The 54,827-nt window shown below is 72.6% G+C and carries 57 protein-coding genes and 2 tRNA genes (1 of these 59 running past the window's edge); 22 read left to right on the top strand and 37 right to left on the bottom strand.

The annotated features are described in order from the left end of the window. Both ML5_RS00290 and ML5_RS00285 read right to left on the bottom strand, forming a co-directional pair. Window positions 1-920, bottom strand: partial view of a hypothetical protein gene (locus ML5_RS00290; protein WP_013473348.1) — the 5' end (the start) only. Its footprint begins 1,924 nt before the window's first position; 920 of the gene's 2,844 nt are visible here — the first part of the coding sequence; the start codon lies at window positions 918-920; its stop codon lies off the left edge, out of view. Continuing rightward, a complete protein-coding gene (locus ML5_RS00285; protein ID WP_013473347.1) occupies window positions 913-2,706 on the bottom strand; it encodes an HSP90 family protein in 1,794 nt (597 codons plus the stop codon). The genes ML5_RS00290 and ML5_RS00285 overlap by 8 nt, the downstream gene beginning before the upstream one ends. A gap of 118 nt (window positions 2,707-2,824) precedes the next feature. Here ML5_RS00285 and ML5_RS00280 point away from each other — a divergent pair, with 118 nt between their 5' ends. Further along, window positions 2,825-4,096 (top strand): MFS transporter, encoded by a 1,272-nt coding sequence (locus ML5_RS00280; protein ID WP_013473346.1) that lies wholly within the window; start codon window positions 2,825-2,827, stop codon window positions 4,094-4,096. 17 nt (window positions 4,097-4,113) lie between these two features. Here the strand turns inward: ML5_RS00280 and ML5_RS00275 are convergent, their stop codons facing one another. Continuing rightward, on the bottom strand, window positions 4,114-5,259 hold the full coding sequence (locus ML5_RS00275) for an FAD-dependent monooxygenase (RefSeq protein ID WP_013473345.1): 1,146 nt from the start codon (window positions 5,257-5,259) through the stop codon (window positions 4,114-4,116). Between the two features lie 91 nt (window positions 5,260-5,350). Between ML5_RS00275 and ML5_RS00270 the strand changes: the two genes are divergently transcribed. From ML5_RS00270 to ML5_RS00260, 3 genes are read left to right on the top strand one after another with little or no spacing between them, the layout of a single operon-like run. Next, entirely contained in the window at window positions 5,351-5,950 is a 600-nt protein-coding gene (locus ML5_RS00270; protein WP_013473344.1) for a TetR family transcriptional regulator, read from the top strand. A 16-nt stretch (window positions 5,951-5,966) separates the two neighbouring features. Then, complete coding sequence (locus ML5_RS00265; protein ID WP_013473343.1) at window positions 5,967-6,497, top strand: SigE family RNA polymerase sigma factor; 531 nt, start codon at window positions 5,967-5,969, stop codon at window positions 6,495-6,497. After that, window positions 6,494-7,687, top strand: a complete 1,194-nt coding sequence (locus tag ML5_RS00260; protein ID WP_013473342.1) for a hypothetical protein — start codon at window positions 6,494-6,496, stop codon at window positions 7,685-7,687. The genes ML5_RS00265 and ML5_RS00260 overlap by 4 nt, the downstream gene beginning before the upstream one ends. 81 nt (window positions 7,688-7,768) lie before the next feature. Here ML5_RS00260 and ML5_RS00255 read toward each other — a convergent pair whose 3' ends face one another. Genes ML5_RS00255 through ML5_RS00245 form a run of 3 tightly spaced genes read right to left on the bottom strand, consistent with a single transcriptional unit; the run spans window position 7,769 to window position 9,931 of the window. Continuing rightward, entirely contained in the window at window positions 7,769-8,671 is a 903-nt protein-coding gene (locus ML5_RS00255) for a sulfurtransferase (protein WP_013473341.1), read from the bottom strand. Window positions 8,672-8,711: 40 nt separating this feature from the next. Beyond that, on the bottom strand, window positions 8,712-9,158 hold the full coding sequence (locus ML5_RS00250; protein WP_013473340.1) for a hypothetical protein: 447 nt from the start codon (window positions 9,156-9,158) through the stop codon (window positions 8,712-8,714). A 2-nt stretch (window positions 9,159-9,160) separates the two neighbouring features. Further along, the gene (locus ML5_RS00245) at window positions 9,161-9,931 is read right to left on the bottom strand and encodes an SGNH/GDSL hydrolase family protein (RefSeq protein WP_013473339.1); all 771 of its coding nucleotides are present in this window, start codon (window positions 9,929-9,931) and stop codon (window positions 9,161-9,163) included. A 254-nt stretch (window positions 9,932-10,185) separates the two neighbouring features. On the opposite strand from ML5_RS00245, the gene ML5_RS00240 reads away from it, so the two are divergent. Continuing rightward, the gene (locus ML5_RS00240; RefSeq protein ID WP_013473338.1) at window positions 10,186-11,667 is read left to right on the top strand and encodes a hypothetical protein; all 1,482 of its coding nucleotides are present in this window, start codon (window positions 10,186-10,188) and stop codon (window positions 11,665-11,667) included. 19 nt (window positions 11,668-11,686) lie between these two features. Beyond that, complete coding sequence (locus ML5_RS00235; RefSeq protein ID WP_013473337.1) at window positions 11,687-13,042, top strand: PQQ-like beta-propeller repeat protein; 1,356 nt, start codon at window positions 11,687-11,689, stop codon at window positions 13,040-13,042. 52 nt (window positions 13,043-13,094) lie between these two features. Here the strand turns inward: ML5_RS00235 and ML5_RS00230 are convergent, their stop codons facing one another. The 6 genes from ML5_RS00230 to ML5_RS00205 all read right to left on the bottom strand — a co-directional run bounded on the left by ML5_RS00230 (window position 13,095) and on the right by ML5_RS00205 (window position 17,453). Next, window positions 13,095-14,108, bottom strand: coding sequence for a hypothetical protein (locus tag ML5_RS00230; protein ID WP_236619340.1), 1,014 nt, complete (start codon window positions 14,106-14,108; stop codon window positions 13,095-13,097). Between the two features lie 171 nt (window positions 14,109-14,279). Then, complete coding sequence (locus tag ML5_RS00225) at window positions 14,280-15,410, bottom strand: hypothetical protein (RefSeq protein WP_013473335.1); 1,131 nt, start codon at window positions 15,408-15,410, stop codon at window positions 14,280-14,282. Beyond that, window positions 15,407-15,937, bottom strand: coding sequence for a SigE family RNA polymerase sigma factor (locus ML5_RS00220; RefSeq protein ID WP_013473334.1), 531 nt, complete (start codon window positions 15,935-15,937; stop codon window positions 15,407-15,409). The genes ML5_RS00225 and ML5_RS00220 overlap by 4 nt, the downstream gene beginning before the upstream one ends. A gap of 114 nt (window positions 15,938-16,051) precedes the next feature. Beyond that, window positions 16,052-16,567 (bottom strand): putative immunity protein, encoded by a 516-nt coding sequence (locus ML5_RS00215; protein WP_013473333.1) that lies wholly within the window; start codon window positions 16,565-16,567, stop codon window positions 16,052-16,054. Beyond that, complete coding sequence (locus ML5_RS00210; protein WP_013473332.1) at window positions 16,564-17,121, bottom strand: putative immunity protein; 558 nt, start codon at window positions 17,119-17,121, stop codon at window positions 16,564-16,566. Before ML5_RS00210 ends, ML5_RS00215 begins: the two co-directional genes overlap by 4 nt. Then, window positions 17,118-17,453 carry a hypothetical protein gene (locus tag ML5_RS00205; protein WP_013473331.1) on the bottom strand — a complete coding sequence of 112 codons (336 nt, stop codon included), beginning with the start codon at window positions 17,451-17,453 and terminating at the stop codon, window positions 17,118-17,120. The genes ML5_RS00210 and ML5_RS00205 overlap by 4 nt, the downstream gene beginning before the upstream one ends. Window positions 17,454-17,548: 95 nt before the next feature. On the opposite strand from ML5_RS00205, the gene ML5_RS00200 reads away from it, so the two are divergent. Further along, window positions 17,549-18,352: a DUF5753 domain-containing protein gene (locus ML5_RS00200; protein WP_013473330.1), complete on the top strand. Its 804-nt coding sequence runs from the start codon at window positions 17,549-17,551 to the stop codon at window positions 18,350-18,352. After that, window positions 18,343-18,534, top strand: a complete 192-nt coding sequence (locus ML5_RS00195; RefSeq protein ID WP_013473329.1) for a DUF397 domain-containing protein — start codon at window positions 18,343-18,345, stop codon at window positions 18,532-18,534. The genes ML5_RS00200 and ML5_RS00195 overlap by 10 nt, the downstream gene beginning before the upstream one ends. Here the strand turns inward: ML5_RS00195 and ML5_RS00190 are convergent. Beyond that, the gene (locus ML5_RS00190) at window positions 18,509-19,276 is read right to left on the bottom strand and encodes a class I SAM-dependent methyltransferase (RefSeq protein WP_013473328.1); all 768 of its coding nucleotides are present in this window, start codon (window positions 19,274-19,276) and stop codon (window positions 18,509-18,511) included. The two genes, ML5_RS00195 and ML5_RS00190, sit on opposite strands and share 26 nt — an antisense overlap. Window positions 19,277-19,396: 120 nt before the next feature. Here ML5_RS00190 and ML5_RS00185 point away from each other — a divergent pair, with 120 nt between their 5' ends. Genes ML5_RS00185 through ML5_RS00170 form a run of 4 tightly spaced genes read left to right on the top strand, consistent with a single transcriptional unit; the run spans window position 19,397 to window position 21,694 of the window. Further along, complete coding sequence (locus ML5_RS00185) at window positions 19,397-19,744, top strand: PadR family transcriptional regulator (protein WP_013473327.1); 348 nt, start codon at window positions 19,397-19,399, stop codon at window positions 19,742-19,744. 2 nt (window positions 19,745-19,746) lie between these two features. After that, window positions 19,747-20,124 carry a DUF1048 domain-containing protein gene (locus ML5_RS00180; RefSeq protein ID WP_013283261.1) on the top strand — a complete coding sequence of 126 codons (378 nt, stop codon included), beginning with the start codon at window positions 19,747-19,749 and terminating at the stop codon, window positions 20,122-20,124. Beyond that, complete coding sequence (locus ML5_RS00175) at window positions 20,121-20,933, top strand: ABC transporter ATP-binding protein (RefSeq protein ID WP_013473326.1); 813 nt, start codon at window positions 20,121-20,123, stop codon at window positions 20,931-20,933. The genes ML5_RS00180 and ML5_RS00175 overlap by 4 nt, the downstream gene beginning before the upstream one ends. Next, window positions 20,930-21,694: an ABC transporter permease gene (locus ML5_RS00170; RefSeq protein WP_013283259.1), complete on the top strand. Its 765-nt coding sequence runs from the start codon at window positions 20,930-20,932 to the stop codon at window positions 21,692-21,694. Before ML5_RS00175 ends, ML5_RS00170 begins: the two co-directional genes overlap by 4 nt. 24 nt (window positions 21,695-21,718) lie before the next feature. On the opposite strand, the gene ML5_RS00165 is transcribed toward ML5_RS00170, so the two are convergent. Then, window positions 21,719-22,093: a VOC family protein gene (locus ML5_RS00165; protein WP_013283258.1), complete on the bottom strand. Its 375-nt coding sequence runs from the start codon at window positions 22,091-22,093 to the stop codon at window positions 21,719-21,721. Window positions 22,094-22,267: 174 nt separating this feature from the next. On the opposite strand from ML5_RS00165, the gene ML5_RS00160 reads away from it, so the two are divergent. The 4 genes from ML5_RS00160 (at window position 22,268) to ML5_RS00145 (ending at window position 25,668) form a co-directional block, all read left to right on the top strand. Beyond that, window positions 22,268-24,037, top strand: a complete 1,770-nt coding sequence (locus ML5_RS00160) for a proline--tRNA ligase (protein WP_013473325.1) — start codon at window positions 22,268-22,270, stop codon at window positions 24,035-24,037. A 54-nt stretch (window positions 24,038-24,091) separates the two neighbouring features. Continuing rightward, window positions 24,092-24,511 (top strand): CBS domain-containing protein, encoded by a 420-nt coding sequence (locus ML5_RS00155; RefSeq protein ID WP_013283256.1) that lies wholly within the window; start codon window positions 24,092-24,094, stop codon window positions 24,509-24,511. A 78-nt stretch (window positions 24,512-24,589) separates the two neighbouring features. Beyond that, window positions 24,590-25,015, top strand: coding sequence for a SufE family protein (locus tag ML5_RS00150; RefSeq protein ID WP_013283255.1), 426 nt, complete (start codon window positions 24,590-24,592; stop codon window positions 25,013-25,015). A gap of 20 nt (window positions 25,016-25,035) precedes the next feature. After that, window positions 25,036-25,668, top strand: a complete 633-nt coding sequence (locus ML5_RS00145; protein ID WP_013473324.1) for a DsbA family protein — start codon at window positions 25,036-25,038, stop codon at window positions 25,666-25,668. 36 nt (window positions 25,669-25,704) lie between these two features. Here ML5_RS00145 and ML5_RS00140 read toward each other — a convergent pair whose 3' ends face one another. The 4 genes from ML5_RS00140 to ML5_RS00125 form a co-directional block, all read right to left on the bottom strand. Continuing rightward, window positions 25,705-26,253, bottom strand: a complete 549-nt coding sequence (locus ML5_RS00140) for a YbaK/EbsC family protein (protein ID WP_013473323.1) — start codon at window positions 26,251-26,253, stop codon at window positions 25,705-25,707. A 59-nt stretch (window positions 26,254-26,312) separates the two neighbouring features. Then, window positions 26,313-26,510 (bottom strand): hypothetical protein, encoded by a 198-nt coding sequence (locus tag ML5_RS00135; RefSeq protein WP_013283252.1) that lies wholly within the window; start codon window positions 26,508-26,510, stop codon window positions 26,313-26,315. A gap of 36 nt (window positions 26,511-26,546) precedes the next feature. Then, the gene (locus ML5_RS00130) at window positions 26,547-27,359 is read right to left on the bottom strand and encodes an SDR family oxidoreductase (protein WP_236619339.1); all 813 of its coding nucleotides are present in this window, start codon (window positions 27,357-27,359) and stop codon (window positions 26,547-26,549) included. Between the two features lie 213 nt (window positions 27,360-27,572). Continuing rightward, window positions 27,573-28,949, bottom strand: a complete 1,377-nt coding sequence (locus ML5_RS00125) for an MFS transporter (RefSeq protein ID WP_013283250.1) — start codon at window positions 28,947-28,949, stop codon at window positions 27,573-27,575. 211 nt (window positions 28,950-29,160) lie between these two features. Between ML5_RS00125 and ML5_RS00120 the strand changes: the two genes are divergently transcribed. Beyond that, window positions 29,161-33,660 (top strand): HAD-IC family P-type ATPase, encoded by a 4,500-nt coding sequence (locus ML5_RS00120; protein ID WP_013473322.1) that lies wholly within the window; start codon window positions 29,161-29,163, stop codon window positions 33,658-33,660. On the opposite strand, the gene ML5_RS00115 is transcribed toward ML5_RS00120, so the two are convergent. Both ML5_RS00115 and ML5_RS00110 read right to left on the bottom strand, forming a co-directional pair. Continuing rightward, a complete protein-coding gene (locus ML5_RS00115; RefSeq protein WP_041784381.1) occupies window positions 33,657-34,604 on the bottom strand; it encodes an L-threonylcarbamoyladenylate synthase in 948 nt (315 codons plus the stop codon). The two genes, ML5_RS00120 and ML5_RS00115, sit on opposite strands and share 4 nt — an antisense overlap. Before the next feature lie 89 nt (window positions 34,605-34,693). After that, window positions 34,694-35,284 (bottom strand): helix-turn-helix domain-containing protein, encoded by a 591-nt coding sequence (locus tag ML5_RS00110; RefSeq protein WP_013473320.1) that lies wholly within the window; start codon window positions 35,282-35,284, stop codon window positions 34,694-34,696. Window positions 35,285-35,349: 65 nt separating this feature from the next. Here ML5_RS00110 and ML5_RS00105 point away from each other — a divergent pair, with 65 nt between their 5' ends. Then, the gene (locus ML5_RS00105; protein WP_013473319.1) at window positions 35,350-35,940 is read left to right on the top strand and encodes a dienelactone hydrolase family protein; all 591 of its coding nucleotides are present in this window, start codon (window positions 35,350-35,352) and stop codon (window positions 35,938-35,940) included. 3 nt (window positions 35,941-35,943) lie between these two features. Here the strand turns inward: ML5_RS00105 and ML5_RS00100 are convergent, their stop codons facing one another. From ML5_RS00100 to ML5_RS00085, 4 genes are read right to left on the bottom strand one after another with little or no spacing between them, the layout of a single operon-like run. Beyond that, window positions 35,944-36,633, bottom strand: a complete 690-nt coding sequence (locus ML5_RS00100) for a PH domain-containing protein (RefSeq protein ID WP_013473318.1) — start codon at window positions 36,631-36,633, stop codon at window positions 35,944-35,946. A gap of 42 nt (window positions 36,634-36,675) precedes the next feature. Next, window positions 36,676-37,224 carry a hypothetical protein gene (locus ML5_RS00095; RefSeq protein ID WP_013473317.1) on the bottom strand — a complete coding sequence of 183 codons (549 nt, stop codon included), beginning with the start codon at window positions 37,222-37,224 and terminating at the stop codon, window positions 36,676-36,678. A 10-nt stretch (window positions 37,225-37,234) separates the two neighbouring features. Then, on the bottom strand, window positions 37,235-37,621 hold the full coding sequence (locus ML5_RS00090; RefSeq protein ID WP_013283243.1) for a VOC family protein: 387 nt from the start codon (window positions 37,619-37,621) through the stop codon (window positions 37,235-37,237). Beyond that, window positions 37,618-37,923: a helix-turn-helix transcriptional regulator gene (locus ML5_RS00085; RefSeq protein ID WP_013283242.1), complete on the bottom strand. Its 306-nt coding sequence runs from the start codon at window positions 37,921-37,923 to the stop codon at window positions 37,618-37,620. Before ML5_RS00085 ends, ML5_RS00090 begins: the two co-directional genes overlap by 4 nt. Window positions 37,924-37,974: 51 nt before the next feature. Here ML5_RS00085 and ML5_RS00080 point away from each other — a divergent pair, with 51 nt between their 5' ends. Then, window positions 37,975-38,541, top strand: coding sequence for an AAA family ATPase (locus ML5_RS00080; RefSeq protein ID WP_013473316.1), 567 nt, complete (start codon window positions 37,975-37,977; stop codon window positions 38,539-38,541). 122 nt (window positions 38,542-38,663) lie between these two features. Continuing rightward, entirely contained in the window at window positions 38,664-39,695 is a 1,032-nt protein-coding gene (locus ML5_RS00075) for a DMT family transporter (protein WP_013473315.1), read from the top strand. A 252-nt stretch (window positions 39,696-39,947) separates the two neighbouring features. Here the strand turns inward: ML5_RS00075 and ML5_RS00070 are convergent. From ML5_RS00070 to gyrB, 6 genes are all read right to left on the bottom strand, one after another. Further along, a tRNA-Ala gene (locus ML5_RS00070) sits at window positions 39,948-40,023 on the bottom strand. 10 nt (window positions 40,024-40,033) lie between these two features. Continuing rightward, complete coding sequence (locus ML5_RS32645) at window positions 40,034-40,162, bottom strand: DLW-39 family protein (protein ID WP_013283222.1); 129 nt, start codon at window positions 40,160-40,162, stop codon at window positions 40,034-40,036. A 43-nt stretch (window positions 40,163-40,205) separates the two neighbouring features. After that, window positions 40,206-40,279: transfer RNA gene (locus ML5_RS00065), tRNA-Ile, on the bottom strand. Between the two features lie 144 nt (window positions 40,280-40,423). Continuing rightward, entirely contained in the window at window positions 40,424-41,350 is a 927-nt protein-coding gene (locus ML5_RS00060; RefSeq protein WP_013283221.1) for a DUF3566 domain-containing protein, read from the bottom strand. A gap of 3 nt (window positions 41,351-41,353) precedes the next feature. After that, entirely contained in the window at window positions 41,354-43,873 is a 2,520-nt protein-coding gene (gyrA, locus tag ML5_RS00055) for a DNA gyrase subunit A (RefSeq protein WP_013473314.1), read from the bottom strand. A gap of 130 nt (window positions 43,874-44,003) precedes the next feature. Further along, on the bottom strand, window positions 44,004-45,950 hold the full coding sequence (gene gyrB / locus ML5_RS00050; protein WP_013283219.1) for a DNA topoisomerase (ATP-hydrolyzing) subunit B: 1,947 nt from the start codon (window positions 45,948-45,950) through the stop codon (window positions 44,004-44,006). A gap of 547 nt (window positions 45,951-46,497) precedes the next feature. On the opposite strand from gyrB, the gene ML5_RS00045 reads away from it, so the two are divergent. Continuing rightward, window positions 46,498-47,052, top strand: coding sequence for a hypothetical protein (locus ML5_RS00045; protein WP_013283218.1), 555 nt, complete (start codon window positions 46,498-46,500; stop codon window positions 47,050-47,052). Here ML5_RS00045 and ML5_RS00040 read toward each other — a convergent pair. Further along, window positions 47,037-47,525: a MarR family winged helix-turn-helix transcriptional regulator gene (locus tag ML5_RS00040; RefSeq protein WP_013283217.1), complete on the bottom strand. Its 489-nt coding sequence runs from the start codon at window positions 47,523-47,525 to the stop codon at window positions 47,037-47,039. The two genes, ML5_RS00045 and ML5_RS00040, sit on opposite strands and share 16 nt — an antisense overlap. An 81-nt stretch (window positions 47,526-47,606) precedes the next feature. Here ML5_RS00040 and ML5_RS00035 point away from each other — a divergent pair, with 81 nt between their 5' ends. Further along, a complete protein-coding gene (locus tag ML5_RS00035) occupies window positions 47,607-47,846 on the top strand; it encodes a hypothetical protein (protein ID WP_013283216.1) in 240 nt (79 codons plus the stop codon). Here ML5_RS00035 and ML5_RS00030 read toward each other — a convergent pair. The 6 genes from ML5_RS00030 to dnaA all read right to left on the bottom strand — a co-directional run bounded on the left by ML5_RS00030 (window position 47,837) and on the right by dnaA (window position 54,514). Beyond that, the gene (locus ML5_RS00030; RefSeq protein ID WP_013283215.1) at window positions 47,837-48,442 is read right to left on the bottom strand and encodes a DUF721 domain-containing protein; all 606 of its coding nucleotides are present in this window, start codon (window positions 48,440-48,442) and stop codon (window positions 47,837-47,839) included. The two genes, ML5_RS00035 and ML5_RS00030, sit on opposite strands and share 10 nt — an antisense overlap. Then, window positions 48,435-49,565: a DNA replication/repair protein RecF gene (gene recF / locus ML5_RS00025; protein ID WP_013473313.1), complete on the bottom strand. Its 1,131-nt coding sequence runs from the start codon at window positions 49,563-49,565 to the stop codon at window positions 48,435-48,437. Before recF ends, ML5_RS00030 begins: the two co-directional genes overlap by 8 nt. Window positions 49,566-49,581: 16 nt before the next feature. Next, the gene (gnd, locus tag ML5_RS00020; RefSeq protein WP_013473312.1) at window positions 49,582-50,454 is read right to left on the bottom strand and encodes a phosphogluconate dehydrogenase (NAD(+)-dependent, decarboxylating); all 873 of its coding nucleotides are present in this window, start codon (window positions 50,452-50,454) and stop codon (window positions 49,582-49,584) included. A 40-nt stretch (window positions 50,455-50,494) separates the two neighbouring features. Next, entirely contained in the window at window positions 50,495-51,628 is a 1,134-nt protein-coding gene (gene dnaN / locus ML5_RS00015) for a DNA polymerase III subunit beta (protein ID WP_013283212.1), read from the bottom strand. A 212-nt stretch (window positions 51,629-51,840) separates the two neighbouring features. Further along, a complete protein-coding gene (locus tag ML5_RS31875; RefSeq protein WP_143766917.1) occupies window positions 51,841-52,113 on the bottom strand; it encodes a hypothetical protein in 273 nt (90 codons plus the stop codon). Between the two features lie 571 nt (window positions 52,114-52,684). Continuing rightward, on the bottom strand, window positions 52,685-54,514 hold the full coding sequence (dnaA, locus tag ML5_RS00010; protein WP_013473311.1) for a chromosomal replication initiator protein DnaA: 1,830 nt from the start codon (window positions 54,512-54,514) through the stop codon (window positions 52,685-52,687). Between the last annotated feature and the right edge of the window lie 313 nt (window positions 54,515-54,827).

Here is a 54,827-nt window from a genome sequence, read left to right as displayed (position 1 = left end):
GAGGCGCGGCGGTGCACAGTCAGCTCGGCCGGCACCTGACGCAGCGCGGCCGAGGCGGCGGCCGCGAAGTGCATCGCGGCCGCAGGGGTGGGCGCGCGGTCCAGCCAGTCCAGGTGGCGCTCGACCAGTTCCAGGGCGCGGGCCTCGTTGCCGGTCACGGTGCAGAACTCGACGTGGTCGGCGATGTCCCACAGGTCGGCGAGGTGCCCGCGCACCCGCCGGTACGCCTCCCGGTGCGCGTCCCGCGCCGCGTCGGTGCGGCCGGTCTCGCGGTAGGGCGTGAGCAGCGCGGTGAGGATCCCCTGCGGCTGCTCGCTACAGGTGAGCCGCCCGGCGAGCACCGGCTCGGCCAGCGCCACCGCCTCCTCGTGGCGGCCGTGCCGCACCAGGTGCGCGACCTGCGTGGTCGGGTCGCAGCCGGCGCAGTCGGAGAGCGTGTCGCGCGGGGTGGTCATCCACTTGCGGTACCACTGCTCCGCCGCCTCGTCGTCGCCCAGGTGCGCGGCCACCAGGTAGCGGTGCTTGTAGACGGCCTGGAGCGAGTGCCCGGAGTCGCGGTAGCGCCGTTCCATGTCGTCGAGCACCGCGTACGTCCGGTCCAGCGGCAGCTCCGGGAACTTCACCATGGCGTTGACCATGTACTTGAAGAACCAGAGCAGCTGGTGCGTGTAGCGCTGGTGGTAGGGCTGCGGATCCTTGTCGTACTCGGCCAGGCACCAGGAGAACGTGACGAAGGACTTCGCCGGTTCGCCGCCGTAGACGTACGCGGTGGTGCCGGTGACCCGGGCGGCGAAGGCGAGGTGCCTGTCGTCGCCCGCGTCGGCGCGGCGCAGCAACTGCTCCAGCGCGGCGATCTGCCCCGGCCCGTACGGCATGGATTCGATCTCGTGGTGCATCCGCCAGAGGTCGTCGTCAGTCACGGGTCTCTCCCGGTACGGCCCGGCCGAGCAGGCCGAGGAAGGAACTGTTCAGCAGTGCGGCGTCGGCCGCCCGGATCGGGTGGTGCCCGAGCAGCAGGGCCTGCCCGTAGAGCGCCTCGACGGCCAGCCCGACCAGCTCCGGGTCGGCGAGCGTGGTGACCCGGCGGACCAGCGGGTTGCGGTGGTTGAGCACCAGTTGCGGGCGGTCCGGCGGCGCTGAGGCGGCGAGCGCGTCGAGCACGCCGCCCCACAGCTCGTCGGCCCTGTCCCGGCTGGCGGCGAGCTGGTCGTGGAACGCGGCCGACCGGGACACCAGGTAGAGCGCCGGCAGCGAGACCGGGTCGTACGCCCGGATCACGACCTCACAGCCGAGCCGTTCCAGGGCCCGCTGCGCGGCGGTGAGGAACGGCCGCAGGGCCAGTTCGGTCGCCGGGTCGAGGATCTCGAACCGGGTGGTCAGGTCGCTCGGCTCCAGCCGCTCGATCAGCACCGACCGGTCCACTGTGGGCAGCCGCTCGATCAGCTCGGTGTCGTACGTGTAGCCGCCGTTGACCACTGCCACGTCCTGCGCGGCGGCCACGGCGGCGAGCTGGCGGAACTCGTCCAGGCTGGCGGCGTACCGGAGCACGCCGTGCCGCTGCCGGAACTCGGCGAGCGTCATCGTGCCGACGTTGGTGTCCATCGGCCACCACTGGTCGACCAGCCGCAGCATCTCGTCGTCGTGCATCGCGAGCGCCTTGACGCCGAGGTGGTGCACCTGGAGGAACTCGCCGAGCCGGCGCGGGTCGTGCTTGGCGAGCCGGACCAGCCAGCCGCGGATCTGGTCGCCGAGCGCCTCCCGGACGGAGGTGAGAAGCGCGTCCTCGTAGAGCGCCTCGCGGCTGGCGGTGGGCCGCAGCTCACTGGCGTCGACCACGCAGTGGGCGAAGAAGGCCCACTCGGGCAGCAGCCCGTCGGCGTGCTCGCTGAGCAGCATCCGCTTGAGGTAGACCCGGTGCCCGGCCCGGGCCGCCGGGTTCACCGCGGCGGGCAGGATGAACGCCACGCCGGTCAGGCCGGCCTCGGGCACCGACAGCGGCACCACGTCGAACGGGACGAACCCGAGCAGCTCCTGCGCGTACCGCTGGAGGGCGGCCCGGTCGACCGGCGCCCCGGGTGTGGTCGGCCACGGCGGCGGGCCGGCGGTGGTCGGCGTGTCACCGACCCGGACGTCGACCGGCAGCAGGCCGCCGTAGAGGCGGGCCAGCTCGGTGACAGTGGGTACGCCGAGCCACTGGTCGGCGTCGCGCCGGGGCACCAGCGTGACTGTGGTGCCGGGCTCGTCCCGGGCCTGGTCCGGCTCGGCGAGCCGTACCGCGTACCGCCCGTCGGACCAGCCCGTCCAGAGCACTGTGGGCTCGTCGGCGTGCCGGGTGACCACCCGGATCTCGTCCGCCACCAGGAAGCAGGAGAGCAGGCCGATGCCGAACTGGCCGAGGAACTCGTGCCGGGAGAAGCCCAGCTCGTCGCGCTTGGAGCTGCGGCCGATGGTGGCGAGCAGTTCGTGCACCTGCGCCTCGGTCAGGCCGATGCCGGTGTCGTGCACGCGCAGCGTCCCGTCGCCGGTCAGCTCCGGCGGCTCGATGCGGACCCGGGCCGGGGCTTTCGGCTCGGTGGACCGGCGCGCGGTGATCGCGTCGACGGCGTTCTGGAGCAGCTCGCGCACGTAGACCCGCGGACTGCCGTAGAGGTGATGACTGAGCAGGTCGACCACGCCACGGAGGTCCACCTGGAAGGTGCGGTCCAATCGCGCTCCCGGTTCGGATTTTCGGCGCTCACCGTACCGGTCAGCGCCGACAGTGTCCGTCCCGTTTCACCCCGGCGGCTTGACCCTCCACCGGGTGCAGGGCACACCGTCTCCCGGCATGACGATCACCGCCGTCCCGGGCCGCGACTACCGGCTGCTCTGGTCCGCCGCCGTCTGCTCGCAGGTGGGGGACTCCCTGCGTACGCCGGCTCTGGCCCTGCTGGCCGCCACGCTCACCCGCGACCCTCGCGCGGTAGCCGCGGTGACAGTGGCCGGGCTCCTTCCGCCGCTGCTGTTCGGCCTGCTCAGCGGCGTGTACGCGGACCGGTGGGACCGGCGGCGGACGATGGCGGTGGTGGACGGAGGGCGGGCCGTGGTGGTGGCGGCGCTGGCCTGGTCAGTGGCGACCGGGCACGCCGGGATCGCCACGCTGGTCGTCGTCGCGTCGCTGCTCGCCCTGCTGGGCACGCTCTTCGACGCGTCCGCGTACGCGCTGCTGCCCACTGTGGTGCCACCCGAAAGGCTGGCGGGCGCCAACGCCCGCCTCCAGGCCGGAACCGCGGTCGCGGGGGGATTCGTCGGCGCCCCCTTGGCCGGTGTCCTCTTCGCCGTCTCCCCCGCACTCCCGTTCACCGCCGACGCCCTGACCTTCGCCCTGGCCGCCGTCCTCATCCTCGCCATCCCCGCCCCGGCTCCCCGCCGATCTTGCACTTTCCGCCCTGGCAAGGACGCACAAAAAGGACAGTCGAGGGGCCACAACCGCAAGATCAACGAGAACAAGGGTGGGGTTTGGGAGGGGATTCGGTTTCTTCGACGCGATCGGGTTCTCTGGGCGCTGACAGTCGGGACGGCCGGGTCGAATCTGGCCATCGGAGGGCTGGCCTCGGTGCTCGTGCTCTATGCGCTGGCCGTGCTTCGGGTGCCGGAGGCGGCGTACGGGCTGTTCGCGGCCGGCGCGATCGCGGGCGGGCTGGGCGGCGCGCTGTTCGCCGGACGGCTGGCCGCCCGCTTCGGCACGCTGCCCACGCTGCGTGTCGTGCTGCTCGGTCAGACGCTGGCGCTGGCCGGATTCGCGCTGGCCCGGCACCCGCTGACCGGCGGCCTCGCGATGGCCGGGTTCACCGCCGGCTCCACGATCTGGAACAGCCTGCGGGCGGCGTACGGGCAGCGGCACGTACCCCCGGATCTGCTCGGCCGGGTGGGCGCGGCACAGCGGGTGGCCGGGCTGGCCGCCGCACCGGCCGGCGCGGTGCTGGCCGGTCTCGCCGCCCAGGCGTTCGGCCTGACGCCTGTCCCCTGGGCGGCCGCCGCGGTCTTCGCCCTGGTCACGGCCGCCGTCTGGGTGACCTTCCGAGCGCGCACCGGACCGCCCGCCGCGCCACCGCACTGATCACCCGCCCCCGCGGGTCAGCTATCGGGCCGCGCGGGCTCGAAGCCGGCCAGGCGAACGGCGATCCGGTGGCGGACCGGCGGGAGCGTGGAGACCGCCCGGAGCAGCAGATTCCGCAGCGGTCGCACGGCCGGCGGTGCGGCGGCGAGCCGGGTCAGCCCGGCGGCGAAACCGAGCACCTCCTCGGCGAGGGGGCGGCGGTCGGTGGCGTACCCGTCGAGGGCCTGCGGCCCGGCGGCGAGCGCGTCGCCGAGGGCGACCGCGTCCCGCAGGCCGAGGTTCATCCCCTGCCCACCGGCGGGGCTGTGCACGTGCGCCGCGTCCCCGGCGAGCAGCACCGGGCCGGAGCGGTACGTGCTCGCGATCCGGTGGTGGATCCGGAACCGGGACGACCACGCCATGCCGGTGACCCGGTCCGGCCGGCGCGCCGGACCGCGCTCGTCGAGCAGCGCCTGGAAGTGGTGCGCCTGCGGGTCGCGCGGCGCGTCGTCCACCGTGGCGACCAGCCGGACCGTGCCGTCGGGCAGCGGCGCCCAGACCAGTGGGCCCTGCCGGGACAGGAAGAGGCTCACCTGGTCGCGCGGCAGCGTGCTGTCCACGTGGACGTCGGCGAGCAGGAACGACTCCCCGGGGTCGGCCGGGCCGCCGAAGCCGATGCCGGCGAGTTCGCGGACCCGGCTGTGCATCCCGTCCGCACCGACGACCCAGCGCGCCCGGACCGCGCGGCCGCCGCCGAAGCGCGCGACGGCGCCGTCGCCGTCGAGGTCCAGCCCGGTCATCTCGTACGGCCGCAGCACGCGCCCGCCGAGCGCGGTGAGCCGGTCGGCGAGCACCGCCTCGGTCTCGGCCTGCGAGATCAGCAGCGCGTACGGGTAGCGCGACGGCAACCTGTCGAAGGGGACGGTGACCAGCACCCGGTCCCGGTCGCGGACGCTGAACCGGGCCGAGCGCAGCCCTCGGGCGGCGAGCGGCGCGGCGATCCCGATCCGGTCCAGCACCTCCAGGGTGCCGGCGTGCACGACCGCGGCGCGCGAGGTGACCGGCGGTTCGGCGAGCCGGTCGACGACTGTCGCGGTCACGCCGTGCCCGGCCAGCGTCACCGCCACGGCCAGGCCGGTCGGCCCGGCTCCCACCACGAGGACGTCAGTGCGTTCGGGCAGCATCGTTCCACCTCCGGGCTCGGGTCAACAACTGTTTGCCAACGCTTGTTGGCTTCACTGTAGAGCCGATGTCAACACGTGTTGGCATACAGTCGTGGACGTGACCGAACCCGCCACCCGCGCCCGCCGCTCGGACGCCACCCGGGCGGCCATCCTGCGCGCCGCCCGGGAACGCTTCGCCACCGACGGCTACGACCGGGCCACCATCCGGGCCATCGCCGCCGACGCCCGCATCGACCCCTCGATGGTGATGCGCTACTACGGCAGCAAGGAGGGACTCTTCGCCGCGGCGGCCGAGTTCGACCTGCGCCTGCCCGACCTGGCCGAGGTGCCGCCGGACCGGCTCGGCGAGACACTGACCCGGCACTTCGTGCGCCGCTGGGAGGCGGACGGGACACTCGTCGCCCTGCTCCGGGCCGCCGCCACCAACCCCGGCGCGGCCGAACGGATGCGCGGCGTCTTCGCCGGCCAGCTCGCCACCGCGGTGGCCCGTCGCGTTGCCGACCCGGCCACCGCCGCCCGCCGGGCCGGCCTGGTGGCCAGCCAGATCCTCGGTCTCGCGCTCACCCGGTACGTGGTCCGGCTGCCACCGGTGGTGGACCTCGACCCGGAGGAACTGGCCGCCTGGGTCGGCCCGACGATTCAGCGCTACCTGACCCAACCTTTGCCCCCGTCCCGCGCGTCTGGCGGGTGACGGAGGGAGGAGCCGGATGGGGCGCGACGCGGACGACGGGCGGGCGGACTACCTCGCCTTCGTCGAGGCGCACCAGCACCGGCTGCTGCGCGCCGCGTACCTGATCTGCGGGAACCGCCACCAGGCCGAGGATCTGCTCCAGGACGCGCTGCTCAAGCTGGCGCTGCGCTGGCCGTCGGTGCGCGACGGCGACCCGGCCGCGTACGTGCGCGCCATCCTCTACCGCGACGCCGTCTCCTGGTGGCGGCGCCGACGCCGGGAGTGGCTCAGCGCGTACCCACCGGACCGGCCGGGTGCCGACGCCGACGCGGCGCTGCGGCTCACCGTGCGCGCCGCGCTGGACCGGCTGCCGCCACGTCAGCGGGCCGTCGTGGTGCTGCGCTACTTCGAGGACCTGACCGAGGTCGCCACCGCCGAGGCGCTCGGCGTCACAGTCGGCACCGTCAAGAGCCAGTGCCACGACGCGCTGCGCAAGCTGCGCGACGTCGTACCCGCCCCCGGCACGTCCGGAGACGGCCTGGTGACCGGGATGGAGGCGAACCCGTGAGCGAACCCGAGCTGACCCGGCTGCTGACCCGGGCCGCCGAGGAGATCCGGCCGACCCGGCCGGCCGAGGCAGGATGGGAGCGGGCCGGACGGGTCCGCCGCGCCCGCCGGGCCGCCGGCGCCGCGGCCGTCGCCGTGGTCCTGCTCGGCGGCGGTACGACCGCGCTCCTGCACCGCTCCGGCCCGCCACCGGCCGCACCGCCCCGCCCGACTGTGACGGCGGCACCGAGCGCGCCTGTGGTGCAGCGGCCCCCCGACCGGCTCGGCGAGGCGGGCGACCCGCTGGGCCGGCTCGGCGACCGGGTCGCCTTCGCCCTCTCCGACCGCCCGGTGAGCCGGGCGCTGGCGCTGTACCAGCCGGTCGACCCGGAGACCGGCGACGCCGGTCCGGTCCGGGTGCTGGGTGACGACGGCATGGTCCGGGAACTCGACGTGGTGACGCTCGCGCCCACCCGCGACGCCGAGGGCAACGAGGCCACTCCACTGAAGCCGGGCAGCCTGTCGCCGGACGGCCGGACCGCCGCGTTCGCGCAGACCGGTGAGGTGGTCGTGGTCGGCCTGACCGACGGCGCGGTCCGCCGGTATCCGCTCACCGGCTACCTGGAACACGTGCTCTGGGCCGGGGACCGGCTGCTGGTCGGGGACAACGACACCACGCACGAGCTGGACCGGCGCACCGGGTCGGCGCGGAAGCTCGCGGTCGACCCGTGGACGCTCGTCGTGCCCGAGCCGGCCCGGTCCGGTGACCTGTTCACAGTCGGCGGCTGGTCCGGGGACGGCGGCCTGGCCGTACGCCGGTTCCCCGCCTCCGGTGGCGCGCCGGAGCGGCGGCCGGTGACCGCCGGGGAGCTTCCCCCCGGCTACCAGCTGAACGAGGTCTACGGGCGGGGCTGGCAGCGCGGCGACCGGATCGCCCAGGCCGGGTGGACCACCACCGCGGGCACCGCCGGCACGATGAGCGGCGCCGAGGGCGTGGCGGTGCTGGACGCCCGCACCGGCGCGGTGACCCGCCTGCTCGACCTCGGGCGCGAGGGCAGGACCAAGGGGTGCTGCGAGGTGTACGGCTGGACCGCCGACGGCGCGGTGCTGCTCCGCTACGACGCCGGGCTGGCCCGGTGGCGGCCGGAGACCGGCGCCGTCGACTGGGTGGCGAGCAACGTCCCCGGCCGGCTGTCGATAGCCGCCCGCTGACCGGTGCGGAACGCGGCCGGACCGGCGTAACAGCGGAACCGGCCGGTCCCGCCGCGGTGACGGCGGGACCGGCCGGGACGCTCAGCGGGTCAGGCCGCCGGGCTGGTCGCCCTTCACGACGGGGGCCCGGACCAGGTTGCCCCACTCGGTCCACGAGCCGTCGTAGTTGCGCACCTGCGGGAACCCGAGCAGGTGGTGCAGCACGAACCAGGTGTGGCTGGACCGCTCGCCGATCCGGCAGTACGCGACCACGTCGTCGGACGGGCTCAGCCCGAGCTGGTCGCCGTAGATGGTGCGCAGCTCGTCGGCGGACTTGAACGTGCCGTCGTCGTTCGCGGCGGACTTCCACGGCTTGCTCACCGCGCCCGGGATGTGCCCGCCACGCAGCGCGCCCTCCTGCGGGTAGTCCGGCATGTGCAGCATCTCGCCGGTGTACTCGCCGGGCGAACGCACGTCCACCAGCGGCCGCCCGGCCGCCACGTGCGCCATGACCTGCTCCCGGTACGCGCGGATCGGCGCGTCGTTGCGCTCCGGCACCGGGTACGAGGCGCGGGGCCGGCTCACCTTGTCCCGGGTCAGCTCCCGCCCCTCGGCGATCCACTTCTGCCGGCCGCCGTCGAGCAGACGTACGTCCTGGTGACCGAAGAGGGAGAAGACCCAGAGGGCGTACGCGGCCCACCAGTTGAAGTTGTCGCCGTAGAAGACGACAGTGTCGTCCCGCCCGATGCCCTTGGCCGCGCACAGCTCGGCGAAGCTCGCGGCGTCCAGGTAGTCGCGGGTGACCTGGTCGTTGAGTTCGGTGTGCCAGTCGACCTTGACGGCGCCGGGGATGTGGCCGGTGTCGTAGAGGAGCACGTCCTCGTCGGACTCGACCACCACGAGCCCTTCGTCGCCCAGGTGCTCGGCCAGCCACTCGGTGGTGACCAGGCGCTGCGGGTCGGCGTACGACTGGAGGTGGGGATGCGGATCGCTCGGCACAGGCATGATCCCCAAGGTACGCCGGATCAGCGCGGTGCGGTGCCGGTCAGGCGCGGCGGTGCACCAGGCGGCCGGCGACCACTGTCGCCAGGCAGGAACCGTCCGCGTCGAACACGGCGAGGTCGGCGCGCCCGCCGGTCACCAGCGCGGGCGGCCGGACCGTGGGCAGCACCGCCACCTCGTTGCGCGCCGCGGCGGAACGCAGCGCCGGGTCGGTGACGTGTTCGTCGAGCACGGCGGCCACGCCGAGCCGGAACAGCGCGTGCACCCGCTCGCGGGGCGTGGGCGCCGGCGGCAGCGGGCCGTCGTGCACGAGCGCCGGCCCGAGCGTGCCGGCCCACCGCCGCACCCGCACCCCCGGGTACGCGCCGGACAGCTCGGCCGTGGGCACTATCGCCTCGACCCGGTCACCGGCGACCACGACCGCCAGCCCGGTGCGGGGTGGATCGTCGGGTGTCAGCCGCAGCAGGTCGGCGGCGTGGACGGTTCGCACGCTCAGTCGCGCTCGACCGGCCCGAGCACCGGCCGCTTGGCGGTGACGAAGTCGCCGGAGGACCGCCCGGTCAGCCGGCGCTTGATCCACGGCGCCAGGTGCCGGCCGGCCCAGCGCAGGTCGGCGGCGCGCGCGGCGAGCCACGGGCTGGGCGCCGGATGCGGCGGCACCATCAGCCACTCCTCCTCGCAGCCGATGCCGAGCGCGGTGAGCACCTGGGCCGCGACCCGGCGGTGGCCGGCGGCCGACAGGTGCAGCCGGTCGGTGCTCCAGAGCAGCGGGTTGAGGTAGGTGTCGTCGGCGTACAGGTCGACCAGGATCGCGCCGTGCCGCTCGGCCACCTCGCCGACCGCACGGTTGAGCAGCGCGACCCGGGGGGCCACCAGCCGCTGGCCGGGCAGCCGGGCCATCACGTCGGCGAACCGGAACAGCACCACGTCGCTGCCGCCGGACCGCAGCCGCTGCACGACCGAGTCGAAGCGGGGGACGAACGAGTCCGGGTCGAAGCTGCGGCGCAGCACGTCGTTGCCGCCGGCCGCGAAGCTGATCAGGTCGGGCTTCATGGCCAGCGCGGACGGCACCTGCTCGGCCACCACGTTGGGGAACAGCCGGCCGCGGATGGCCAGGTTGGCGTACCCGAAGTCGGGCCCGGCCTCGGCGGCGAGGCGGGTGGCGACCAGATCGGCCCAGCCCCGGTAGCTGCCGTCCGGATACGCGTCGTCCATGCCCTCGGTGAAGCTGTCGCCCACCGCCACGTAGCTGCGCCAGCGCACGGCGCCTCCCTCAGACGTCCCGGCAGAAGTGCGTCACACAGTCTGTCACCGCGCGGACCGGTCCCGCTGACCCTGGACGCCGGACGTGGCGGATGTCTCGACGTCCTGTTCACGACAGCCACCCGAGGGGACAAATCCGTCCGACACGTCCGGCGGGGCAGAATCCGTCGTCCGGACCGGGGATGATGTCTGCCGTCATCCGGCCGGGCGAAACCGTCCGGCCGGTCCCGCACACGGCACGAGCGAGGAACCACATGACGCAGGGGCACCCACCGGCGGGCTGGCCACCGCCCGGCAACGCCGACCCCCGGTACGCCGCAGCACCGCCGCCCGCGCAGCCGGGACCGTGGGGGCCGCCGCCTGCGACGCCGAAGTCCCGCCGGGGGCTCTGGATCGGGCTCGCGGCGGGTGCGCTCGCGCTTGCGCTCTGCGCCGGCACGGCGGTCGGCGTCGGGCTGGGCCTGCGCGGCGACGACGAGGAGGGCCCGGCGCCGAAGGCGGCAGCCGGCGCGAACGGCGTCACCGTCACGAACGCCGAGCTGACCGCCCTGCTCGACCGGCACAGCAAGGCGCTGGCGGCGAAGGACCTGGACGGCTACCTGGCCGCGTTCGACCCGGCCCGTAAGGAGCTGATCGCCGGGCAGACCCAGCTGTTCCGCAACCTGGGGAAGCTGCCGCTGTCGGTGGCCCGCTACGAGACCATCGAGCGGCAGGGCCGCGCCGGCGACGCCTTCGGGCAGGGCGTCACGTTCCAGCTCGACGTCTCGTTCGTGCACCAGCTCGACGGCTTCGACCTGGCCCCGGTCACCGAGTGGTACCGCTGGACGATCGTCCGCACCGGCAAGGACGCGCCGATCCGGGTCACCGCTGTGACCGGCGCTCCGGCCGCCGGGAACGGTGGCTCGAAGACCGTCCACTACCCCGGTCCGTGGGACAAGTGGCGGGAGATCCACGTCGAGCGGACCCCGCACGCCCTGCTCATCGCCGACGCCGCCCGGGCCGGCGTGGCGAAGCGGTACGCCCCGGCCGCCGATGTGGCGGTCACGAACGGCCTGGCCGTGTGGCGGGCCAGCGGGCCGCCCGGCCCGGTGCCGAGCGGCTTCGTCATCACGCTCGCCGACGGCAAGGACGAGATGACCTCGCTCTACCGGATCGGCACCGAGAAGGCCACCGAGGCGGGCTTCTCGCTGGGCCTGGTCGCGGCCGAGCGCAAGGACGGCAAGGCCACGATCGGCGGCACCCGCATCGTGGTGGACACCCGCGACCGTTACTTCACCCGTACCGGCGGCGACAACGATGCCCGCATGGTGTTGCGGCATGAGGTGGCGCACTCCCTGATGACGCCCCGCACCGACCTGACCGCTGTGGACGCGTTCAGCAAGCTCGACGAGTGGGTGGTCGAGGGCTTCGCCGAGTACATCGCGTTCCACGGCCGCCCGCTCGGTGCCAGCGAGCGCACCGCGCAGGCCCGGCAGGTGGTCCGCGGCGGGTGGAACGGCACGCTGCCCGGCAACGGCGAGTGGGACGACCCCGACCGGCTGAGCTTCCACTACTGGCTCGGGCACGCCGCGATGAACCACCTCGCCGAGAAGCACGGCGAGGTGAAGCTGTTCCGCTTCGTCGAGGCGGTCTACGGCGGCACCCCGACCGACCGCGCCGCCCGGGACGTGCTGGGCGTGTCGCTCGACGAGTTCCAGGCCGGCTGGGCCGCCTACGTCCGCGCGCAGGCGCGCTGACCGGGAACGGAGACGACGAATGACGTACCAGCACCAGCAGCCGCCGCCGGCGGCGCCGAAGCGGCGCGGACGCGTGGCGTTGCTCGTCGCCGGTGGCCTGGTGGCCGTGCTCGCGGTCGCGGCCGGCACCGCCTACGGCGTGTCCCGGCTGGTCGGCGGCGATGACGACGACGGGAGGAAGCTGCGTACCGCCTGGGTGCTCGACTTCCCGGAGCGGCAGCGCAACGGGCTGAAGACGTACGACGGGCAGGACATGTTCGGCGCCTGGCTGGTCGGTGACGCCGTGGTCCGGGCCCAGCCGGACGGGATCATCGCCTACCGGCTCGGCGACGGCGCCCAGGCGTGGGGCGTGCCCGCGCCGCAGGCGTCCTCGCTGTGCGCGGCCGCCCAGACGCTAGCCGAGGGGCGGGGTGTGGTGGCGCTCGGTTCCGCCGACTCCTGCGACACGCTCGTCGGTTTCGACGCGGCCGGCGGCACGCAGACGTGGCGGGCCACGTTCCCGGTGGAACGCCGGACGGGCCGGTCCGAGATCGTCGCCCCGGACCTGTCCGTGGCCGCCGGGCAGGTGGTCGTGCGCAGCGGCGAGAGCGTTCTCGGCTACTCGCTGGCCGACGGCAAGCGGCTGTGGCAGACCGACGCCGACCGGCTGCTGCCCGGTCGCGACTGCCGTCTGACCCAGACGCAGGCCGCCGGGACGCAGGCGGTGGTCACCGCGCGCTGTGACGGCGACCAGGGCGCGCTGCTCGGCCTGGACCCGGCCACCGGCAAGCCGCGCTGGCAGCAGAAACTGCCCGCCGCGCAGCAGAGCGCCGGGGTGCTGAGCGTCGACCCGCTGGTCAGCCTGCCCGGCCTGGTCAGCGAGACGTTCGTCGCGCGCGACGCCGCCGGCAAGGCGCGGGCCACGTTCGGCAACCCCGTCGACGGTACGCGGTTCAGCGACCTTCCGATCAACCGCTCCAACACGGTCAGCGGGCCGGAGATCCGGCCGTACCTGGCCGACGCGGACACGCTCTACCTGCCCACCGAGGCGACGAACGTCGGCGGCAAGATGCGCCAGGCCAACCAGGTGGTGGCGATCGACCTGGCCACCGGCAAGCGGCGCTGGGTGTCGGCCGGGCACACCGACGGCGAGGTGGAACTCATCCGCCTCGACGAGCAGGGCGTGCTGGCGTGGGAGGTGGGCGACCGGCGGGATCTCGCCCCGCGGCTGGTCCGCATCGACCCGGCCACCGGCGCGGTGAGCGTGCTGGCCGAGGCGCCGCTGTCGGCCGGCACCGAGGGCAGCGACGCGAAGGTGCTGGAGCGCGACGGCACAGTGGTGCTGGTGCCGTGGAAGCACGTCACCGCGGACGCGGCGATCACCGTCCTGCGCTGAGTACGACGCGGGGCGGGCCACCCGTCGGTGACCCGCCCCGCGTCGCCCTTCGTCAGGCAGGCACGTAAGCCAGCAGCGGCGCCCCGCTCAGCCCGGCCGGCTCGGTCACCGTCCCGACCGGCTGGAAACGCTTGTCCAGCACGCTGATGCCGTTGTCGCGCCGGACCAGCACCGTGCCGTCGGTGCTGAACAGGATGCCCCGTACCTCGCCCGTGCCGGGCAGGTCGACCACCTTGCTGGTCCTGGTGTCGACGACCGCGAAGCTCCCGTCGTTGCGGGTCTCGTCCTTGTTGATCCAGCCGACGGCTACGTACCGGCCGTCCGCCGAGACGCTGCGGACCCGCCAGCCGTCGTAGCGGGCCGCCTGGGCCGCCGGCGGCGTGTAGCGGTAGAACGTCACCTTCGGGTCGGTCGTCGCGTACGGCCGCCCCTCGGAGACGGCGGCCCAGTTGCGGCCGTCCGGCGTCCACCACTTCAGAGTCTCGTTGCCGGCGTCGCCGTCGGCGGGCTTGCGGCTGCTCAGGTCGATGAGCGCCATGTGGCCGTCCTGCTGCACCAGCACCCGGTCGTTGGTGTTCCACACGAGCGGGTCGCCGCCGTCGCAGGGCGCCTTGCCGGAGAAGGGCGGCTCCGCCGCGATGGTGGCCCGGTCGCTGCCGTCGATCCGGGTGGTCACGAGCTTGCCGGCCTCCGCTCCGGCCGCTCCCTCCACCCAGGCCAGCCGCTCGCCGTACGGCGAGATGGTGATGGTGTTCCGGACGCAGTCGCCGCCGCCGTACGGGACGCTGGCGCTCACCCGGTCGGTGCCGCCCTTGACGACGTGCACCTCCGCGGCCTGCTCGCCGAACGACAGGTAGTACCGGGTGCCGGGCAGTGCGGCGGAGGAGGCGTCCGACGGGCTCGGGGCGGCGGACGACGGTGCGGCGGCGGACGACTGCCCGGCTGCGGGGGCGGACGGCGTGGACCCGCCGTCGCCGCAGGCGCTCACGCCCACGGCGACGAACGCGGCGGCGGCGAGGGCGGCGACGGTACGTAGTCCGCGGGCGCTGGTGACGATGACGTTCACGATTCGATCCTCGGGGGTTGGTTGGTGCGCGTCTCTGATGCACTCCCAGACGTCGGTTTCGATCTGCATGGTTGCCGCCCGATCGAAAGAACTTCGGCCCCGGGTCGGCGGACGCGGACAGGCCCCCGGCGCACGAAGCGCCAGGGGCCTGTAGGGGTTGTCTGAGGCGGCTCAGGGCACGTACGCCAGCAGTGCCCGGTTCCGGGTCGGTGCCGGCTCGGTCACCGTGCCGAGTGGCTTGAACTCACGGTCGAGGACCGTGACGCCGGTGCCGCGCCGCAGCAGCACCGTGCCGTCGGCGCTGAACAGGATGCTCCGCACCTCGCCCGTGCCGGGCAGGTCGACCACCTTGCTGGTCCTGGTGTCGACGACCGCGAAGCTGCCGTCCCGGCGGGACGGGTCGGTGCCGATCCAGCCCACTGCCACGTAGCGGCCGTCGGTGGACACGCTGCGGGCCTCCCAGCCGTCCCACTTCGCGGCCTCCTGCTGGGGAGGGGTGTAGGTGTACTGCCGCAGGTCGGTGGTGTCCGAGACGTAGGGTTTGCCGTCCGACTCGGCGGCCAGCCAGGTGCCGTCGGCGGACCAGCAGCGTTTGGTCTCCTGTCCGGGGTCGCCGACGACCTGCTTGTTGGCCGTCACGTCGTAGAGCACGGACTGGCGGTTCTTCCGCTGCACCATCAACAGGTCGTCGCCCTTCCACCGCAGCGGCCGGGCACCGAGGCAACTGATTCCCTCCGCGAGGGTCGTCGCCCCCTTCTCTCCGACGGTGGCGATCAGCAGCACCCCGTTCGCGTTGTCGGTGCTGTCCTGCACCCACACCACCCGCTTGCCGTCCGGCGAGATGCTGACGGTGTTGGCCTCGCAGCGGGAGGCGGCCTCGTGGACGACCTCGTGAACCACCCGGTCCTGCGTGCCGCGGACCTCGTGGATCCGCGACCGGGTGGACGTCTGCTGCAGGTAGTAGCGGGTACCGGCCAGCGACGACTGCGCCTGGCCCGTGGCGGTGCTCGCGTCGGCGGACGATGTGCGGGACGGATCGGTGGAGGGCGTGCGGGACGGCTCGACCGGCGGGGCGGTGACTGTGACCGACGGGCCGGCCGGTGCGGGCGCCTGGCTGTTCGGCCGGATCGCCAGTGCCGTCCCGGTCGCGGCGGCCAGCACCACGAGCGCGGCGGCGGAGGTGGCGACGGCCCGCTGGATGCCGAGCCGCCGCGAGGTACGCAGCGCCCGGTCACGCAGGTCGACCGGGGTGACCTCCTCGGCCAGGTCGGCCAGGTCGAAACGCAGTCGGTCCTGGTTCATCGGGCGGTTCCTTCCGTGACGTACAGCTCGGCGAGCTCCGGGGCCACGCTGCGCAGCTTCGCCAGCGCCTTAGAGGTCTGGCTCTTGACGGTGCCGACGGTCACGCCGAGCAGGTCGGCGGCCTCGGATTCGGTGCGGTCCTCGAAGAACCGCAGGACCAGCACGGCCCGTTGCTTGGCGGACAGCCGGGCCAGCGCGGACCGGAGGGTCAGCCGGAGCGTGGTCTGCTGGGCGTGGTCGGGGGTCGAGTCGCCTCCGCGCGGCTCGGGCATGTCGCCCGGCATCGACTCGGCCACCCGGCGGCGCCGCCACCAGGAGACCTGCAGGTGGTACATGATCTTCCGGGTGTACGCCTCCGCGTTGCCGGTCTCGTGCAACCGGTTCCAGGCACGGTGGGTACGGGCGAGCGCGGACTGGACGAGATCCTCGGCCAGGTGCTGGTCGCCGGTCAGCAGGTAGGCGGATCGCAGTAACGCGGGGGTGCGAGTTCGGACGAACAGGTCGAACTCATTCAGGAGAGGGTCCACACGAGCCGGTCCTTGGGGTCAGGTGGTGCATCAGCGTGATGCCTTCCGAGACGCCAGTTGTCCACGCCATGGTTGCCGCCGCCGGTGACTCTTTCTCGACCGGCACCGCCGGCGTCAGCAGTCGAAGACAGACCAGCAGATGTCGTTGCGCAGGCGCTGGTCGTCCAGGACCAGGTCGCGGATCTCCGCCGGGAGCTGGTCGCGCTGCCATCGGCACTCGTCGCGCCCGGCCGCCTCGCCGAGACCGGCGGGCGCCGCCGCGCGTACGGCCTTGATCGCGTACGCGGCGGCACCGAGTTCGTGGGCGGCCACGTGGGCCACGACGGCGGCCTGACCGGCGGCATACGCGGCGTTGCGTGCCGCCCCGCGCAGGTCCCGGGCCGCACCCATGGCGTGACCGCCCGCCGCACGCGCCTCCATCATCCTGACCTCGCCCCGCACCCAGGCGCGGGCGTGCTCGATCGCCTCGCGTGGGCGGCTGTCGTCCGGCCGGACCGCCTCGAACAGCCCGAGGACGTGCTCGGCGCACGTGGCCGCCCAGAGCGCCAGCAGGTGGTGGTGCTCGTCGGTGAGCGTGCCGCCCCGGCGGATCGTGGTGAACCGGGGATCGCGGATCTTCGGCAGGATCACGGCGCGACCTCCGCCCCGGCGTCACCCCGGCGCAGGTCGTGGTCGAGGCTGCTCATCAGCCGGGCGACCCGGCTGCCGCCGCCGGTCACCGGTGGGTAGCGGCGGAGCACGTCGACGAGCACGGGTGTGGCGAGCCGCCGGGATCGTTCCAGCAGCGCCTCGCCGGCGGTCTCGTCGCCGCCCGCCTCCAGTTCGGCGACGCGCGCGGCGTTGGCGGCGGCCCGCAGGATGTGGCCGACCTGGGTGGCCTTCGCGATCGGGTGCAGGTACGCGGCCGCGGCGGCGTCACCGGCGGCCCGGGCGGCGAGGCGCGCGGCCTCGGTGGGCGCGGACCGGGCGGCCCGGTGCGCGTCGAGCGACGCGATCCGCTGGAGCTTCGTCCGGGCGGCGCCGCGCACGAACGTCCAGGCCGCGTCGACGGCCGCACGGGGACGCGGGTCACCGGGAACCGCCCGCTCGTAGACCGGGAGGACGTCCTCCGCGTGCCGGACCGCGTACCGCGCCACCTCGCGCAGCTCGTCCGTCGTCAGGTCGAAGTCCCCGGGCGCTGTCATGTCGCGGGCATCGTATCGGTGATGCTCCGCCGGTACGGGCCCCAGCCGACGAACCTCTCGAACAGCTCGCGCGGGGTCGGCCCGTCGTGTGGATTGAGGCGGAACAGGTCGTGGGTGGCCTCGTGGTAGAGCCCGGACAGGTAGACCGCCAGGTCGACGGGGTGGTCCGCGTACTCGACCTTGAGCAGCAGGCGGGCCTTCGCGCAGGGCCACGGTCCGCCGCAGGCGCGGCAGAGCCAGAGCGGCCGGATCGGCAGGTGGGCCGGGTGGTCCGGCGGGTAGGGGCGTGGCCGATCGGGGTACGGCCCGAGCCGCGGTACGGGAAGGTTCATGCGTGACAGTCTGCTGACGACACCACTACGCTCGGAAGCCGTCGCGGCCGGTCCGGGGAGAGGCCGGGAGACCGACGGCGGACTGAGGAGGGCGTGTGGAGAACGAGCCGACCGCCGAGCTGATCCGCGCGCAACTGCGGCGACTGCGGCTGCGGGCCGAGCTGAGCCAGGAGGAGTTCGGGAGGCTCGTGCACTTCTCCGGCTCCCAGGTGTCGGCGGTCGAGCTGGGCCACCGGCCGCTCGACCGGTTCTTCCTCGCCCGGGCCGACGAGGTGCTCGGCACCGGCGGGCTGTTGATGTCGCTGCTCAAGCTCGCCGAGCGCGACGGCCAGCCGAGCTGGTTCCGCCCCTGGCTCGAAGCCGAACGCCAGGCGCAGCAGTTGCGCTGTTACCAGCCGAGTCTCATCCCGGGCCTGTTGCAGACGGAGAACTACGCCCGCGCGATGATCCGCACGGACGACATGCTCGCCGACCAGGAGGCCGAACGACGACTCGCGGTCCGGCTCGACCGGCAGGCGGTGCTCGCCGGAGCCGATCCACCCAAGTTCGTCGCGGTGATCGAGGAAACCGTGCTGCGCCGCGCCGACGAGAGCTTTCGCGGGTTGATGAGCCAGCAGGTGGCGCACCTGATCGAGGCGAGCAGCCACCCACACGTCGCGGTACACGTCATTCCGGCCGACGCGGGCCTGCACATCGGACTGACCGGGCCGTTCACCCTCGCTCGGGGCGGCGACGGGGGTTGGATCGGCTACCTGGAGAACCAACTCGGCGGAACAGTGATCTACAAGGATGAGGACGTGGCTATCCTGCTGTCCAGATGGGAGAGCGTCCGGAGCGAGGCACTGTCCCGCCGGCAGTCGATCGAGCTGATGAAGGAAGTGGTCGAGTCATGGAGCTGATCGGCGCGGTCTGGCGCAAGTCCACGCGCAGCGGGCAGAGCGAGTGTGTCGAGGTGGCGGACAATCTGGCCGGTGTGGTCGGGGTGCGGGACAGCAAGGACCCGGCCGGACCCGTGCTGACCTTCACGCCCGACGCCTGGCGTGCCTTCGTCCGGGTCAGCGGGAGCCGCGCGCCGCGCTGATCAGCACGGTGTGCTTGCGTACCCGGAAGGCGCCTTCGGCGTCGATGCGGGCCTGGATCGCGGCGCGGGCGGCCGCCTCCTGCGCGGCGGTGAGCGGCCCGATCATGCTGGCGACGTACGCCAGGATCGGCTCCGCGGCGGGCACCACCAGCTCGTCCGGGTAGCGCTCGACCGTCACGTCGTCGAAGTGGGCGGCGACCCGGGCCGGTGTCGCCTCGGCGGTCACGTCGTTCCGGTCGTGGAACCGGACGGCCAGGTCCGGACGGCCGATCACCGGGCCGAGCGTGTTCAGCTCGGCCAGGTGGTCGCGGCCGTTCACGGCGACGGCCAGCCGCCCGCCGGGGCGCAGCACCCGGGCGAACTCGCGCAGCGCGGCGTCCGGGTCGTCCAGGTGGTAGAGCATGCTGTTGGCGATCACCGCATCGGCGACGCCGGCTCGGAACGGCAGGTACGTGGCGTCGCAGCGCAGCACCCGGGCGCCGGGCACCTCGCGCAGCCGCGCGCACATGGCGGGTGAGAAGTCGGTGAGGGTGAGCCGGCCGCGACGGCCGACCCGGCGCCACAGCTCGCCGGTGCCGGCACCCACCTCCAGCACGTCCCCGGTCAGCGGCAGCCGCTCGCCCAGCCAGGCGAACCAGCCCTGCGGGTTCGTGCCGTACGAGTGCAGTGCGATGCGGGCGGTCAGGTTGCCGGTGGTCGTCGCGTACTGGCTCACGGCGCGAGCCGAAGGAGTGGTGGTCATCCGCCGAACTTAGAGGAAGCGGTTCTCCGGGATCCCCGGTATTAAGCGTTGCTAGCTACCGGTACCTAGTGTTACTTTCTACTGGTACTCAGCGACGCTCAATAGCGAGGGAACGAGGACATGGCCAACCAGATGACGGAGATGCTGAAGGGCACCCTCGAAGGCATCGTCCTGGCGATCCTGGCCCGCCGATCCGCGTACGGCTACGAGATCACCGCCTGGCTGCGCGACCGCGGATTCTCGGACATCGCGGAAGGCACCATCTACGCGCTGCTCGTCCGCGTCGAGCAACGCGGTTTCGTGGACGTGGAGAAGGTTCCCTCCGAGAAGGGGCCCCCGCGGAAGGTGTATTCGATCAACGCAAAGGGGCGGGATCAGCTCGCCGAGTTCTGGCGGACGTGGAGCGTCCTCGCGGAACGCATCGACCACCTTCGTGACAACGACGACCGGCACGACGAAGGAGCATGAGCATGGCCGCGAAGTGGATCGAGACGCTCGTCGGATCGCTCGACCAGAAGAAGCAGTACAAGCGGCACATGGCCCGCATGGAGGCCCTGCCGGAACCCCATCGCAGCGCGGCCAAGGCGCTCCAGCGGTACTTCATGTACCAGGGCGGGATCGTCGACGGGAACACACTCGTCGCGATGCTCGGCGACTCCGTGGACCTCTGGGAGCGCGCGGTCGCCGACAACACGCCCGTCCGCGCGATCGTCGGCGACGACCCGGTCGAGTTCGCCGAGACGTTCGTGTCCGCGTACTCCGGGAGGCAGTGGATGGACAAGGAGCGCGAGCGCCTCCGGAAGGCGATCGACGCCGCCGCCGGCAACAGCGGGGAGGAACACTCATGACCACCGCGACGCGCGAACCCGCCATCCGGGTTCGGGGCATCACCAAGTCCTACAAGGACCTGCACGTGCTGCGGGGCGTCGACTTCGAGGTGACGGCCGGGAGCATCTTCGCTCTGCTCGGCTCGAACGGCGCCGGAAAGACCACGCTCGTGCGGATCCTGTCGACGCTGCTCAAGGCGGACACCGGCACCGCGACCGTCCACGGCTTCGACGTCGCTTCGGTTCCCGCCGAGGTACGCAAGTCGATCAGCCTGACCGGCCAGTTCGCCGCCGTCGACGAAGTGCTCACCGGCCGGGAGAACCTGGTCCTGGTCGCGAAGCTCCGCCACCTGAGGAATCCGGGTGCGGTCGCCGACGACATGCTTGCCCGTTTCTCCCTCACCGACGCCGCGAACCGCCGGGCGGGGACGTACTCGGGCGGCATGCGCCGGCGGCTGGACATCGCGATGAGTCTCGTCGGCAACCCGCCGGTCGTGTTCCTCGACGAGCCGACCACCGGCCTCGACCCGCAGGCCCGCATCGAGGTCTGGCGGACAGTGCGGCAGCTCGCCGAGGACGGCACCACCATCCTGCTCACCACCCAGTACCTCGACGAGGCCGAGCAACTCGCCGACCGGATCGCGATCCTGCACGAGGGAACGATCATCCAGAACGGCACTCTCGCCGAGCTGAAGCGGCTCCTCCCGACCGCGAAGGTCGAGTACGTCGAGAAGCAGCCGACCCTTGAGGACGTCTTCCTCGCCCTCGTGGGCCACACCGCCAGGGCCGCCGACAAGGCAGCCGTGCCCGCAGGAGAGGAATCCCGATGACCATCCACGTCCTCAGCGACACCGGAACCCTCACCGGCCGTTCCCTGCGGCACATCCTCCGCAGCCCGGACACCATCATCACCACGGCGGTCACACCCGTCGCGCTGATGCTGCTCTTCGTGTACGTGCTCGGTGGAGCCATCAACACCGGATCCGGCGAGTCGTACATCAACTACATGCTGCCGGGCATCCTCCTCATCACGATCGCGTCCGGCATCGCCTACACGGCGTACCGCCTGTTCCTCGACATGCAGGGCGGCATCTTCGAGCGCTTCCAGTCGATGCCGATCCCGCGGCCCTCAGTGCTCTGGGCGCATGTCCTGACCTCGCTCGTCGCCAACCTGGCCTCGCTCGTGATCGTCACAGGCGTCGCCCTGATCATGGGATTCCGGACTGGTGCATCGGTGGTCGGCTGGCTCGCCGCAGCCGGCATCCTGATCCTGTTCACCCTCGCCCTGACCTGGGTCGCCGTCATCGCGGGCCTGTCCGCCAAGACCGTCGACGGCGCGAGCGCCTTCAGCTACCCGCTGATCTTCCTGCCCTTCATCAGCTCGGCGTTCGTCCCCACCGACTCGATGCCCGGCCCGGTCGCCTGGTTCGCCGACAACCAGCCGGTGACATCGATCGTGAACACCCTCCGCGCGCTCTTCGCTCAGCAACCCGTCGGCAACGACGTCTGGATCGCGCTCGCCTGGTGCGCCGGCCTGCTCCTGGCCGCCTACGCCGCCGCGACGGCGATCTACCGCACCAAGGTCAGCTAGCCGGCCGTAGGAGCCGGTCACCCGTCACAGGTAGAGGCAGAACGGGTGACCGGCCGGGTCGAGGTGCACCCGGACGTCGTCCTGCGGCTGGAAGTCGGCCAGTGTCGCGCCCACCGACACCGCGTACGCCGAGGCGGCCTCCAGGTCGTCGACCTTGATGTCCAGGTGGGTCATCATCGGCGGGTCGCCGGGCCCGGCGGGCCATACCGGGCGCACGTAGGCCGGCTCGTCCTGGAAGGCCAGCCAGGTGCCGCCGTCCGGCGGAGCAAGCACCACCCAGTCGGACTCGTCCTCGCGACGGGACCAGCCGAGCAGCCGCTCGTAGAACGCGGCCAGGTCCTCTGCGGACGGCGCGTCCAGCACCGTGGTCGTCAGCTTCATCAGCGGTCGCTCAGCCATGCCGCATTCCTACCCGACCCCCGGGACGTTTGCTGGACCGTCCGCGCCAGCTCGGCGGGGTGGCGGTATCGACACCAGTCGGATGCCGCCACCTCGCCGAGCTGGCGACGATCGATCCGACACGAGCGCGGAAAGGGATCGCCCGGTCGTCCGCTCGCGCCATAAGCTGCGCCAATGCTGCTGCGCATGTCGACCCTGCTGCTCCGGACCCTGCGCGAGGACCCGGCCGACGCGGAGGTGCCGAGCCACCGGCTGCTGCTGCGCGCCGGTTACGTCCGCCGGGCCGCGCCGGGCGGCTACACCTGGCTGCCGCTGGGCAAACTCGTGCTGGACCGGATCACCGCGATCGTGCGGGACGAGATGACCGGAATCGGCGACCAGGAGGTGCACTTCCCGGCGCTGCTCCCGGCCGAGCCGTACCGGACCAGCGGGCGGTGGACCGAGTACGGGGACGACATCTTCACGCTCGCCGACCGCAAGGGCGCCGAGCACCTGCTCGCGCCGACCCACGAGGAGCTGGCCGCGCTGCTGGTGAAGGACCTGTTTACCTCGTACCGGGACTTCCCGGTGACGCTGTTCCAGATCCAGACCAAGTTCCGCGACGAGGCACGGCCCCGGGCCGGTCTGCTGCGCGGGCGCGAGTTCCTGATGAAGGACGCCTACTCGTTCGACCTGGACGAGGCCGGGCTCCAGGCGGCGTACGACCGGCACCGGGCCGCCTACGAGCGCGTCTTCACCCGGCTCGGCCTGGACTTCACCACTGTCCACGCGATGTCCGGCGCGATGGGTGGGTCCGCCTCGGAGGAGTTCCTGGCCGCCACGCCGGTCGGCGAGGACACGTTCGTCGGCTGCACCGCCTGCGACTACGCGGCGAACACCGAGGCGGTGGTGACCCGCGCCCCGGCCGCCGGCGACCCCGACGCGTACCCGCCCGCCGAGGTGCACGACACCCCGGAGACGCCGACCATCGCTGCACTGGTCGAGCTGGCCGAGGCCCGGGAGCTGGGCGGGCGCACCGGCTGGACCGCCGCCGACACGTTGAAGAACGTGGTCCTCACCGTCCGACGGGCCGGCGCCGAACAGGGCGAACCGCTGGTGATCGGCCTGCCCGGCGACCGCGAGGTCGACCTCAAGCGGGTCGAGGCGGTGCTCGCCCCGGCCACGGTGGCGGTCTTCGAGGACTGGGACGCGCACCCGGAGCTGGTCCGCGGCTACATCGGCCCGCAGATCCTGGCCAAGCACGGCATCCGCTACCTGGTCGACCCCCGCGTGGTGCCCGGCACCTCCTGGCTGACCGGCGCGAACGAGCCGGGCCGGCACGCCACCGACGTGGTGTGCGGGCGCGACTTCGTACCGGACGGCACGATCGAGGCCGCCGAGGTGCGGCCCGGCGACAGCTGCCCGGCCTGCGCCGACGGCGAGCTGACCATCCGGCGGGGCATCGAGATCGGGCACATCTTCCAGCTCGGACGCCGGTACACCGACGCGTTCGCGGTCGACGTCCTCGGCCCCGAGGGCAAGCCGGTCCGGCCCACGATGGGCTGCTACGGCATCGGCGTGTCCCGGGCGGTCGCCGCAGTGGCCGAGCAGCACCACGACGACCGAGGGTTGGTCTGGCCCGCGGCGGTCGCGCCGTGCGACGTACACCTGATCGCCGCCGGGAAGGGGCCGCAGCTCGACGCGGCGCTCGACCTCGGCGGGCGCCTCGCCGCCGCCGGCCTGCGGGTGCTGGTCGACGACCGCACGCACGTGTCCGCCGGGGTGAAGTTCACCGACGCCGAGCTGATCGGCATCCCGCGCGCCGTCGTGGTCGGCCGCCGCCTGGCCGAGGGGTACGTGGAACTGCGCGACCGGGCCACCGGCGAGCGCACCGAGCTGCCGGTGGAGGCCATCGTGGAGCGCCTGCGCGACGAGGCGGGCGCGACGCGCCGCGACGGGGTGTAGCGAGCGCGCCACCGGGTACCGCAGACGGATCGACCAAAGCGTTCGGAGGCTCTCATGTTCCGCGTCAGTGACGTGATGACCAGGCAGGTGGTCTACCTCTCGGCGGAGACCCCGTTGGACGAGGCGGCCCGGGTGATGAAGGAGTCGGACATCGGCGACGTGGTGGTGACCGACGGGGCCACGCTCGCCGGCATGCTGACCGACCGCGACATCGTGGTCCGGGCGGTGGCCGAGCGTGCCGACCCCGGCACCACCACGATCGGCTCGATCATCACCCGCGAGGTGGTGATGATCGAACAGCACTGCACGGCGAACGAGGCGGCGGCGCTGATGCGCGAGCGCAACATCCGCCGGGTGCTGGTGTGCGACAGCGACCGCAAGCTCGTCGGCATCGTCTCCCTCGGTGACCTCGCCATGCAGCTCGACCCCCACTCGGCACTCAGCGACATCAGCGAGGCCGCGCCGAACGTGTGAGCGCGGGCTCCGCACGTGCGGCGGGGCCCCGCTCGGCACCGCCGGGTGGCGACGCGCGGCGGCGGATAGCCTCGACCCATGCCCGAGATGCCGACCAAGCTGGCCGAGATCGTCGACGAGTTCGCCGCCGCGCCCCGCGACGTCGTCCTGGAGATGCTGCTGGAGTTCGCGGACGTGATCCCGCCCCTGCCCGAGGGTGTGAACCGGGAGGAACTGGAGCAGGTCCCCGAGTGCCAGACTGCGTTCTTCCTGCGCGCCGAGGTGAACGCGGACAAGACCGTGAGCACTGTGTTCGACTGCCCGCCGGAGGCGCCCACCACCCGGGCGTTCGCCGGCATCCTCGCCGAAGGGCTGGCCGGGGCGAGCGCCGAGGAGGTGCTCGCCGTACCGGACGACCTCTACCAGCGGATGGGCCTGGCGCAGGCGATCAGCCCGCTGCGCGTACGCGGCGGCACCGCCATCCTGGCCCGGCTCAAGCGCCAGGTCCGGGAACAGATCTCCTGACCCGCGGGTTGTCGCTGGTCATGGACATCGAGATCTACGCCGACGTGGTCTGCCCCTGGTGCTGGATCGGCAAGCGCCGGCTGGAACAGGCCCTGGAGTCGTACGACGGCGAGGTGAACGTCCGGTTCCGGCCGTTCCAGCTGGACCCGACTCCGGTCACCGAGCCGAAGCCGCTGCTGGAGGCGCTCGGCGACAAGTTCGGCGGGCGGGACAAGGCCGAGGGCATGGCCGCGCACGTGACGGGCGTCGCCGCGGGCGCGGGCCTGGACCTGCGGTTCGACCGGGCGGTGGCCGCGAACACGTTCGACGCGCACCGGCTGGTGCGTTTCGCCACCGAGCACGGGCGCTCCGCCGAGATGGTCGAGCGGCTCTACCGGGCGCACTTCCACGACGGCATCGACGTCGGCTCGATCGACGCGCTCGTCACGTTGGCCGGCGAGGCCGGGCTGGACGAGACCGAGGCGCGGCAGTACCTGGAGTCGAACCTGGGCCGCCGGGAGGTCGCCGCCGACCTGAGCACCGCCCACCAGCTCGGCGTCTCCAGCGTGCCGACCTTCGTGCTGGCCGGAAAGTACGCGGTCACCGGCGCCCAGGAGCCGGAGACGCTGCTCGCCGCGCTGCGCGAGGTGGCGCAGCGCGAAGCGGCAGCCTGATGTTTCACGTGGAACAAGATCGATGCGGATGAGGACCTAGGCCGGCCTGGCCAGGTCCTCCACCACCCTCGCCCCGGGCAGCGCGCCGAGCGCCGGCCCGGGCAGGGCGATCTTGCTGTGCCGTACGCCCGAACCGATGATCACGTGCGGCGTGGCGATCACCCGGGAGTCGACGAGGATCGGCCAGTCCGCCGGCAGGCCGATCGGCGTGATGCCGCCGTACTCCATGCCGCTCGACTCGACCGCCTCGGCCATCGGCGCGAAGCTCGCCTTGCGCACGTCGAGCAGCTTGCGGACCACACCGTTGACGTCGGCGCGGGTGGTGGCGAGCACGACACAGGCCGCGTACCGGGTCTCGCCGCCGCGCTTGCCGGCGACCACCACGCAGTTGGCCGACTCCTCCAGCCCCACCCCGTACGCCTCGCAGAAGGCAGCGGTGTCGGCCAGGTCGGCGTCGATCGGGGCGACCAGTACGTCGTCCACGTCCACCGGGGCCTCGGCCGGCCAATCCTGCAGGGCCGCGGCGACCGGCGGGGCGAGCAGGTCGAGCCGGGTCCGGGCCGGCTCCGTCTTCAGCGTCCCCATCATGCCGCGATCCTCGCACCCGCCCGGCGGATCGACCGGCCGGACCCCGCCCCCGCCCTTCAGTTGGGATTGGTGAGGAACGCGTTCTCCTGCGCGAAGTCCCGGCTCTCGGTCGTGGTGAGCTGCCGGCGGCGCAGCACCTCGGGACGGTTCGCCTCGGCGTCCTCGATGCCGTGCCGGACGCCGACCCGGATCACGCCGTAGAGGAAGACGAAACCGAAGACGTACAGGACCACTGTGGCGACGAAGACCAGCATGCGGTCACCGTAGGCCGGTGCGGACCCGACCGTTTCTCATCTTCCGGCGGTTCCCCCGTACGTGTCCGCGAGGTGGTCGGCCCAGGTCCGGGTGCCGGTCGGCGTGGCGGTCGTGGTGAGGCCACCCGCGCGCAGCTCCCGTCCGAGCCGGCCGGGGATCCGGACCGGCAGCAGCGGACGGCGTACCCGCCGGGCCGCGAGCCAGGCGCGGGCCGCGTCGTCGTAGCGCAGCACCTCCGGTCCGCCGAAGTCCTCCACCCGGTTCGACGGTCCGGCCAGCAGCAGAACGGCGAGCCGGTCCGCCACCTCACCGGGGTCGACCGGCTGGGCGAGCACGGCCCGGTCCCCGATCACCGGGCCGAGGCGGCTCGCGCCGCTGAGCAGCCCCTCCAGAAACTCCGGGAACTGGGTCGCCCGCAACACGCTCCACGGCACCGGTCCGGCGGCCACCACCTGCTCAGCCGCGAGCTTGTGCCGGTAGTAGCCGAGCGGCACCCGGTCGACGCCGACGATCGACACGAAGACCAGGTGACGTACCCCGGCGTGACCGGCCGCCACCGCGAGCCGGCGGGTGCCGAGCACGTCGATGTCGTGGGTGCGCCGCTGCGGCGACGAGGCCAGGTGCAGCACCGCGTCCACCCCGGCGACCGCCTCCGCCAGCCCGGCGCCGGTGGCCAGGTCGGCGGTCACCCACTCGACCCCGTCCCCGGTACGCGGCCCGCGGCTCATCGCGCGCAGCGTGAAGCCCTCGTCCCGCAGCCGCGGCACCGCCACCCGCCCGAGCCGCCCGGTCGCCCCGGTCACCAGCACCCGCATCGCCCACTCCTCCCGCCCACGCGCAACCGCCACACCGCGGCTCCCCGATGGGACGGAACGCCGACCCGGATCGTGACAGCCGCCCGCCCCCGCCCCTTTCACCCCGATCCTGCGCCCCCGAGGGCCACCTCGGCCCTGCCCTCCCTTTGTTGACCAAGGAGTTCGTGTCGGACGGAGGCTCGAAGACCGACCCGAACTCCTTGATCAACCGGCAGAGGGTGGGAGGGCGGGGGCGGGCAGGGCGGGTCAGGGGGTGGGGCGGAGGACCACCCGGCCGGCCAGCAGCAGGCCCAGCAGGCCGCAAGTGGCTGCCACAGCCAGCGTGGTCGCGAAGCCGGCCGGGCCGGGGGACGCACCGGCGGCCAGGACCGCGCCGGTGAGCGCCAGCACTGTGGCGGCGGCGAGCGAGTCGCCCAGTTGCAGCGCGGAGCTGTTGCGGCCCTGCTCGGCCGGGGCGGACTGCTCCAGGGTGAGCACCGACAGCGACGGGTAGAGCAGGCCCATGCCCAGCCCGGCCACCGACCAGCTCAGCACGGCCGGCAGCACCGGCAGTCCGGGCACCAGCGCCGACGCCACGCCCGCCGTACCGATCGTGATGCAGGCCAGCCCGGCCCGGGGCAGCGTCGCCGCCGAGCGGGGTGAGCGGATCCGCCCCTGGATCCACGAGCCGACCGACCAGGACAGCGCCCCGACCGTCAGCACCAGGCCGGCGCCGGTGGGCGAGAAACCGCGCTCCCGGGACAGCATCAGCGGGATCACCACCTCGGCGGCCACGAACGCCGCCGACGCCAGCGCGCGCAGGCCGATCACCGTCGGCAGTCCCCGCGCCGCGCGCAGGAACCCGGCCGGCAGCAGGTGCGGCACGCAGACGAACAGCCCGGCCAGCGCCCCGGCGATCAGGGCGGCGGCGAGCACGCCGCGCTGCTGCCCCCCGTAGTGCAGCAGTGCGGCGCTCGCCCCCGCCCCGCAGGCCCAGCCGATCCGGGCCAGGGCACCCGCCGGCGGCCGGGTCGCCACGGTGGCGGTCAGCGCCCGCAGCCCCGGCTGGACCAGCAGCGCCGCCGGGATCGCCACCGCCGGCACCGCGAGGAACACCCACCGCCAGCCCAGATGTTCCACGATCAGTCCGGCCAGGGCCGGACCGACCAGCGACGGCACCACCCAGGCCGCGGCGAACGCGGCGAAGATCCGCCGCCGCAACTGCTCCGGGTACGCCTGCCCGACGACCACGTAGAGCGCCACCGAGACCAGTCCGGAGCCGAAGCCCTGCACCACCCGCCCGACGACCAGCACCTCCATGGTCGTGGCGGCGCCGGCCACCACGAGCCCGGCGACGAACCAGACGACACCGTGCCACATGGCCGGGCGCGGCCCGCGCGCGTCGCACCAGATGCCGGAGGCGACCATCGCCACCACGCCGGAGGCGAACGAACCGCCGAACGCCAGCGCGTACAGGCCGAGCCCGTCGAGGCTGCGCGCCACGGTCGGCATGGCGGTGCCCACCGCCAGCGCCTCGAACGCGAGCAGGGACACCAGGGCGACACTGCCCACCGTCATCGCCCGCAGGCGCGGCGACCAGAGGTCGACGGGTGGATCAGCCGGAACGGCGGTGGTGCTGGTCATGGCGTTCAGCCTCGGACCTCACCCCCGGTTGAGGTCAACTGTGGCGCGCGTCTCGTCGGCCGGGAACGGCGGGGCGATGCCCCGGAAAATTCTGCCGTCGGGGTGGCATAACGGACGCCGCGCCGGGAAGTCGGGCCGCCGGGACGAGACCGGGAGGCGAGATGGCGTACGGCTGCGACACCTTCAACCGACTGCCCGGCCGTACGACTCGATGACCTCGCTGGGACGGTTCGCCGGCCTCCTGCTGTCGCCGACGGTCGTACCGGAGACCGCCGCGCGTGTCGCGCGTACCGTCGGTTCGGCCCTGCCCACTGATGCCGTGCCGGCCCGGGTCAGCGAGGTGGCGGGCAGCGTCGGTACGGCGGCGGCCCGGCTGGCCCGCCTCACCGGGCTGACCAGCCGCCGCGTGTGGTCGCAGGACGGCCGCCACCACATCGAGGTGCACGGCGTCTGCCAGGACGGCGGCGACCGGCTGGCCCGTCAGGTCGAGGCGGCGCTGGAGTCGATGCCGGGTGTCGCCTGGGCGCGGGTGAACGCGCCGTCGGGCCGGGTGGTGGTGGCGACCGGGGATCCGGCGCCGAAGCTGCGCGACCTGATCGCCACGGTGGCGCGCGTGGAGCAGACCTGCCCGTACGAGCCGGACCCGGAGATCGAACCGCCGCAGCCGCCCGAGGACGGCCCGCGTACCGCGCGGACGTTCGGCGCGCTGCTGTCCGACGTGCTCGGGTTGAGCATCTCCGCTGCCACCCGTGTCCTGCCGCTCACTCCCATTCCCGCCGAGGTGGCCGGTCTGCTCGGCGCGGTCGACCTGCACCCGAAGCTGCACGCGCTGGCCGGTCTGGGCATCCGCGCCGACCCGCGCGCCGAGGTGCTGTTCCCGCTGGCCGAGGCGGTGGTGCAGGGTCTCACCGGCGGCTGGGCGGGCATCGTGCTGGACGGCGCGCAGCGGGTCGTGCAGTGGGGTGAGGGCGCCGCTCAACTGAACGCGTGGCGGCGGGCCGAGCCGCACCTGACCGGTGACCCGGAGCGGGCTGTGGCCCGGGTGCCCGACGGCGAGCGGCCCTGCCCGGTGCCGGACGGGCAGCCCGAGCGGTACGCCAAGCGGGTGCTTCCGGCCGGCGCGGTCGCCGGGGCGGCGGCGCTGCCGGTGCTGGGGCCGAAGCGCGCAGCCGCGCTGGCGCTGTCCTCGCTGCCGAAGGCGCCCGGCTCCGGCCGGGAGGGGTACGGCGCCCAGCTCGGCCGGATGCTCGCCCGGCGCGGCGTGATCGCGATGGACCGCAGTGTGCTGCGTGAGCTGGACCGGATCGACACGGTGGTGCTCGACGCGGCGGTGCTCGGTTCGGACCGGGGCGTCCTGGCCGATCTCGCGCCGCTGGCCGACGCCGACACCGGGCAGGTCGCCGCGCGCGCGTTCGCGTTGTTCGACCCGGCCGAGCCGGACGCGGTTCGCGCCGCCGAGGGCTGGCGGATCGGCCCGCTGGACCGCCTCGGCGCCGACGATCCCGGCGACACCCCGGACAGCGCCCGGCTGCGCGCCGACGGTGGACGGCTGCTCGGGCTGGCGGAGAACGGCCGGCTCGCCGCCGTACTGCGGGTCGAGCCGGAGCCCGCGCCGGGCGTGGACGCGCTGGCGTCGGCCGCACGGCAGGCGGGCCTGCGGCTCGTGGTCGGCGGCGCGGACGACGGCCGGTACGACTTCGCGGACCTGCTCGTACCCGGTGGTGCCCGGCTCGCCGACGCGGTGCACGACCTGCAACGCGAGGGCGCCGTGGTGATGGTGGTCTCCGGTGAGCGGTCGGCGCTCGCCGCCTCGGACTGCGGCCTCGGCGTGTACGGCCCGGACGACCTGCCGCCGTGGGGCGCGCACCTGCTGGTCGGTGACGACCTGCGGGTACCGGCCCTGCTCGTCGACGCCGTCGGGGTGGCCCGCCGGATGACCGAGCAGAACGTCCGGATCTCGATGGCCGGCAGCGGGCTCGGCGCGCTCGCCGCGTTCACCGCCGACCGGCGGCGGCTGCCCCGCCCGACGCTCGCCGCGGTGAACGGCGCGGCGGCGCTCGCGTTCGCGCACGGCGTGTTCCGGGCACACCGGCTGCCGGACCGGACCGGCGCACCGATGCCCGCGCTCACCGCCTGGCACCTGATGCCGGCGCAGACCGTCCTGGACCAGCTCGCCACCGACCCGTCCGGGCTTGCCGAGGACGAGGCGGCCCGTCGCCGGCGCGTCGAGGTCGGCGACGAGCACGGCCCGGCCGGGCTGCTCCGCGCGTTCGTGGAGGAGCTGTCCAACCCGCTCACCCCGGTGCTGGCCGCCGGTGCGGTGCTCTCCGCCGCGTTCGGCTCACTCGTCGACGCGGCCCTGGTGGGTGGCGTGGTGGGCGGGTCCGCTCTGGTCGGCGCGGTGCACCAGCGCAACACCGAACGATCGCTTGCCGAGCTGCTGTCCCGATCGGCGGTCACCGCCCGGGTGCTGCGCGACGGCGCCGAGCGGGTGGTGCCCGCCGAGGAACTGGTCCGCGGCGACGTGATCACGGTCAGCTCCGGGGACGCCGTACCGGCCGACTGCCGGGTGCTGACGAGCGACGGGCTGGAGGCGGACGAGTCGTCACTGACCGGCGAGTCGCTGCCGGTGGCGAAGAGTCCGGAACCGGTGGTGGCGGCGGCCATCGCCGAACGGCACTCGATGCTGTTCGAGGGCACCACTGTGGCCGCCGGGCACGGCACCGCAGTGGTGGTGGCCACCGGTGCGGAGACCGAGGCCGGGCGGAGCCTCGCCATGGCCCGGCAGGCCCCTCCCGCCAGTGGCGTGGAGGCGCGGCTCGGCAGGCTGACCAGCAGCGCCGTACCCCTTGCGGCCGCCTCGGCGATCGCTGTCGCAGGCGCAGGGCTGCTTCGGGGCGTACCCCTCGCCGAAACGGCGGCGACCGCCGCGAACCTGGCCGTCGCGTCGGTGCCGGAGGGGTTGCCGTTCCTGGTCAGCGCCGCGCAGCTGGCGGCGGCGCGGCGGCTGGCCGAGCACGGCGCCCTGGTCCGCAACCCCCGGACCATCGAGGCGCTGGGCCGGGTCGACGTGCTCTGCTTCGACAAGACCGGCACGCTCACCGAGGGGAAGTTGCTGCTGGCGGGGGTGGGTACCGGTGACGGCCGGTACGGCGTGCTGGACGAACTCGACGAGCCGCTCCGGTCGACGCTGGCCGCCGCGGTGCGGGCCACCCCTGCTGCGGCGGATCCGGACGAGTTGCCGCAGCAGACCGACCGGGCGGTACGCCACGGCGCGGACGCCGCCGGGGTGACCGAGCAGACCGGCGCGGCGGAGTGGACCGCCACGGCCGGAATGCCGTTCGAGCCGTCCCGGGGCTACAGCGCCACCGTCGGCCGGGCCGCCGACGGGCTGCTGCTGAGCGTGAAGGGCGCCCCCGAGTCGGTGCTGCCGCGCTGCGCGTCCCGGCGCACCGCCGAGGGTGACCGGCCGCTTGATGCGGCCGGACGCGAGGAGGTGCAGGCCATGCTGGCCGGGCGGGCCGGTGCCGGGCATCGCATCCTCGCCGTGGCCGAGTGCCAGGTCTCCATCGAGCAGGTGAGCGACGAGCAGGTCGACGGGCTGGTCTTCGTGGGTTTCCTGACGCTCGCCGACGGGGTGCGGGAGAGCGCCCGGCCGGCGGTGGCCCGGATCCGGGCGGCGGGCGTGCACACCGTCATGATCACCGGTGACCACCCGGCCACGGCCGAGGCGATCGCCGCCAAGATCAGCCCGGACGACGGCGGGCAGCGCGTGGTCACCGCCACCGACCTGGACCGGCTGGACGATGCCGCGCTCGCCGAGCGCCTGATGGCCACCGACGTGGTGGCGCGTTGCACGCCCGCCCACAAGGTACGGATCATCCAGGCGTTGCAGCGCCAGGACCGGACTGTCGCGATGACCGGTGACGGTGCCAACGACGCGCCCGCGATCCGGCTCGCCGACGTCGGCATCGCGCTCGGCCAGCGCGGCACTCCCGCCGCCCGCGCGGCGGCCGACCTGGTGGTCACCGACGACCGGCTGGAGACGATCATCGCCACGCTCGTCGAGGGACGGGCCATGTGGTCGTCGGTGCGGCACGCGCTGAGCATCCTGGTCGGCGGCAACCTCGGCGAGATCGCGTTCAGCGTGCTGACCGCCGCCGCGACCGGCCGGTCCGCGCTGACCGGCCGGCAACTCCTGCTGGTCAACCTGCTCACCGACCTGGCACCCGCACTCGCCATCGCGGTCCGCCCGCCCGCCGACGACAGCGCCGACCATCTGCTGCGGGAAGGGCCGGACTCGTCGCTCGGCGTCACCATGACCCGGGAGATCGGGCTGCGCGCGGCGTCGACCACGCTGGGCGCGACCGCCGGCTGGACCATCGCCAGGTGGACCGGCACCCAGCGGCGTGCCAGCACCGTCGCGCTCGCCTCGCTGATCGGCACCCAGCTCGGCCAGACCGTGCTGGCCGGCGGCACCAGCCCCAGCGTGCTCGCCGCCACCGCCGCGTCGGTCGGCGTGCTCGTGGCTGTGGTGCAGACGCCGGGCGTCAGCCAGTTCTTCGGCTGCACCCCGCTCGGCCCGGTGGGCTGGACCATCGCCACCGGGTCGGCGCTCGGCGCGACGTTCGCCAACGGTGCGCTGACCAAGCTGGTCGACCGCCTGCCGCAGCCGGGTTCGCATCGGCGACCCGACGCCGACCAGTCCTAGCGCCAGGTGGCGGCGGCCCGGCGCAGCCGGTCGTTTATCGCGCGGCCCACGCCGGTCTCCGGCACCGGCTCGGCGACGATCTCGGTCACCCCGGCCGCGTCGAGCCGGTGCAGCGCGTCGAACAGGCGCGCCGCCGCCGCCGTCACGTCGCCGTCGGGCGACAGGACCTCCACCGCCGCCCAGTCGCCGTCCGCCGGTGGCTCCCGGAAGGCCAGGAAGCCCCGCCGGCCGCCGCCGGGCTCGGCCGCCGCGCCCAACCGCAACGGGGTACGCGGGGCGTAGTGCGCGGCGAGCGTCCCGGGCGCGACCGGCTGGCCGGAGCTGCCCTGGCGCACCTCGACCGGGCCGACCGCCTCGACGAGCGCCTCGACCGGCAGCGCGCCCAGCCGCAGCACCACCGGCCGCTCACCGCGCGCGTCCACGATCGTCGACTCGATCCCGCACCGGGTGGGCCCGCCGTCGAGCACCACGTCCACCGCGCCGCCCAGCCCGGCCACCACGTGCTCGGCCCGGGTGGGGCTGAGCTGGCCGAACCGGTTCGCGCTCGGCGCCGCCACCGGCACTCCGGCGGCGGCGATCAGCGCCCGCGCCGACGACTCGTCCGGTACGCGTACCGCCATGGTGTCCAGACCGGAGGTGACGATCGGCGGGATGATCTCCGGACGGTCCACGATCAGGGTGAGCGGGCCGGGCCAGAACCGCTTCGCCAGCTCGGCCACCGCCGCGGGCACCTCGCCCACCAGCGCGGCCAGGTCGGCGGCGTCGGCCAGGTGGCTGATCAGCGGGTCGAAGCTGGGCCGCGCCTTCGCCTCGAAGATCCGCGCCGCGGCCCGGGCGTCGAGCGCGTTGGCGCCCAGCCCGTAAACCGTCTCGGTGGGAAAGGCGACCAGCCCGCCGGCACGCAGGACGGCGGCTGCCTCGTCGATGCCGCGCTCGGCCGGCAGGACGCGCGGGGATCCGATGCTCACGCTTCCGACGCTAGTCTGCCCGGTTCGCCGTCCCGGCAAGACCCTGCCGTCACGTGGTGGGGCCGTCAGTCGCGTGGGTCGGTGGCGGGTTCCGTGTCGGGGAGCGTGGGCGCGTCGGTGGGGTAGAGGCCGGCGGCGAAGCCGTACACCTGGTCCCCGGCGCGGGGGATCTGCGCGAACCGCCGGGCCAGCGCCTGCACCTCCGCCCAGAACTCGCGGACGTCCTCGATCGGGATGCGCGCGTGCACGAGCGTGCACCGCAACTCGTCGGCGGCGTGCGCGGCCGCCGATTCGGCTGCCGCCTCGGCGAGCCCGTTGATCCGGGACACCACCTGCTTGTCCTCGGCCCGGCTGAGCGCGCCGACGTAGTAGGTGCGGGCCACCCGCCCGTAGAACCGCTCCTCGATGGCGCGTACCCGGCGGGTCCGCACCACGCGCAGCAGACCGGCGTCGACCAGTTGGTTCACGTGGTACGCCACGCTGCTCTTCGGCCGGTCGACGGCGCGGGCCATCTCGTTGACAGTGGCGGCGCGCTCCAGGAGCAGTTCGAGCAGCGTGCTCCGCAGCGGGTCGGCGAGCGCACGCAACTGCTCCGGAGCGGTGACCACGAGCAGGTCGTCGAGGTCGTAGTCCGGGATTCGCTCATTGACCGACATTTCTCGACCGTTCTAAGATTCTGGTTCGTTCGACAACTCTGGTCTGACAACTCAGGAGTGTAGTGATGGCCGAGATCGTGCTCTTCCACCACATTCAAGGGCTCACGGACGGCGTCCGCGCGCTCGCCGGCTCCCTCCGGTCCGGTGGCCACACCGTCCACGTCCCCGACCTCTTCGACGGCGAACGGCCGGCCACCATCTCCGACGGCGCCGCGCTGATCAAGCGGATCGGCGGCGACGTCCTCGACCAGCGCGCCGACGCGCTCGTCGCCGGCCTGCCCGCCGGCCTCGTCTACGCGGGCGTCTCCTGGGGCGCCGCCATCGCCCAGCGGCTCGCCCAGACCCGGGCCGGCGCCCGGGCCGCCCTGCTCTACGAGGCCTGCCTGCCGGTGACCGGCGAGTGGGCGATCGGCCCCTGGCCCGACGGGGTGGCGGTGCAGGTGCACGGCATGGAGCGCGACCCGTTCTTCGGGCTCGAAGGGGACGTCGACGCCGCGCGCGAGCTGGTGTCGATCGTCGGTCCCGAGCGCGGCGAGCTGTACGTCTACCCCGGCGACCGGCACCTGTTCACCGACAGTTCGCTGCCCTCGTACGACGCCGAGGCCACAGCGCTGGTGGTGAGCCGCAGCCGCGAGCTGCTCGACCGGCTCGGCTGACGCCTACTCGTCACCGCGCAGCCGCGCCAACGCGGCCGCGTACTCGGCATCGGTCAGCACCCCGCGCTCGTGCTGCCTGGTCAGCGCATGGATGTCGCGCCGCTGCGCGGCGCTCGGAGCGAGCCGCCGGATCTGCCCCGGCGGGTCCGGACGGTCGGTGCGGACCGGATCCGGCGCCGGGCTCGCCGCCGCGCGCTGCTCCGGGGGCCGGGCGTTGCGATGGCACTCCCGCAGGTTCACGAGGATCTCGTCGTAGTGCTCCGGCCAGGTGACCAGCCGGGTCAGCTCCAGGCGGAACGGCCGGACGACGGCGCCGGACTGGATCGGCGTCTGCACCGGCTCGCCGTCGATCCGCTCGATGACGATCGCGTCGCGTCCCACGTCCAGGCCCACGATCGAACCCGTACCGCTGTGTATCTCCGCAACCGACGCCCACGGCACTGTGGTCGTGCGGAGCAGCGAGCGCGAGCGTACGCCGACAGGGCTCACCCAGACGCCGAGCATCGCGCGGCGGACCGCGACAGCGAGGCCGGCGGCGTTCCACACGCCGAGGAACACCGCATCCCGTCCCGGCATCCTGCCGCTTCTGACCTCGAACACGAGGAGCACGAAGAAGCCGACCGCCAGCACCGCCACGACCATGAAGCCGGAGGTGGTCAGGTCCAGCGAGTACGGGCGCCGCCACACCGTCATGCGGCCAGAGTGACCGATCGTGTCCAGCGGTTCCGCGCGGAGTCAACGACCTCTCGCCAACTCCACGACCTCGGCGAGGCTCACGACCCGGTCGCACTCGTCGTCGGTCAACGTGTTGACGAGTGCCTTGGCGGCCTGGGCCTGGGGAGTCGTGGGCAGGGCGCCGGCCAGCAGGTCCGGCAGGACCAGCTCGTAGCCGACCCGCGCCCGGGGTGAGTAGCGGTGGCGGCTGCGGGTCACCGCCGTGGCCACGCGCAGCGCGTGCTCGTTGCCGGGCGGCACGTGCGGGCGGTCGCGCTCCCGGGCGCCGAACCGCATCCGGTGGCGGAACTCGCACGTCTCGCACGTCGCCGGTCCGGCGGTCAGCCGTGCCCCGCAGTCGGGACAGGTCAGCCGGTCCACCGCGCCGTCCACGGTCCGCCAGTCGTACGCCCCGGGGTCGTCGACGACGAGCCAGGCCAGCTCGCTCTCCTCGGGCGAGCCCGGCGCCACGTCCAGCTCACCGCGCAGCCGCGCCCAGGCGTCCCGGATCTCGTCCTCCAGGCACGCCACCGCGACCGCCAGCGCCGGGCTACGCCACGGTCCGGCCACTGTCGACCCGCTACCGGTACTGTGCGATCTGGATCAGGTTGCCACAGGTGTCGTCGAACACCGCCGTGGTCACCGGGCCCATGTCGACCGGCTCCTGGGTGAACAGCACGCCGAGGCCCCGCAGCCGGTCGTGCTCGGCGGCCACGTCGTCCACCGCGAACTGCGTCAGCGGTATCCCGTCGCCCGCGAGCGCCTCCTTGAACGCCTTGGCGGCCGGGTGCGCGTCGGGTTCCAGCAGCAGCTCCACGCCGTCCGGGGCGTCCGGCGAGACCACAGTCAGCCACCGGTACTCCCCGGTCGGCACGTCTGTCTTCTTCACGAAGCCCAGCACCTCGGTGTAGAAGCGCAGTGCCTTGTCCTGGTCGTCGACGTACACGCTGGTGAGGTTGATTCTCATGGATTCTCCTGGGTGGGTGCGTCGGACCTGAGCCATCGCTCGGTGATGGACCGCAGCGGCCGGGTGTCGAGGTGGTGGAACTTGTAGCGGCCCTGCCGCCGCGTGACGATCAGGCCGGCGGCCTCCAGGACGTCGAGGTGCTGGGAGATCGCCTGCCGGGACGAGCCGACCTGGTGCTTGGTGGCCAGCCGGCCGCAGATCTCGAACAGGGTCTGACCGTCGCGCTCGGTCAGCTCGTCGAGGATCAGGCGGCGGGTGGGATCGGCCAGCGCCTGGTACAGATCGCCCACGTCACCCACCATAGGCAAGTGTCGGCTTGCCTATCAAGAGGCTTTCTGCCAACGGAGGACGTCATGCCCGGATTCATCCTCACCGGCGCTCCCGGCTCCGGTAAGACCGCGATCCTGCGCCACCTGGAGGTCGACGGCCATCCCGTCGTGGAGGAGGCGGCGACCGACGTGATCGCGCTGCACCAGGCGCTCGGCCGGCCCGAACCGTGGCGGGAGCCGGACTTCGCCGAGCGGGTGCTGGCTCTTCAGCGGAGGCGTCGGCGCCGAGCCGAAGCGCACGCCGGGGAGATCGTCTTCCACGACCGCTCACCCGTCTGCACGCTCGCGCTGTGCCGCCACCTGGGGTCGACGCCGCCGTCCGCCCTGCTGGACGAGGTCGAGCGCCTGACGACGGAACGCCGCCACTACGAGCGGACCGTCTTCTTCGTACGGAATCAGGGCTTCGTCGAGGCGACCGCCGCCCGCCGGATCAGCTTCGAGGAGTCGCTCGTCTTCGAGCGCGTCCACGAACTGACGTACCGCGACGCGGGATTCGACCTCGTCGAGGTGCCCGCGGGACCGCTCGCGACGCGGGTGGCCGCGATAAAGCAGGCGGTCGATCGTCTGCGCGCCGCTAGGGTGCGGACATGACGTTCCGCGTTGTCTCGCCGCCACCGGTCACCCGGTAACGACGCCGTTCACCGAACCCGGCTTTCGATCCAGAGCCCGGGTGCGTTCGCGGTGCCCGGGCGGCGACGACAACGGAGAATCCCGTGCGCAGAAATCTGCCCCCGACCGTGGGGCGAGGAACCCTGTACATCCTCCTGGCGGCAATCGCCTGGGGCACCGGCGGCGCCGCGGCGGCCGTCCTCTACGACACCAGCGGGTTGGGCCCCGTCGCCGTCTCCTTCTGGCGGTTCGCGGGCGGCGTCCTGCTGCTCGCCGCCGGACACCTGACACGTCGGCGACCATCCTCGCGTATCCGGGTCGTCAGCACCCGGCCGCGCCACAGGTGGCGGCAGGTCGTGACGACAGGCGTAGGGCTCGCCGTCTACCAGACGGCGTACTTCGCCGCAGTGGGGTACGCCGGTCTGGCCGTCGCCACCATGGTCACCCTGGGCGCCGGGCCGGTCCTCATCGCCCTCGGTTCACGCCTGGCCCTCGGCGAGCGACTCGGCCGATCCGGCGGAGTCACAGTCGTGACAGCACTCGTCGGCCTGGTCCTGCTGCTGGGCGGTGGTAGCGCCGGCAGCGCCCCGGCTCCGCTGCTGGGGTTGGCCTGCGCGCTGCTGTCCGCGGCCGGGTACGCAGCCGTCACCCTGCTCAACCGGAAGCTCGGCCGAGACGGCGGCTGGCACACTCCGCTACTGGGCGGATTCGCCGTCGGAATGATCTGCCTGCTTCCCCTGGCCCTGCTCGAAGGGATCCTGCCCACCGCCGGTGACATCCGTCAGACAGTGGGCCTGCTCGCCTTCCTCGCCGTGGGGCCCACCGCCGTGGCGTACACCCTGTTCTTCGCCGGGTTGGCCTCGGTCCGGGCGACCACCGCGTCGGTCATCGCGCTCGTGGAGCCGGTGACGGCGGCGCTCATCGCGGTGCTCCTGCTCGACGAACGGCTCACAGTGACCGCCGTTCTCGGGTCGATCGTGCTGCTCGCCGCGGTGGTCACGCTGATGCTCGGCGAACCCGGGCCGGCGCCGTCGTCGACTGCGGCGCTCAGGGACCGTGACGCCGACATGCGGAACCGCCGCCGGCCTCGACGAGCGAGGGCCGGCGGCGGTGTGGCGACGCGCCGTCCGGGGTGACGGATCAGCCGGCGAGCTGGCGCCGCACCGAGTCGGTGTCCATCAGGTACGACATGAACTTGAACTTGACGTACTGCTGCACGAGCTAGGGCATCACGTGCTCCAACACCGCAGCCGGAAGGTCGGCCGGGTGCAACGCCGATCAGATCATGAACGGTTCGCCGAGGCTTTCGTTGATCGATGGAAGCCGACTGCCGAGGCGGCACGCGACACAACTGCATCGACAGCCGCTGATGATCCGGCGAAATGATGTGGTGGAGCCCAGGGGACTCGAACCCCTAACCCCTGCCTTGCAAAGGCAGTGCTCTGCCAGTTGAGCTAGGGCCCCGTGACGGCGTTCAGCGCAGGTCCGGCGCCGTGGTCGCCTCGTGCCACAGGGCGCGCTCGTCGTTCGAGGCCTTGACCTTCTTGGCCACGACGGCGGCCACACCGACGATGCCGGCCAGGATCAGGAGCTTCTTGAACATGTGCTTGACCCCTCGCGCTCGACTGTCGTCGGACGATGTGCGGTGGGGCTAGCTGGAATCGAACCAGCGACCTCAGAGTTATCAGCTCTGCGCTCTAACCGACTGAGCTATAGCCCCGCGTAGCGACGAGCTAGGTTAACCCATCGCCTCCACCGCGCCCAAATCGGGGGTCTGTGGTGGGAAGCACCCGCGCCACCTCGAACCTACCCGGACGCACGACGCCGGGGCGACCGCTTTACGCGGTGCCCCGGCGCCGGTCGATCAGTCCCGCTCGGCGAGCGTCAGCTCGATCCCGCCGACCAGGTCGGCGCAGACGTTGTAGACGAACGCGCTGAGCGTGGCCAGCGCGGTGAACAGCACGACGTTCACCAGGCCGATCAGCGCCGACGTCAGGATCACGCCCTTGGCGGTGATCCGGAAGCCGCCGCCACCCTGGCCGCCGCCGGCGTTCACCAGGTCGGTGAGGCTGTCGTTGACGCTCTTGAACACACCCATGGCGTCCAGCGCCAGGTAGAGCACCGACGTCGCCACGACGACCACGATGAAGAGCACCACTGACACCGCGAAGGCGAACTTCATCACCGACCACGGGTCGATCCGCTTCAGGTTCAGCCGGGCCCGTCGCGGTCCGCGCGACGCGGCCGAGCTGACCGAGGTACGCGCGGCGCGTACCGCCTCACCCACGCGCGCGGCGCCGACGGCGGCCGCGCCGCTGATGCCCGGCGGCAGGCCGCCGCCGTTGGCGGGCCGGGCCTGGGCGCTCGCGGCGCCGCTCGGGCGCGAGCCGTCGGGCGACGTCTTCGGGGCGGTGCCCAGGCCGGCACCGATCCGCGGCTGCGTGCCGGTCGTCCCGGTGGAGGCCCGGCCGGCGGCCGACGGGGTCTTGATCGGCTGGGTGCTCGTGGCGTTCGCGGGCTTGGCGGCCGGAGCGGCCAGACCGTCGGCCGACGTCGGCGCGTCGACCTTGGTCTCGGCCGAGTCCCGGGAACCGGAGTCCTCGGCCGGCTTGTCCGGAGGCGGGGCCATGCCGGGAGCCCGGGTGAACTTCGGGGCAGGCGCGTCGGCGGGAACCGTGGCCCGGCCCACAGCCGCGCGGCCGGTCGCTGGTGTGCCGCCCTGCGCGGCCTCCTCCTCGACCGGAGTGGCCGAGGTCCCCTTGTTCCCCGACTTCGCCTGTGTCTCCGTCATCAACTAGTCCTGTTCGTCAGGCTCGTCGGCATTGCGAGCAATCGCCACGATAGTCACGCCGTCCGGGAGGTCCATCAGCTTGACCCCCATTGTGTTCCGGTCACGCGTACGGCGTACAGGCTTCACCGGAGTCCGGATGACGCCGCCGTTGCTCGTGATGGCGAACAGCTCGTCCTCCGGATCGATCACGACCGCGCCGACCAGGCCACCGCGTCGCTCGGTGATCTTCGCGGTCAGCACGCCCTTACCTCCCCGGCCCTGGACCGGGTATTCCTCGATCGGGGTACGTTTCGCGTAACCCCCGTTCGTCGCGACCAGAACGTCCAGACCCTCTCGCACCACCTCGACGGCGAGCAACTCGTCCTCGCCGCTGAAGCGCATGCCGATCACACCGGAGGTGGCCCGGCCCATCGGACGCAGCGCCTCGTCGGTGGCGTTGAAGCGGATCGCCTGGGCGTTCTTCGACACGAGCAGCAGGTCGTCCTCCGGAGCGACCAGTACCGCACCGACCAGCTCGTCCTCATCGCGCAGGTTGATCGCGATGATGCCGCCGGAACGGTTGGAGTCGAACTCCTCGAGCCGCGTCTTCTTCACCAGGCCGTTCTTCGTGGCCAGTACCAGGTAGGGGGCCACCTGGTAGTTCGGGATTTCAATGATCTGCGCGATCTGCTCGTCGGGCTGGAACGCGAGCAGGTTGGCCACGTGCTGGCCCTTGGCCACCCTACTGGCCTCGGGAAGCTCGTACGCCTTCGCCCGGTAGACCCGACCCTTGTTCGTGAAGAACAGGATCCAGTCGTGGGTAGAGCATACGAAGAAGTGGCTGACGATGTCGTCCTGGCGGAGCGTCGCCCCGCTGACGCCCTTCCCGCCACGCCGCTGCGACCGGTAGAGATCGACCTTGGTCCGCTTCGCGTACCCGGTGCGGGTGATCGTCACCACCACGTCCTCGCGGGCGATGAGGTCCTCCATCGAGACCTCGCCGTCGAACGGGACGATCTTCGTACGCCGGTCGTCGCCCCACTTCGCGACGATCTCGCCCAGCTCCTCCGAGACGATCCGCCGCTGCCGCTCCGGCTTGGCCAGGATGTCCTTCAGGTCGGCGATCTCCACTTCGAGCTTCGCCAGGTCGTCCAGGATCCGCTGCCGCTCCAGGGCGGCCAGCCGGCGCAGCTGCATGTCCAGGATCGCGGTCGCCTGGACCTCGTCGATGTCCAGCAGCCGGATCAGACCCTGCCGTGCGTCCTCCACAGTGGGCGAGCGCCGGATCAGGGCGATCACCTCGTCCAGCGCGTCCAGCGCCTTGGACAGACCGCGCAGGATGTGCGCCCGCTCCTCGGCCTTGCGCAGCCGGAACGCGGTCCGCCGCCGGATCACCTCGATCTGGTGCTCGACGTAGTAGCGGATGAACTGGGCCAGGTTCAGCGTGCGCGGCACGCCGTCGACGAGCGCCAGCATGTTGGCGCCGAAAGTCTCCTGGAGCTGGGTGTGCTTGTAGAGGTTGTTCAGCACCACCTTGGCGACCGCGTCGCGCTTGAGCACGAGCACGATCCGCATGCCGGTACGCCCGGAGGACTCGTCGCGGATGTCGGCGATGCCGGCGAGCTTGCCCTCCTTGATCAGCTCGGCGATGCGCTCGGCGAGGTTGTCCGGGTTGACCTGGTACGGCAGCTCGCTGACCACGAGCGCCGGCCGGCCCCGCTTGTCCTCCTCGACCTCGACCACGGCGCGCATGCGGATCGAGCCGCGCCCGGTCCGGTACGCGTCCTGGATGCCCGCCTGACCGACGATCAGGCCGTGGGTCGGGAAGTCCGGGCCCTTGACGATCTCCAGGAGAGCTTCCAGCGTGGTGGCCTCGTCGGCCTCCGGGTGCTCCAGGCACCACTGCACGGCCGCGCCGATCTCGCGCAGGTTGTGCGGCGGGATCTTGGTGGCCATGCCGACCGCGATGCCCTCGGAGCCGTTGATCAGCAGGTTCGGGATACGCGACGGCAGGATGGTGGGCTCCTTGGCCCGGCCGTCGTAGTTGTCCTGGAGGTCGACGGTATCCTCGTCGATGTCCCGCAGCATCTCCATCGCCAGCGGGTCGAGCTTGCATTCCGTGTAGCGCATGGCGGCAGCCGGATCGTTTCCGGGCGAGCCGAAGTTGCCGTTGCCGTCGACCAGCGGGTAGCGCAGCGACCACGGCTGCGCCATCCGGACCAGCGCGTCGTAGATGGCCGAGTCGCCGTGCGGGTGGAACTGGCCCATCACGTCGCCGACGACGCGGGAGCACTTCACGTACCCGCGGTCCGGCCGGTAGCCGGAGTCGAACATGGCGTAGAGGATCTTGCGGTGGACCGGCTTGAGCCCGTCCCGGACGTCCGGCAGGGCCCGCCCGACGATGACGCTCATCGCGTAGTCGAGGTACGAGCGCTGCATCTCGACCTCGAGGCCGACCGGCTCGATCCGGTCGTGCTGGACGACCGCCGCCAGTGGTTCCGGGGTCTCCGGCTCGTTCGGGGTGGACTCGGGAGTATCGGTCACTGTTAACCCTTATCAGACTCAGAGTCGTGGTCTCGCTGTGGATAACGGCTGTGGAAAGCGGCCAGACTGTGGATAACTCTGTGGATCGCCGGGCCGGCCGGTGGATCGCCGGCCGACCCGGGCGCGTCCGTCAGATGTCCAGGAACCGCACGTCCTTGGCGTTGCGCTGGATGAACGACCGGCGAGCCTCGACGTCCTCACCCATCAGGACGCTGAACAGCTCGTCCGCGGTGGCGGCGTCGTCGAGCGTGACCTGGCGCAGCGTACGCGTGGCCGGGTTCATCGTGGTCTCCCACAGCTCGGGGTAGTTCATCTCGCCGAGACCCTTGAACCGCTGGATGTCGTCCGGGCGGGCGTTGGGCTTCTTCTGCTGGCGCAGTGCGATCAGCCCGTCGCGTTCCCGGTCCGAGTACGCGTACTGGGCGTCGTCGCCCTTCTTGTTCCACTTGATCTTGTAGAGCGGCGGGGCGGCCAGGTAGACGTGCCCCAGCTCGACCAGCGGCCGCATGAACCGGAACAGCAGCGTGAGCAGCAGCGTCTGGATGTGCTGGCCGTCGACGTCGGCGTCGGCCATCAGCACGATCTTGTGGTAGCGCAGCTTCTCGATGTCGAAGTCGTCGTGGATGCCGGTGCCGAGCGCGGTGATCAGCGCCTGCACCTCGTTGTTCTTCAGCACCCGGTCGATCCGGGCCTTCTCCACGTTGAGGATCTTGCCGCGGATCGGCAGGATCGCCTGCGTACGCGGGTCGCGGCCCTGCTTGGCCGAACCGCCGGCCGAGTCGCCCTCGACGATGAAGACCTCGGACTCGCGCGGGTCGGTGGACTGGCAGTCGGCCAGCTTGCCGGGCATCGAGCCGGACTCCAGCAGCGACTTGCGCCGGGCGAGCTTGCGCGCCTGCTGGGCGGCGATCCGGGCCCGGGCCGCCTGGGAGGCCTTCTGGATGATGATCTTCGCCTCGGCCGGGTTGCGGTCGAACCAGTCGACGAGCGACTCGTTGCAGACCCGCTGCACGAAGCCCTTGACCGGGGTGTTGCCCAGCTTGGTCTTGGTCTGACCCTCGAACTGCGGGTCGGTGAGCTTGACCGAGATGATCGCGGCCAGGCCCTCGCGGATGTCCTCACCGGAGAGGCGCTCGTCGCCCTTGAGCAGCTTCTTCTCGGCGCCGTAGCGGTTGACGACGCTCGTCAGCGCGGCCCGGAAGCCCTCTTCGTGGGTGCCGCCCTCGTGGGTGTTGATGTTGTTGGCGAAGGTGTAGACCGACTCGCCGTACGACTCGTTCCACTGCATGGCGATCTCGACCGACATGCCCGTCTCCTCGGCGCCGAACTCGACCACCGTCTTGTGGATCGGGCTCTTGGAGGCGTTGAGGTGCCGGACGAAGTCGGCGATGCCGCCCTCGTAGTGGAAGGTGACCTCGCGGGTCTTGCCGTCCTCGTCCTCCGGCACCCGCTCGTCGAGCAGGTGGATGGTGAGACCCCGGGTGAGGAAGGCCATCTCCTGGAGGCGCCGGTAGATCGTGTGGAAGTCGAAGTCGACGGTCTCGAAGACGTCCGGGTCGGGCCAGAAGGAGACAGCCGAACCGGTGCGGTCGGTCGCCTCGCCCTTCTCCAGCGGCGTCGGCTTGGAGTGGTGGTACTGCTGACGCCAGACGAAGCCGTCCTTGTGGATCTCCACGGCCATCCTGGTGGACAGCGCGTTCACCACGGAGACGCCGACGCCGTGCAGGCCGCCGGAGACGGCGTACGCCTTGCCGTCGAACTTGCCGCCCGCGTGCAGCACGGTCAGGGCGACCTCGACACCCGGCTTCTTCAGCTTGGGGTGCAGGTCGACCGGGAAGCCACGGCCGTTGTCGGTCACCCGGACACCGCCGTCGGCCAGCAGCACCACGTCGATGGTGTCGCAGTGCCCGGCCAGCGCCTCGTCCACCGCGTTGTCGACGACCTCCCACACCAGGTGGTGCAGACCGCGCTCGCCGGTGGACCCGATGTACATACCGGGCCGCTTCCGGACCGCTTCCAGGCCTTCGAGAACGGTGATGGACTCGGCACCGTACTTCTTGTTGTCCTCCGCTGCCACGCTCGGCCACTTTCTCGCACCGGCCGCGCGTGGGCGCGGGGCGCGGGTTCGGCGGACAGGACGCGACGTCGGCGCGCATGGACCGCCCCTGGGATCGCCAGGCTCGGATCATGTACGCCGGGCGCCGCGGTTGCCCGCGGATCGCGATCGGCTCGGACCCGATGCGGGACTATGATCGAGGGCTCATGCGGGCCCCTGTCCGTCGCTCCGTCTCGGGTCTTTCGTCTCGCCCTCAATCTTACTGTGCGGAGCCGACCAAACCGCCACTCGGCACCCTCTCCGAGGCGGCTGAGAATGCCGTAGCCGGACGAACCGCGTTGCCCACGACTCCCCCTACACGCCATTGGGGCGGTACCGCGCCACCGGCCACCGTGAGCCACGACGGTCATCCGACCGGTGATCGGCGGCTGCCCCGACCGGGGGTCGCGGCCGGGCCCGGCGTGCCGTAGCTTTTGCGGCGCCGCCGTTGCGGTCTTGATCTTTTGCGCCCGGAACCGGGACGATCGTCGGAGATGGTCCGAAAACGCTTGGTGAGAGGTGACGCCAGATGGGGCTGGACAACGTCGCGGTGCACTGGCCGCGGACCGGCCGCTTCTACGATCCGGTCGCGCCGGCTGAGTTCGTGGACTTCGGCGAGATCGTGGACATGCCCCGGATCTCCGCGCCGACCGCGGCGCTCGCCGAGCTGATCGCGAAGACCGGCACGGTACGCGCGACCGCGTACACGGAATTGGTCGATTTGATCCTCGGGCTGGAGAATGTGCTCTACGCCACGGAGAACGCGGTCGAGGACGAGGACCCGGTGATCGACCCGGACGGCTGCTCCTGGATCGCCGAGGGCGTGGAGAAGTTCGTCGCACGGCACCGGCCGTACGGCGAGCCGGTCACGTTCGAGTCGGTGAGCGAGGTGCTGCGCGCGCTGCTCGGCGACGGGCGGCTGGCCGAGCAGCAGCTCCGCTGGCTCGACAGCCGGCTCGACCGGCTGCGGGACGAGAGCGGCGATCCGCCGCAGTGGAACTTCACCTGCGCCGAGCTGAGCGTGCTGGCGGCCTTCTACCGGCGCTGCGCGGAGCGGGGCTTCGCGGTCTACGCCGACGCCTGACCGGGCGCCGCAGCGCCCGAAGAAGACGTGGCCTGGTTGGCGGCCGCGATCACCTCGGTCAGCGCCGTGTGCAGGTGCCGCAGGTCGGCCAGCGGCAGGCCGAGGCGCTGCACGATGGCCGGCGGGATCCGCTCGGCCTGCGCCCGCAGCGCCTGCCCCTCGGCGGTGAGCGAGACGGCCAGGCTGCGCTCGTCGGCGGCGTCGCGTTCCCGCCGGATGTAGCCGGCCGCCTCCAGCCGCTTGAGGAGCGGTGACAGCGTGCCCGGGTCGAGCTGGAGCAGCCGGCTCAGATCCCGGCCGGACAGCGGCGCGTGCTGCCAGAGCGCCAGCATCACCAGGTATTGCGGATGAGTGAGCCCCATCGGCTCCAGCAGCGGCCGGTAGACAGCGACGACGCTCCGGGCGGCGACTGAGAGCGCGAAGCAGACCTGCTGCTCCAGCGCCAGGGGGTCCTCCTCGATGCCGTCGGTCACCCGCGTCCTCCTCGTCGTCGTTGCGATCGTAGCAATGATTGGTGTACCAATGGTTTGCACACAAACAGAGAGGGCGGCGGGATGAGCGACGACGAGCAGGTGGGCGACGCCTCCGGCAAGGGTGGCCGCCTGTTGGGCTGGGTGTTCCGCAACCTCGCCGGCCCGTCCCAGGTGCAGGGCGCGGTGCAGGGCGGCTCGAAGCTGGCCCGCGACGCGTGGAAGGAAGACCTGGAACGCCGCAAGCAGTGGAGCCGCGAGCAGCGCGAACTCAAGCGCGCCCGGCGAGAGGCGCGGCGTTCGGGCGGTGTCGGTCAGCCGTAGGTGTCGCGGGGGCCGCGCCCGCGTACCCGTCGGGGACCGCGCGACCACGACGGCGCCGCCGGCCCGTGGATGTGCAGCTTGCGCACCACGTTGTGGCCCACCTCGCGGGCGATCTGCTGCAACAGCGAGCCCGCCAGCAGGCGCAGCTGGGTCGCCCAGGCCGTCGAACGCGCCTCCACGGTCAGCTCGCCGTCCTCCAGCTTGACCGGGCGACTGTGCTGCGCGACCTCCGGGCCGACCACCTTCTCCCACGCGCCGAACACGGTCGCCTCGGCGGCCGGCTGCTGCCAGCCGCGCGCCTTCATCAGCTTGTCCAGCACCGCGCCGAGCGGCTGCGGGTCGCGCGGGTCCGGCCCCGGGCCGGAGTAGCCGCGCAGCCGCTTCTCGCCGTCGCCGCGGACCGCGCCGCGCCGTCGCGGGGCCGCCGCCTGCCGCCGGGCCTTCGCCGCGTCGAGCACCGCCCGCGCCAGTTCCGGCCCGGCCGTGCCCTCCGGCAGCTTCGCGGCCGGCTCACCGTCCGCGGGCTTCCCCGGGGTACGCGCGTCGCGTCCCGGCCCGAGGCGCGCGGGCGGGAGCTGCACCTCGTCATCAGGCACGTCGCACCGTCCCCTCGCCCACCGCGTACCGGGTGCCGCGCAGCGTCGCCGGCACGTCGTCGTCCACCGCGCAGGTGACCAGGAGCTGGCTCGCGCCGCCGACCAGCTCGGCCAGCCGCTCCCGCCGGCCGGTGTCCAGCTCGGCGAAGACGTCGTCGAGCACCAGCACCGGCTCGATCCCGTCGGCGCGCAGCAGGTCGTAACCGGCCAGCCGCAACGCCAGCGCGTACGACCAGGACTCGCCGTGGCTCGCGTACCCCTTGGCGGGCAGCGGGCCGAGCGTCAGCGCCAGGTCGTCGCGGTGCGGGCCGACGAGCGTGGTGCCGCGCTCGATCTCGGCGGCGCGGTTCGCGGTGAGCGCGGCGGCGAGCGCCTCCGCCAGCGCCGCGCGGTCGGCGCCGGGTTCGGGCAGCTCGACCGAGGGCCGGTACGCGATGCCCGCCGCGCCGCGGCCGGCCGCCACCGCGTCGTACGCCTTCGCCACGTGCGGGGTCAGCGCGGCCACCAGCTCCAGGCGGCCGGCGAGCAGGTCCGCGCCGTGCTGCGCCAGATGCGCGTCCCACACGGCCAGCGTCGACAGGTCACCGCCGCGTGTGCCGCCGGTCTTCCGAGCGAGGTACGACGTACGCAGCAGCGCGTTGCGTTGCTTGACCACGCGTTCGTAGTCGGCGCGGACACCGGCATAGCGGGGCTGGCGGGTGACCAGCAGGTCGTCCAGGTAGCGGCGGCGTTCAGCCGGGTCGCCGCGGACCAGTTCCAGGTCCTCCGGCGCGAACAGCACCAGGCGCAGCGCGCCGAGCACGTCCCGGGCGCGGCGGGCCGGGGACCGGCCGAGCCGGGCCCGGTTGGCCTTGCCCGGGACGATCTCCAGCTCGACCAGCAGCTCCCGGCCCTCGTGCACCACGGCGCAACGGATCACCGCCGAGGCGGCGCCCATCCGCACCAGCGGGGCGTCGGTGGCGACCCGGTGCGAATCCAGGGTCGCCACGTAGCCGAGCGCCTCGACCAGGTTGGTCTTGCCGACGCCGTTGGCGCCGACGAGCACGTTCGGACCCGGCTCCAGGTCGACGCCGACGCGCTCGTACGAGCGGAAGTCGACCAGTTCGAGCCGGCGGACGTACACAGCCTGTGGATACCGGTCAGCGCTTGTGGACGGCGTGGCCGCCGAACTGCTGGCGCAGCGCGGCGACGGCCTTCATCGCGGGCGAGTCGTCCTGCCGGGAGGCGAACCGGGCGAAGAGCGACGCGGTGATGACGTTGAGCGGTACGGCGAGCCGGACCGCCTCGTCCACGGTCCAGCGGCCCTCGCCGGTGTCCTCGGTGTAGCCGCTCAGCTCGGCCAGTTCCGGGTCCTCGTCGAGTGCCCGGTCCAGCAGGTCGAGCAGCCAGGAGCGCACCACGGTGCCCTCGCGCCACGACTTGAACACGCCGGGGACGTTCGTCACCAGCTCCGAGGCCGCAAGCAGCTCGTAGCCCTCGGCGTAGGCGTGCATCAGGCCGTACTCGATGCCGTTGTGCACCATCTTGGCGTAGTGGCCGGCGCCGACCGGGCCGGCGTGCACGAAGCCGAACTCGCCCTCGGGCTTGAGCGACTCGAAGATCGGCATGAGCCGCTCGACGTGCTCCTGCGCCCCGCCGACCATCAGCGCGTACCCGTTCTGCCGGCCCCAGACGCCGCCGGAGACGCCGACGTCGATGTAGCCGATGCCCTGCTCGTTCAGCCGCTCGGCGCGCGGGGCGTCGTCGCTGAACCGGGAGTTGCCGCCGTCGATGATGATGTCACCCTCGCCGAGCACATCGGCGAGCTCGTCGATGGTGGCGTCGGTGACGCCGGCGGGAACCATGACCCACACCGCGCGGGGCGACTGGAGCTTCTCGGCAAGCTCGGCCAGGCTCGCGGCGTCGCTGATCTCCGGGTTGTGGTCGTAGCCGACCACCTCGTGCCCGGCGGCGCGCAACCGCTCCCGCATGTTGCCGCCCATGCGGCCGAGTCCTACCAGGCCGAGCTGCATCTGCTCCTACCTCCGTACGTCAGGGTCGTGCTGCCTGCGATCAGCGGGACACGCGGATCGGCATGATGAGGTACCGGTACCCCGGGATGACCTCGCCATCCTCGCCTGCCGGGGAGATGACCGCGGGCTTGAACGCGTCGACGAACCGGAGCAGGGCGTGCTGCGCGCCCAGGTTGGCCAGGCCGTCGATGAGGTACTGCGGGTTGAACCCGATGGTCAGCGGCTCGCCGCTGAAGGTGGCCTCCATGGCCTCGCTGGCCCGGGCCTCCTCGGTGCCGCCCGCCTCGACCACGAGACCGTCGGCGCTGAAGCTGAGCAGCACCGGGGTGGTGCGCTCGGCGACCAGCGCGACGCGCTTGACCACCTCGATGAGCGCGGCGACGGCGACGCGGGCCTCGGCGTTGTGGTCGGCCGGGAACAGCGAGCGCACCGGCGGGTAGTTGGCGCCGTCGAGCAGGCGGCTGGTGGTCCGGCGGGTGCCACCGGAGAAACCGATCATGCCCTCACCGGCGCCGCCGGAGGACAGCGCCATGGTGACGTGGCCACCGAGCGGGCCGAGCGCCTTCGCGGTGTCGTGCAGCGTACGGGCCGGCACCAGCGCGTTGAGGCTGATCTCCGGGTCGTCCGGGTTCCACTCCATCTCGCGCAGCGCGAGGCGGTAGCGGTCGGTCGCCAGCATGGCCATCGTGCTGCCGCTCAGCTCGATCCGTACGCCGGTCATCATCGGCAGCGTCTCGTCGCGGCCCGCGGCGACAGCCACCTGGGCCACGGCGGAGGCGAAGGCGGCGGCGTCGACGGTGCCCGCGCTCTCCGGCATCTCCGGCAGCGTCGGGTAGTCCTCCACCGGCATGGTGGGCAGCGTGAACCGGGCGCTGCCGCAGACCAGTTCGAGGTGGGCGCCGACGGCGGCGATGTCCACCGGCTTGGCCGGCAGGGCCTTGGTGATCTCGGCGAGCAGGCGGCCGGAGACCAGGGCGGCGCCGTCCGCGTCACCCTGCACCTCGACCGTCACCTGGCTGGAGACCTCGTAGTCGAAGCCGGAGACCTGCAGGTTGCCGTCGGTGACGCGGAGCATCACCCCGGCCAGCACCGGCACGGAGGGTCGGTTGGGCAGGCTCTTGGCGGTCCACGCGACCGCCTCGGCGAGCGCGTCGCGCTCCACTCGGAACTTCATCAATGCCTCCGCGTCGACGTCAGCGACAACTCTCTCATGCCGACCGCTGCCACCCGTCCCGCCCGACCGTGCGGGTACCCATCGCACCTTAAGGCGCTGGGGCATCGGCTGTGCGCCCGACCCCGTGGATCCAGGTGCCCCGGGCGACTGCCGACGGCAGTGCTCCGGCCCGATCCACAGGAAGTCCAACGGTGATGATTGGTTTTTGTTGTTTAGAAGAGATAACTCATCGTCTTCATCGCACCTGTGCAAACTGTGGAGAACCGGCGTCCGCGCAGGTCAGACACGTTATCCACCGGTGGTTTGGCTGTGGAGAACCAGGGGTAAAACTCGTGTTCCGGTCCACAGCCCTCGCCGGCCGCCGGGTTTTCCACGGCTGTCCACCGGTTGTCCACCGGTAATCCACCGGTTTTCTCCCCAGCGCTGTGGACAACGCCGACAGGGTCGAGAGCCGTCATCCCCAGAACCTTCAACAGCTCGCCCACAGGCAGACCGTCGTCTGGGGATGACGGTTGCGTTGTCCCCAGGCATCCACAGCGTCGTCCCCAGGAGTTGTCCACAGTCTGTGGGTAACCGGCCGAGTGCAAAGCGTGGTTGTCCACTGCCTGTGACACAGGGCCTGTGGACAACGGGTACGAGCTGTGGACGAGCACACGACAGATCCTGGGCCCTCCACCCGGTCGAGGGTCAACCGATCCCCGCTGTCGGCTACTTGCCACCCGCCCGAGCCCGCCGCGTCGGCGCCGAATTGGTCACTAGGTCACCCCACCCCTCCCGCGACTCCGCCCGCCCCGCCCAGCCCTGCGCGGGTTGATCATGAAGTTGGCGGCATCTGGCGTCCGGTTTGTCGCCGCTAACCTCATGATCGACGCGAACGGTCGGCCGGTGAGGGCGGGGACCGTGGCTGCGTTCAGGTCACGCGTGAGGTGTGACGCTCAGCTCTGGCGAGATCTTGGTAGGAGACGGCCCCTATGAGGGCGCCAAGCTTTCAAGATCTGCGGGGACGTCCGCGGCGGGAGCGGTGAGGGAAATGAGGCAGCGCGAGGAGAGAGACGGTCAGGTGTTCTGCTTGATGCGGTTCGTCAGCTCGGCGATCTGGTTGTAGAGCGAGCGCCGCTCCGCCATCTGCTGGCGGATCTTGCGGTCCGCGTGCATCACCGTCGTGTGGTCCCGGCCGCCGAACGCCTGCCCGATCCGGGGCAGCGACAGGTCGGTCAGCTCGCGGCACAGGTACATGGCCACCTGACGCGCGTTCACCAGCACCCGGGAGCGGGAGTGGCCGCGCAGGTCCTCCAGGCTCACGCCGAAGTAGTCGGCCGTGGACACCATGATCTGGTCCGCGGTGATCTCCGGGCCGGCGCCGTCCGGGATGAAGTCCCGCAGCACCTCCTCGGCCAGCGACAGCTCGACCGAGGATCGGGTGAGGCTGGCGAAGGCAGTGACCCGGATCAGCGCCCCCTCCAGTTCGCGGATCGAGTTCGACACCCGGGACGCGATGAACTCCAGCACGTCCGGCGGGGCGAACAGCCGCTCCTGGGCCGCCTTCTTCTGCAGGATCGCGATCCGCGTCTCGAGGTCCGGCGGCTGGATGTCGGCGAGCAGGCCCCACTCGAACCGCGTACGCAGCCGGTCCTCCAGCGTCGCCAGCTGCTTCGGCGAGCGGTCGGACGTGATCACGATCTGCTTGTTGGCGTTGTGCAGGGTGTTGAAGGTGTGGAAGAACTCCTCCTGCGTCCGCTCCCGGTTCTCCAGGAACTGGATGTCGTCGATCAGGAGGATGTCCACGTCCCGGTAGCGGCGCTGGAACGCGCTCGTCTTGTCGTCGCGCAGCGAGTTGATGAAGTCGTTCGTGAACTCCTCGGTCGAGACGTACCGGACCGAGCGCGCGTTGCCGAGCGTCGTGGCGTAGTGCCCGATGGCGTGCAGCAGGTGGGTCTTGCCCAGCCCTGAGCTGCCGTAGATGAACAGCGGGTTGTACGCCTTCGCCGGCGACTCGGCCACCGCCACGCTCGCGGCGTGCGCGAACCGGTTGGACGAGCCGATGACGAACGTCTCGAACATGTACTTCGGGTTGAGCCGGTTGCCGCCGCTCTCCGTACCGCCGGGGAGCCTGCGATCGGCCTGGCCGCCGCCCGGACGGTGGTGGTCGGCGCCACCCCGGCCGGGGCCGTTGTCGGTGGCGCCGTCGCGTGGCAGGCCGCGCATCGGCGCGGGGTCGGCGGGCGGGCTCTCCCGGTATCGGGGCTCGTATCCGCCGGCGTCGGGCACGGGCGGCTCGATGCGGGTGCGCTCGTCGAAGGCGCGGCGCTCGGGAGCGGTGCGTACCGGCTCGGCGAACGCAGCGCTGAAGAGCGTGTCCTGCGCGTCCCGGCCGGCCGGAATGAGGTGCGGGCGGCCGCCGCCGTCGGCGGTCCGCTGGCGCGGCGCCGGCTCGTCGAGCGGCTGCTCCGGGCGCGGTTCGGCGTACCCGGCCTCGGTGTATCCGGGTTCCGGGCGCGGCGACGGGAAGGCGGACGCGGGCGGGCCGGGCTGGTCGAAGCCGGGCAGCGGGGCGGCGGCGTCGTGCTCGGGCAGCGGCTCCGGGCCGCTGCGGTAGACAGTGCCGGCCGGGCGGGCGCCCGGGTCGTCGGCGACCCGCACGGTGACGGCCACCTGGATCGGCCGGCCGAGCCGGCGGCTCAACGCCTCGGTGATGGCCGGGCGGAGCCGGGACTCGATCACGTCCCGGGTGAAGGCGTCCGGCACGGAGAGCAGCGCCGTGTCCTCGACGATCGCCCGCAGCCGGGTGAGCCGGAGGTACGCCCGTTGCTGCGCGGAGATGATCTCGTCGGCGAGTTCGTCGGTGGTCGCCGTCCACACCGCGGCAAGGTCGGTCGCTCCGGTCACCGTCGTGCCACCCCCTCGCCTGCTCCTTCTCACGCCCGCCCGGACGGCTGACCGGTCGTCATCCACAAGTTATCCACAGCCTGTGTACCGACCGATTGTGGCCGCCCACCGGACGCGGGTCGGACCTGCCCCCCTCGATCCAGGGAGGCGTTGAAGCGGGTTCACCGTGCCGAACGATTCAACAGCGTGTCCGGTCTTGCCGATCGGCGACAAACCCCGGACCCCCGACGCCGACCGCAATCGCGCACGCTAACAGCGCGGACCCCACAGCATCAACCGGCGACACCCTGACGACCTTGGCAACATCAGTGAA

Origin of the sequence: Micromonospora sp. L5, assembly GCF_000177655.2 — a bacterium.
In the GTDB taxonomy this organism is placed as follows: Bacteria; Actinomycetota; Actinomycetes; order Mycobacteriales; family Micromonosporaceae; genus Micromonospora; species Micromonospora aurantiaca.
The sequence above is the reverse complement of the archived record's forward strand: the minus strand, read 5'-3'. Positions and strand labels throughout refer to the sequence as shown.

What these genes read in the sequence shown, in the direction of transcription:
- ML5_RS00105 (WP_013473319.1), top strand. Translation starts at nt 35,350, where the DNA reads ATGGCCGAGATCGTGCTCTTCCACCACATTCAAGGGCTCACGGACGGC.
- ML5_RS00235 (WP_013473337.1), top strand. Translation starts at nt 11,687, where the DNA reads ATGACGTACCAGCACCAGCAGCCGCCGCCGGCGGCGCCGAAGCGGCGC.
- ML5_RS00240 (WP_013473338.1), top strand. Translation starts at nt 10,186, where the DNA reads ATGACGCAGGGGCACCCACCGGCGGGCTGGCCACCGCCCGGCAACGCC.
- ML5_RS00045 (WP_013283218.1), top strand. Translation starts at nt 46,498, where the DNA reads ATGGGGCTGGACAACGTCGCGGTGCACTGGCCGCGGACCGGCCGCTTC.
- ML5_RS00170 (WP_013283259.1), top strand. Translation starts at nt 20,930, where the DNA reads ATGACCATCCACGTCCTCAGCGACACCGGAACCCTCACCGGCCGTTCC.
- ML5_RS00080 (WP_013473316.1), top strand. Translation starts at nt 37,975, where the DNA reads ATGCCCGGATTCATCCTCACCGGCGCTCCCGGCTCCGGTAAGACCGCG.
- ML5_RS00275 (WP_013473345.1), bottom strand. Translation starts at nt 5,259, where the DNA reads ATGCTGCCCGAACGCACTGACGTCCTCGTGGTGGGAGCCGGGCCGACC.
- ML5_RS00190 (WP_013473328.1), bottom strand. Translation starts at nt 19,276, where the DNA reads ATGACCACCACTCCTTCGGCTCGCGCCGTGAGCCAGTACGCGACGACC.
- ML5_RS00120 (WP_013473322.1), top strand. Translation starts at nt 29,161, where the DNA reads ATGACCTCGCTGGGACGGTTCGCCGGCCTCCTGCTGTCGCCGACGGTC.
- ML5_RS00135 (WP_013283252.1), bottom strand. Translation starts at nt 26,510, where the DNA reads ATGCTGGTCTTCGTCGCCACAGTGGTCCTGTACGTCTTCGGTTTCGTC.
- ML5_RS00195 (WP_013473329.1), top strand. Translation starts at nt 18,343, where the DNA reads ATGGAGCTGATCGGCGCGGTCTGGCGCAAGTCCACGCGCAGCGGGCAG.
- ML5_RS00035 (WP_013283216.1), top strand. Translation starts at nt 47,607, where the DNA reads ATGAGCGACGACGAGCAGGTGGGCGACGCCTCCGGCAAGGGTGGCCGC.
- ML5_RS00110 (WP_013473320.1), bottom strand. Translation starts at nt 35,284, where the DNA reads ATGTCGGTCAATGAGCGAATCCCGGACTACGACCTCGACGACCTGCTC.
- ML5_RS00160 (WP_013473325.1), top strand. Translation starts at nt 22,268, where the DNA reads ATGCTGCTGCGCATGTCGACCCTGCTGCTCCGGACCCTGCGCGAGGAC.
- ML5_RS00180 (WP_013283261.1), top strand. Translation starts at nt 19,747, where the DNA reads ATGGCCGCGAAGTGGATCGAGACGCTCGTCGGATCGCTCGACCAGAAG.
- ML5_RS00060 (WP_013283221.1), bottom strand. Translation starts at nt 41,350, where the DNA reads ATGACGGAGACACAGGCGAAGTCGGGGAACAAGGGGACCTCGGCCACT.
- ML5_RS00225 (WP_013473335.1), bottom strand. Translation starts at nt 15,410, where the DNA reads ATGAACCAGGACCGACTGCGTTTCGACCTGGCCGACCTGGCCGAGGAG.
- ML5_RS00280 (WP_013473346.1), top strand. Translation starts at nt 2,825, where the DNA reads ATGACGATCACCGCCGTCCCGGGCCGCGACTACCGGCTGCTCTGGTCC.
- ML5_RS00210 (WP_013473332.1), bottom strand. Translation starts at nt 17,121, where the DNA reads ATGACAGCGCCCGGGGACTTCGACCTGACGACGGACGAGCTGCGCGAG.
- ML5_RS00140 (WP_013473323.1), bottom strand. Translation starts at nt 26,253, where the DNA reads ATGGGGACGCTGAAGACGGAGCCGGCCCGGACCCGGCTCGACCTGCTC.
- ML5_RS00255 (WP_013473341.1), bottom strand. Translation starts at nt 8,671, where the DNA reads ATGCCTGTGCCGAGCGATCCGCATCCCCACCTCCAGTCGTACGCCGAC.
- ML5_RS00145 (WP_013473324.1), top strand. Translation starts at nt 25,036, where the DNA reads ATGGACATCGAGATCTACGCCGACGTGGTCTGCCCCTGGTGCTGGATC.
- gnd (WP_013473312.1), bottom strand. Translation starts at nt 50,454, where the DNA reads ATGCAGCTCGGCCTGGTAGGACTCGGCCGCATGGGCGGCAACATGCGG.
- ML5_RS00085 (WP_013283242.1), bottom strand. Translation starts at nt 37,923, where the DNA reads ATGGTGGGTGACGTGGGCGATCTGTACCAGGCGCTGGCCGATCCCACC.
- ML5_RS00090 (WP_013283243.1), bottom strand. Translation starts at nt 37,621, where the DNA reads ATGAGAATCAACCTCACCAGCGTGTACGTCGACGACCAGGACAAGGCA.
- ML5_RS00125 (WP_013283250.1), bottom strand. Translation starts at nt 28,949, where the DNA reads ATGACCAGCACCACCGCCGTTCCGGCTGATCCACCCGTCGACCTCTGG.
- ML5_RS00150 (WP_013283255.1), top strand. Translation starts at nt 24,590, where the DNA reads ATGCCCGAGATGCCGACCAAGCTGGCCGAGATCGTCGACGAGTTCGCC.
- ML5_RS00185 (WP_013473327.1), top strand. Translation starts at nt 19,397, where the DNA reads ATGGCCAACCAGATGACGGAGATGCTGAAGGGCACCCTCGAAGGCATC.
- ML5_RS00205 (WP_013473331.1), bottom strand. Translation starts at nt 17,453, where the DNA reads ATGAACCTTCCCGTACCGCGGCTCGGGCCGTACCCCGATCGGCCACGC.
- dnaN (WP_013283212.1), bottom strand. Translation starts at nt 51,628, where the DNA reads ATGAAGTTCCGAGTGGAGCGCGACGCGCTCGCCGAGGCGGTCGCGTGG.
- ML5_RS00100 (WP_013473318.1), bottom strand. Translation starts at nt 36,633, where the DNA reads ATGACGGTGTGGCGGCGCCCGTACTCGCTGGACCTGACCACCTCCGGC.
- ML5_RS32645 (WP_013283222.1), bottom strand. Translation starts at nt 40,162, where the DNA reads ATGTTCAAGAAGCTCCTGATCCTGGCCGGCATCGTCGGTGTGGCCGCC.
- ML5_RS00265 (WP_013473343.1), top strand. Translation starts at nt 5,967, where the DNA reads ATGGGGCGCGACGCGGACGACGGGCGGGCGGACTACCTCGCCTTCGTC.
- ML5_RS00165 (WP_013283258.1), bottom strand. Translation starts at nt 22,093, where the DNA reads ATGGCTGAGCGACCGCTGATGAAGCTGACGACCACGGTGCTGGACGCG.
- ML5_RS00155 (WP_013283256.1), top strand. Translation starts at nt 24,092, where the DNA reads ATGTTCCGCGTCAGTGACGTGATGACCAGGCAGGTGGTCTACCTCTCG.
- ML5_RS00175 (WP_013473326.1), top strand. Translation starts at nt 20,121, where the DNA reads ATGACCACCGCGACGCGCGAACCCGCCATCCGGGTTCGGGGCATCACC.